The following is a 57,671-nucleotide window of genomic DNA, read 5'->3' as shown; positions in this document are numbered from 1 at the left end:
AATCGCAGAGTAGAAGTTATTTTAATTAAATAATCTAATTTTATCTGAAAAAGATTAAAAAAAAAGCTATTTCACAATTTGTGAAATAGCTTTTTTAATTGGCATTATTCTGAAAAGTTAAAAAATAATAAGGTCGTAAATCCCCATTATTTTTTAATTACACAGTTTATATTATAGTGCCGATATTACAAAAAAAGCTTCTTCTTTAAAGGAAAAGAAGAAGCTTTTTTTAATGTAACAGAAAACAATTATTATTCTTTAGCTTCTGCGTTTTCATCAGATTTAGCTGTTGCTCTGTTAATGCGATACATGGTAGCAAATTTTATTTTCAAACCTGAAATTTTGATATTGTCTTTAGAAGATAATCCTTCTTTTTCAACAGTATTTTTTCTGGTATCTAAAGCTTCATATAACAGTTTTATTTCATCCCATTCCTCTCTGTTGTAGGTATCTTTGTTTTTATCTACAGTATCAACAAAGTGAGAGTAGACATCAGCAATATTATCTTTATTTACCCATGCAAAACTCATATCCTCACTTATTTTTTCAGTAAATAAAGTACTTCTTAAGTTTTCACGGAACATAGCGTTGCGTTTTTGTACCACTTCAGCTTTATATTCTTCATATTTAGTGGCTATTTTATCCATATCCGCTTCTTTTTCAGCTTTGTTCTCCAAGTTGTTAAGAGCTTCTTCGGCTTCCATTTTAGTTTGCTCGTATTTGGCTTCGATGCTCTCCCAGTTTTCACTGGTTTCTTCAGCAGCTACATTACTTATAGAGTCTACATAAGATTTAAATTGGTCTACTTTCTTATCAGCCATTTCTTTTTTTTCATCTTTACATGAACTCATGAAAACAGCTATTGCAGCGAGAACTAGAAATTTATTTAGATTTTTCATTTTTTATAAATTTAATTAATTTGAATTATGTTATTTTTTAATGTTATGTTTTTAAAGTCTAAAACCGTAGGCTAGACGTAAAGCAATTTGACTCAATCCACTATCTGCATTATTATTTCTCAAAGCAGGAAAATCAGGTAGATATTCGTAACGAACGCTTATGTCAATATATTTGGTAGCGTATCCAATACTTGGACTTAATAACAGAGATTTGTCATTGTAATTATTTGTTACTGCAAAAGCAGCACCTACCTCTCCCATTAAATAAAATTGATCTTCTAAAACAAAAGCTTTAAAACCCAGTTTAGCCGGAATATATCCTAAATCATTTTCATCACCGCTTATAAACAGATTATTAAATCCTGTGGTAGCTGTAAGGGAGTATTTTTTTGATAAATCATATTGCAATCGAACGTCTCCTCCCACATTAAGGTCGTAAGGATCTTCGAATGGATAACCTACAGTGGCACCAATTCCTAATTTAAATTTTTGTTCATAGTTGTCATTAGGAAAGTCCTGAGCCGTAGCTTTAGTTGTACCTGCGACTAGTAAAGCCACTATTGCTAAATTTTTGATTGCATTTTTCATAATTACAATATTATTTGTTGAACATGTTAAACGAAATATTACGTTCGGAAAAACAGATTAAACTTTATCGGCAATTTCGTTTGCCACTTTTGATTTTTCCTCCTGAATTACTTCTTTTGCGTTGTGAGCAACAGACTGGTACTTATCTTCAATTTTTTGAATTGCTTTATCCAGATCATTTTTTACATTGTCTTTTAATTCCTTTGTTTTGTCTTTAATTTTTTTTCTGGTGTTTTTTCCGCTTTCTGGAGCAAATAGAACTCCTAATACTGCTCCTGTTAATAATCCACCTACTATTCCTACTATTACTTTATTTGTGTTCATAATTTATATTATTTATTTAAGTTATTAATTTTTTAAAGCCTTCTTCCGCTTATAATTCGCATCAGTACAGCAATAACTGCTATTACTAATAAGATATGAATTAAACTTCCGATGCTGTATACGAAGAATCCTAAAGCCCAGAATATTACCAATAATACTGCGACTAAATACAATAAGTTTCCCATGATTTTTTAGATTAAATTTTTTTTTTATAGTTTGAAACCAACATACACACTTAATGCGCTGTTTTTTGAATCTGGAAAAGTATAAGTTTCTCCGGCAAATGTTCTTTCTTTTCCAATAGTCTGTAATCCATAATTGTAACGAACCCCTATTGAAGCAGATTCAAAATCAAAACCTACACCCGCTGATAAACCATAATCCCATTTGTTTAAATCATCATTATTGATGTTTTCTTCAAAATCGAAAGAACCGCTATCAGTTTCATTAGTTGCTTTTCCATCCAATAAGTACGCAACATACGGACCTAAATGCACATTAAAATTTGGTGTGACATTCAGTTTTAATAAAACTGGTAATTCTAAGTAATTCAATTTTAATTTTGTGGTTCCTGATGCAAATACATTATCATAAACTAATTCAGAACCTTTTCTCGAATAAAGAAGTTCAGGTTGAATAGATACCGATGAAGCAACAGGAAAGTTAGCAAATAAACCGGCATTAAAACTGGTTAATACATTATTGTCATCTACATCTTCAGTATAAAGGTTCGTAAAATTAACTCCTCCTTTAATACCTACTGAAGGTTCCATATCCTGAGCTTTAGTAAAATTTACAAATGATAAGCAAACTGCTGCGGCTAAAAATAAATTTTTCATGATTTATATTTTATGTTATTAATTATTATAAGATGCAGCTCCTAGGCTACATTACAAAGGTGCGATATGTTTAGTTTTCTCCTATTACAGGATATTTTAAGACTTTTATAGAATTACCATTTCGCTCATAAACAAAAAAAACACCTTATATAAGGTGTCTTTTGTTTATATTCTCTGGTAAAATATTTATTGCTTTTCTTGCTCTTGAATTGTCTGGATGTTTTTTGTTAGAATCACAATTGTTTCTTCAGCAAGTATTTCTAATTGTTCATTAGGTGTTGTTTTGCTGATTTTTTTATATTGTTCTAATTCATTTTGAAGAAGAATGTTGGTTTTTTTTAAATAAGAAGTTACGTTAGCTTCGCTAATAAAATCTTTTAAGGTATGAGTATCATATAATGTGTTAGGAATAATGATAAAATTGTCTTTTGCAATTTTTCTAATCCCTTTTTTTAACTCAAGATGCTCCGTTTCTATTTTTTTAAATAAAAGTCTTGTAGGTTTTTCCATTTTATATTCCTGAGCTTTTTGAGTAATGGCAACTACCTTTAAATTGGATTCTGCAATTTCAATTAAAGTCTGGGGTATTATTCTCATTTCAGGAATATCCTTTTCAGGTCTGGACTTTTTCTCACAGGAGCATAACATCATGCAGCAGATGGTAGCCAGAAATAAGTGAAAAACAGTTTTTTTTCTTTTTAAAAACTTCATTCGGAGTATTTTATTTAAAAGTAAAAAATAATTTAGTATACAATTTACATCATTTTTTTATAATATTAAACAATGGTTTCGCTTAAACGGGCAGGTAAATTTCAAATTCAGCGCCTTCATTCAGTTTTCCCTTGGCAAAAATATATCCTTTATGGTTTTCAACTATTTTTTTACAAATAGCAAGTCCTACTCCTGTTCCAGGATAATCTTTTTTACCATGTAGTCTGTTGAATAATAAAAAAATTCTTTCGGCATATTCCTGCTCAAACCCAAGGCCATTATCTTTAATAGTGATTTTTATATATTCTTTTTTTGATTTTTCATTTAACTTTGGAGCTTTGGATGCTTTTATTTTTTTAGATGTTACTGTCACTACAGGCGGAACATCTGTTTTAGAATATTTTAAAGAATTACCTATCAGATTGATGAATAATTGCTCCAGTTGAAAAGGAACACCCTGTAACTTATGTAGTTTTTCGGTATTTATTTGGGCTTTTTTCTCAATAATACTTTCTGAAAGCTCACTGACAGCATTAGAAAGAACATCATTCAGATCTACAGCTTCAAATTTCTTTTCTGATCGGTTCGTTCTTGAATATTGTAGCAAATCATCTATTAAAACCCGCATTCTGTTTGAGGCTTCCTGTATTTTTAAAAAATAATCTTTTGCTGTTTCGGATAAGTTTTCTCGTTCCTTGTCTTCAATTCTGGAAATAAACGTTTGAATTTTTCGTAAAGGTTCCTGTAAATCATGACTGGCTACATGATTGAATTCGGTCAGTTCTTTATTATTTTGTTCTAATTCCTTATTTCTTAATTCAATAAGTTGTGTTTTGTTAAAATCTTCGGTAATATCCTGCGTAGTACCAATCATTTTTTGATTATGCAGTCTGTCGACAAATATTTTACCAGTAGTTCTGAAATAACGAATTTCTAAAGTGTCTTTTTTAATTATTCTGTAATAAGTAAGAGGCAGGAATTTTTTTTCTTTAATTTGCTGAAAAGCATCAATAATGATTTCTTTGTCGTCAGGATGTATATATTCAAATAAGTTTTCAACTGTAGGTTGGAAAGACTGAGGTTCATAACCTAATAAACGAAATTTATTATCCGAATAATCAAAAGTTTTATTTTCAAGGTTTAATAACCAACTTCCGTATTTTCCAAGTATTTCGGCCTGATTGCTGGATTCATCAAATATTTTAAGTCTGATGTTCTGATTTACTAAATCCTTATAATTTTTAATAATTAACAAATATCCTAAGCTTAAAAGCAAAATAGAAATCAGGAAAGTTGAAAATATAATTAAAGGCGTATTGGAGTTATTGTATCTGTAAAGTTTTCCTTTTGAGTTTAACAATTTGTTTTCAGCATTAAGCATGAAATTTACTTCTGTTTTTAAGGAATCCATGATTAATCTCCCGTTTTTAAAATGAGAGTTAAATTCTTTTTTGCTGGTAAAATCATTCTTAAAATATGAAAAACGCTTGTCTACTAAATCATAAATTCTTTTGAGTCTTATTTGTTTTCTGGAGTCATTTTTTATTGTGTTTCTCAATGACTGAAAAGAATTATTAATGTTCTTACGGGCGTCCATAAACGGATTCAGATAGATGGAGTCATTGGTGATGATGTAACCACGGTAGCCCGTTTCGGCATCTTTTAAATAGGAGGTAAGCTGACCTAATTCAATTGAAATTTCATAAGTATTGATAATTGAATCATTAATCTTATCTAATTCTTTTATATGTCTGTAAGTTACAGAGGCTAAAAAAATTAAAATAAAAAAAGCGATTAAAAATACAGCCCTTATGAAGCCTATTGAATCAAATAACTTTGATTTAAACATTTTTTTACATCCTTAATAAAAAATTATCTTTATTTAAACCCGAAGTTATATACTGCCAGTTTAGTGTTACTACTTCGGATAATACTTGTTTTAATTTTCCAAAATTGCTTGGTTTTTTAATATAAATATTAGCTCCCAATACAAAGGTGTTTTCAATATCCTCTTCAGAAGAAGAAGTGGAATAAATAGCAATTACAATGTCTTTAAATTTAGGTTCAGCTTTAATTTCTTTTAAACATTCTATTCCTGATTTTAAAGGCATATTTAAATCCAGAAAAATAATATTAGGTAAAATGCTTTCAGGATCGTAAAGAAAATTCATTAAAGCAACACCATCATTTACTGTATTAACTACAGTATTAATTTTTAATTCATCAAAAGCATCTGTGAAAAACATTCTGTCGTCTTCGTCGTCATCTGCCAGGGTAATTAAGATGAAATCTTTTTGCATATAGGTATTTGGGGTTTAATTGATATTATGACTGCTAAATTCGTTACGTTTTTTCAATATTCGCTGAAATGCCGAAGGTGTAATTCCGGTAGTGTTTTTAAACTGTGAACTTAAATGTGCTACACTGGAATAATTAAGTTTAAAAGCAATTTCTGTCAATGTCAGATTATGATGTGTAATTAGCTTTTTTACATACTCAATTTTTTGAATAATGATAAAATTTTCAATCGATGTATAGGTAACTTCTGAAAATAAATTAGAGAGGTAACCATAGCTGTGATTGAGTTTTTCGGCTAAATATACCGAACTTTTAACTGTTGGAGCATCTTCGTTAAAGATCATCTCTATAATTGTTTCTTTTATTTTCTGAACAATAATGTTTTTCTGGTTTTCAATTATTTCAAAACCATACTCGTTTAATAATGAGCTTATTTTTTCATATGTAACAGTATCAATTTCTTCTAAAAATAAGATTTCATTAGTGTTAATTATGTTGTATTTGACATTGAAAGTGTCTAATTTCTCTTCTAATATTTTTTTTATTAATAGAGACGTATCTGTTTTTAAAAATAATTTCAAGGTGATTATTTTAAGTTATTTTAGTAAAAGTAATAAATAGGTTTATTATTTCACAGTTTTTGGATATTTGTTTGTTCAAATATAAAGTGTATTGTAGAAATTTTATCGAAATTTCCGCATTTTTTATATAAATTTAGGATTGGCTTTGTAACTTTGCGTTTTGTAAAATAAAATTAATGACTACACAACAGCTTATTGAGCAAATAAAGATAAAAAAATCATTTCTATGCGTAGGTTTAGATGTTGATTTAAATAAAATTCCACAAAGTTTTTTAGCATTAGAAGATCCAATTTTTGAATTTAATAAAGCCATTATTGATGCTACTCATGATTTAGCAGTAGCTTATAAACCAAATACTGCTTTTTTTGAAGCTTATGGTATTAAGGGCTGGATGTCTTTGCAAAAAACAATTAACTATATTGACGACAACTATCCAGAAATATTTACCATTGCCGATGCTAAACGTGGCGATATTGGGAATACTTCTTCTATGTATGCCAAAGCATTTTTTGAAGATTTAAACTTTGATAGTATAACTGTTGCTCCTTATATGGGAAAAGATTCAGTAGAACCTTTTTTAGCATTTGAAGACAAACATACTATAATGTTAGCGCTAACTTCTAATGAAGGTGCTTTTGATTTTCAAACGCTTGATGTGGACGGAAAAGAATTGTATAAACGTGTTTTAGAAACTTCTAAAACATGGAAAAACAGTGAAAATCTGATGTATGTGGTGGGGGCGACTAAAGCAGAATACTTCACGGAAATCAGAAAGATTGTTCCGGATAGTTTTTTATTAGTACCGGGTGTTGGAGCTCAGGGCGGAAGTTTGTCAGAAGTTTGTAAATACGGCATGAACGCCAGTGTAGGTTTGCTGATTAATTCTTCAAGAGGAATTATCTATGCATCAAAAGATGCTGATTTCGCTCAGAAGGCAAGGCAGGAAGCTTTAAAAATACAACAGGAAATGGCTGTAATTATGCAGGCGGAATAATAAAACAAAGCATTTGTAAAGTTAAAACCATTAATTTTTTAATGGTTTTTTTATTTTAAATATAATCAGAATGAAATCTTATTCTTTAATCGATGCAGTCGGTATTGTACATACTTTTGATAAAGTACCGCAACGGATAGTTTCTTTAGTGCCTTCGCAAACGGAGTTATTGGTCGATTTAGGTTTAGAATCAAAAATAGTAGGGATTACTAAATTTTGTATCCATCCAAAACATTTAAAAAATACAAAATGCATTGTGGGTGGGACAAAAAAAGTCAATTATGATAAAATCAAAGCTTTAAAATCGGATGTTATTATTTGTAATAAGGAAGAAAACACCTTAGAAATTGTTGAAAATCTTCGTGCTGTATGTGCGGTGTGGGTAACCGATATCGTTACAATTGAAGATAATTTTAAAATGATAGAGGATTTTGGAAAGCTTTTAGATTGTAATATTGAAGCTAAGCTTTTGATCTCCGGATTGTCTTTTGCCCTGAGTGATTTCAAGCAATTTATAGAAAGAAAACCCATTCGGAAAGTAGTTTATTTTATCTGGAAGAATCCTTATATGGTTGCAGGTTCGGATAATTTTATAAATGAATTATTAAAATTAAACCGTTTTGAAAATATTTTTGAAAACCAACCCAGATATCCTGAAATGCAGCTTCAGCAAATAAATGAAGCAGCTGATTTGAATTTTATGTTTCTTTCTTCAGAACCTTATCCATTTAAGCAAAAAGATATTTTGGAAATGAAGGCGTTAGTAAACCAGCCTGGAATTATTTTAGTTGATGGTGAAATGTTTTCGTGGTACGGAAGCCATTTATTAAAGGCGTTTGCTTATTTTAAAGAACTGCATTTAAAATTATAATTCGCAGGATTCAGGAATTAATTTGTCTTGTTTTTTCTTAGTTGCAGGAGTTTCTTTTTGCTTTACTTTAATTAGTGCTTTAAATTCTTCCTGTAGCTTTTTTATCTCGCTTGTCTCTTTCAGTAATCCCTTCATAACAGTAAGTTTTTTGCAAATTTACAGTTTCATAACATTAAAAACCTAGTTTTTTATGTTAAGTTTAGCTTTTTAACGCTGTTTTGGAGTGAAAATTAAGAATTATATTAATTTTTTAACGCGGGGAAATTGCAATTGTACTGCTGGAAAAAAGGTGGAAAAAACAGTATATTAAGTGATTTGGTTTAAACCAAATGGTCTTAAAATAAAGAAGTGCCGGTATTAAATAATACCAGCACTTGTTTAACTAACCAAAACCAAATATAATAAATAACCAGTTCATTACATTGCAAAGATGCTACTAAATAGGCTTAAACGCTGTTAAGGTTTTGTTATTACTTTGTTGGTTATAAGTTAAGTTTTAAACATGTGTTTAAGAATGTAAAAAACGATTAAGAAAAAATTACGGTTTTGTTATTGTATACCATTGTTTTACGTTCAGCATGTAGTTTTATTGCTCTTGCTAACACACTTCTTTCTAAATCCCTTCCTTTAACAATGAAATCTTCTATAGAATGACTATGCGAGACTCTGGTAATATCCTGTTCAATTATCGGACCTTCATCTAGTTCCTCTGTTACATAATGGCTCGTTGCTCCAATAATTTTAACACCGCGGGCAAATGCCGAATGGTAAGGTTTTGCTCCCGGAAACGCAGGTAAAAAAGAGTGGTGAATGTTGATTATCTTGTTTTTGTACAATTCAATCAGTTGGGGAGTGATGATTTGCATGTATCTGGCCAAAACGATAAAATTGATGTTGTATTCTTTCAATAAAGCAATTTGTTGTTTTTCTCCTTCCTCTTTAATGTTTTTATGAAAAGGTACATGATGAAAAGGAATTCCAAAACGTTCGGCTACTCCTTTTAAGTCTTCGTGATTGCTTATAATCAGTGGAATTTCCAGAGGTAATTCACCTGCGCTGTAACGTCCTAAAATATCATATAAACAATGGTCGTATTTAGAAATAAAAAGTGCCATTCTGGGTTTGTATTCCTGAGTATAAATTTCCCAAGACATATTGAATTTATCAGCGAGGTTGTTTTGGAAATCTTTTTTAATTAATTCCAGATCCCAGTTTTGAGTACTGAATTCGCATTCTAAACGCATGAAAAAAACATTTTCATTAGCATCAACATGCTGATCCAGATAGATGATGTTTCCTTCTATTGCTGCAATATAGTTAGTTACTGATGAGATAATTGCTTTTTGATCCTCGCAGTGGATCAGGATGGTTATTTTTTGCATTTTTTAATTATTACTTTCTTTCTGTAAATTTTTTAATTTATTTGTTGTCCTGCATCGCAAATACTCTTTGTAGTAAAGGAGTTGTTCTGGCGCTGATGTTATTTCGGATGTTTTTTTCTTCAACGGCAACCATTTTAAAGACACCGTTCATGGCCTGATTTGTAACGTAATCTGTTAAATCCGGATTTACTTTAGTAACCAGTGGAATGCTGTTGTATTTTGTAATGATGTTTGCCCAGACTTTATCAGCACCTACTTTTGAAAATGAATTTTTGATTACAGGGTTGAATTTACTGTATAAAGATGTAGAAGTGCTGTTTTGTAAATAGGTCGTTGTTGAAGTGTCATTGCCCAGTAAAATTCCTTTAGCGTCAGTAAATGACATGTTTTTAACTGCTGATACAAATATGGGTGTGGCTTCTTTTACGGCATCTTCTGCAGCACGGTTGAGTACTTTTAGTCCTTCATCAGCTAATGAGCTTAATCCTATTCGCCTTAATCCGGTATCTACTTTTCTCAGTTCTTCAGGAAGCAGAATTTTTACGGCTTCGTTTTTATAAAAACCATCTGTAGCTGTGAGTTTACTCACTTGTTTTGTGATACCATTATTTAATGCTTCTTTTAATCCGTTGGCAATATCAATTGTTCCGGTAGTTCCGGTTTGAGGCATTTGACTAAGGACTTGTTGCATCTCTGCACAACTAAAAAAACTAAACACTAGCAGGAAAGGAAATATTTTTTTCATTTTAAAGAATGTCTTTATTTGTTTTTATATTATTGTTGTCAAAAATACTATTTATTATAATAAGTACTCACTTAGATTATTTATTGCTTAAAAAAATAAATAGAGATATATTTTAAGGGGCTTTTGTTAAATTTACAGAAAAATCAACCCAGAAAGCAAATGGCCTTTTTAAATAAAATTAATCTGAAAGCAGTATTAGACAGAAATACAGGATTTGGTACCAATGCAAATAGTTACGGTGGTCGTTTTGTAAATAAAGACGGAACTGCTAATGTTCAGAAACAGGGAATGCATTTTTTGCATCGTATCAGTTGGTATCATACGATGATTGATATGCCGATTTGGAAGTTTATGTCGGTTATATTTATTTTTTATTTACTCATAAATTTATTTTTTGCATCAGTCTATTTTGCTATAGGAATTGAACACCTCAATGGTATCCCGGGAACAGATAGCAATTGGGTTAAATTTGGTCAGGCTTATTTTTTCAGTGCGCAAACATTTACCACTGTTGGTTATGGTCATATAAGTCCGGTTGGTTTTTTTACCAGTTTACTTGCGGCTGCGGAAGCCTTGGTGGGTTTACTCAGTTTTGCTATTGCTACAGGTTTGTTTTTTGGAAGATTTAGTAAGCCTACGGCTTTTTTAAAATTTTCACACAATGCACTTATTGCACCCTATGGTGGTATTTCGGGATTGATGATCCGCATGACACCTTTTAAAAACACTAATTTTACTGATGCCGAAGCAAAAATGACCTTAGGGATGAGTGTTGAGGAGAACGGCATAAAAGTCAATAGATTTTATTCCTTAAACCTGGAGCTGGAAAAAATTAATTCATTGACTTTGAGTTGGACTTTAGTGCATCCTATAACCCAGGAAAGTCCTTTGTATCAGTTCAACAAAGAAGATTTTGAAAATATTACAGGGGAGATTTTTGTTTATATTAAAACTTTTGATGATATGTTTTCAAACACAGTTGCTACCAGAACATCGTATACTTTTGACGAAATTATTTATGGAGCTAAGTTTGTGAACATGTATTACAGAAGTGATGATAATTCTAAAACTATTCTGGATTTAGATAAGTTAAATGAATATGAAGAAGTGGTCTTTAATTAGTTCGTGACAAATAAACTTTGTAAAAATAAAAACATATATTTGTTTAATCTTATTTTGAAATAGATGAACAATATAAAAAATGTTTTTAGTATCAAAGATCTTGAAAATCTATCAGGAATAAAGGCGCATACAATACGGATATGGGAAAAAAGATATCAGATTCTGGAACCCATGAGAACAGATACGAATATACGGTTGTATGACCTGGTGAGTTTGCAAAAACTACTGAATATTACTTTTCTACATGAATATGGTTATAAGATTTCTAAAATAGCCACGTATAAAGAAGCTGAAATTCCTCAGCTAGTCAATCAGATTGTCTCAGCTAAAAATTCTAAAAATCATGCTTTGAGTGCTTTCAAAATGGCAATGATGAACTTTGATCAGCAATTATTTTTTAATACTTATGATTGGTTAGCAGCCGAAAAATCTTTTCAGGAAATTTTTTTAGATGTTTTTATTCCGCTTTTAGAGGAGATAGGGGTTTTGTGGCAAACAGATACTATAACGCCTGCTCATGAACATTTTATTAGTTATTTAGTACGTCAGAAAATAGTTTTAAATTCAGAAAAACTTCAGATTTTAAATCCTGTTCGTCAGGATAAAGTTTTTGTATTATCACTTCCGTTAAATGAAATTCACGAACTGGGTTTAATGTATCTGCATTATGAAATTCTTTCAAAAGGATATAAAAGTATCTATTTAGGAGAAAGTATGCCAATACAAAATTTAAAAGATCTTAAAAAACATTTTGATAACATTGTGTACGTTTCTTATTTGACCATTAAACCGGACAGAGATCAGATTAATAATTATATTGAAGAAATGGTGAAGGAGTTGCATGGTGATGAAACTGAGTTGTGGTTTACAGGAAGATTAGTTTCGTTAATTAATTCAGAAAAAGTAAAAGATAAAATTACTGTTATTGATTCCATTTCGGATTTTAATTCTAAGTTGTAATTTTGTTTAATATTTTTGTATATTTGTTAAACAAATGAAAAAGAAAATTACAATAATAGGATCTGGTTTTTCAGCATTATCTGCTGCTTGTTATCTGGCAAAAAGCGGTCATGAAGTATTGGTCTTTGAAAAGAACGGGACAATAGGGGGAAGGGCAAGACAGCTAAAAAAAGACGGCTTTACTTTTGATATGGGACCAAGCTGGTATTGGATGCCGGATGTTTTTGAGCGTTTCTTTGCTGATTTTGGAAAGACAACAACTGATTATTATGAGCTTATAAAGCTGTCTCCGGCCTATCGGGTCTATTTTGGAATCAATGAATTCATAACCATAGCAGATAATCTGGATGAAATAGCGGCGACTTTTGAAAATACAGAAGAAGGGAGCGGAAAACAGCTTAGGGCTTTTATTGCAGGGGCTAAAAGTAATTATGATATTGCCATTAAAGATTTGGTGTATCGGCCGGGAGTTTCTCCCTCAGAATTAATCACCGTAGAAACGACGAAGAAAATCGGACAGTTTTTTAGCAACATCAGTCGGGATGTTCGCAAAAAATTCAAGAATGAAAAACTCATTCAGATTTTAGAATTTCCTGTTTTATTTCTTGGAGCCAAACCTTCTGATACACCTTCTTTTTACAGCTTTATGAATTACGCCGATTTTGGTCTGGGGACCTGGCATCCTAAAACAGGAATGTTTGATGTAGTTCGGGCAATGGAAAGTTTAGCAACAGAATTAGGGGTACAGTTTTTTGTCAATTCGAATATTGAAAAAATAGTTGTCGAAAATAAAACAGCCACGGCTATTATTGTAAATGGTAAAAAAATAGCGTCTGATTTGGTCTTAAGTGGCGCCGATTACCATCATACAGAAACTTTACTAGATACAGAGCACAGAATGTATTCAGAACAGTACTGGGAAAGTCGTGTTTTTGCACCCTCATCTTTATTGTTTTATGTAGGTTTTAATAAAAAATTAAAAAACATTTCACATCATGCGTTATTTTTTGATACTGATTTCAATCAGCATGCAAAAGATATTTATGATCAACCTAAATGGCCGGACGAGCCTTTGTTTTATGCAAACTTTCCTTCGTTGACTGATGAAACAGCTGCACCCGAAGGAATGGAATCAGGTTTTTTCTTAGTACCGCTTGCACCGGGTATTAATGATTCCGAAGCATTAAGAGAACAGTATTTTGATAAAATAATCGAACGTTTTGAGATTATTACGCAGCAAAATATTAAAGATAATATTATATTTAAGCAATCCTTTTGCAAAAATGATTTTGTAGAACAATACAATTCGTATAAAGGAAATGCATACGGAATGGCAAATACTTTATTACAAACTGCTTTTTTAAGGCCAAAACTGAAAAGTAAAAAAGTTCGTAATTTATATTTCACAGGACAATTAACAGTTCCGGGACCAGGTGTTCCTCCGGCATTAATATCCGGAAAATTAGTATCTGATTTGATAGATAAACAATTTCTAAAAGTATAGTTATGAAGCAGTTATTTGATGATGTTTCCTTTAAATGCAGTAAATTAGTAACAAAGAATTACAGTACTTCTTTTTCTTTGGCAGTTTATATGCTTTCACCAAGTATCAGAGATGCTATTTACAGTATTTATGGTTTTGTACGTTTTGCTGACGAAATTGTAGATTCTTTCCACGGTTTTGAAAAAGAAACGCTGATTAATGATTTCGAAAAAGAATATTACAAAGCGTATCATTCCGGGATTAGTCTGAATCCGATTTTAAATTCTTTTCAGCATACCGTCAAACAATATAATATTGATGACAATTTAATTCAGGCTTTTTTAAAAAGTATGAAAATGGACCTCGTTAAATTAGATTATGAGTCAAAAGCTGAATACGAAGAATACATTTATGGTTCAGCTGATGTAGTGGGACTGATGTGTTTAAAAGTATTTGTTGACGGAAAAGAATATAAATACGAAGCTTTAAAAGCCGAAGCCATGCGATTGGGATCTGCTTTTCAAAAAGTAAATTTCCTGCGTGATTTAAGAGATGATAATCTTATTTTAAACCGCAATTATTTTCCCGGAGTAGATTTAAAATCATTTGATGAAAATGCTAAAAAAGCAATTATCAATGAAATAAAAGAAGATTTTAGAATTGCTTATCAGGGAATTGTGAAATTACCCATAGAAGCAAAATTTGGCGTCTACACTGCATATGTATACTATAAAAAATTGCTTAAAAAACTGGAAAGTACACCCTGTCACGATATAGGAAATGCCAGAATCAGAGTTTCTAATTATACTAAAGCAACACTCTTAGCCCAATCGTTTGTTACTTATAAATTGCGACTGATTGAATAAATAACCGATTTTAAAAACTAAAAAATGATTTATTTTTTAATTACAATAGCTATTTTTTTATTGATGGAATGTGTCACCTGGCTCACGCATAAGTATATCATGCACGGACTTATGTGGTATTTTCATGAAGACCATCATCAGCCTAAATACGAACATGTGTTTGAACGCAACGACATTTTTTTTGTAATTTTTGCCATTCCCAGCATCGTACTTTTTTATTACGGAGTAGAGGGTGGCATAAATTACCTTTTTTTCATTGGTCTCGGCATTACCCTTTACGGAATTTGTTACTTTCTGATTCACGATGTTCTCATTCACCAGCGATTCAAGTGGTTCAGGAATACAAAAAACAAATATTTAATAGGTTTAAGAAAAGCGCATAAAGTACACCACAAGCATTTAGGAAAGGAAGACGGCGAATGTTTCGGGATGCTTTTTGTTCCTTTCAAGTACTACAAAATGTAGCATAATTTGGGCGTGTCCTTTTTTGAAAAAAACAAGAAAAATGTTTTTTCAAAAAAAGGTCGGGCTATTCGTTACAATCTTTATGTTTTTAAAGAAAAAACATAAAGGATTTTCACTACTATCCCTCACGCAACTCACTTTGTCTGATAAAACAAACTCATGAAAGTATATTCAAAACAAACAATCCAATATGTCAATGCTACCCTTGAAGAATGTTGGGCATTTTTTTCCAGTCCGGCTAATTTGCAAAAAATAACACCGCAATCCATGGGGTTTCAAATCACTGATTTTGATGGTAAAAATATGTATGCAGGTCAAATTATTCAATACAAAGTATCACCACTTTTAGGAATTAAATTACCCTGGGTTACCGAAATCACTTTTGTAAAGGAAAATAATTACTTTATAGACGAACAACGTTTTGGGCCTTATACTTTATGGCATCACAAACACTTTTTTGAGCCCGCAGAAAAAGGAGTAAAAATGACTGATTTAGTGCATTATGCTTAGCCATTGGGTTTCATTGGGCGTATCATGAATACGCTGGTGGTTAAAAATAAACTCAAAGAAATTTTTGAATACCGCGAACAAAAAATTAACGAAATTTTTAATAATAAGTGATGAGTAAAGCAACTGTTTCTTTTTTCTGGTTTCGACGGGATTTACGGTTAGAAGACAATATTGGATTGTTTCACGCTTTAAAATCTGATTTTCAGGTAATTCCCTTATTTATTTTTGATGAAGCTATTTTAGACAGTTTACCTAAGGATGATGCCAGAGTAGGGTTTATTTATGAAACACTTTCTAAAATAAATTCAGAATTGAACCAAACAGAGAGTTCATTATTAATAAAAAAAGGAAAACCCCGTCAAGTCTGGCAAGGGCTCCTTGAAGAATTTGATATAAAAGAAGTTTTTTTTAATAAAGATTATGAGCCTTATGCAATAGAGCGGGATGAAAGTATTTGCCAGTTATTAGAAGCGCATCAATGCATCACTTTTTCTTTTAAAGACCAGGTAATTTTTGAAGAAAAAGAAATCACAAAAGCTGACGGTTTGCCTTATACGGTTTACACACCTTATAAAAATAAATGGCTGGAAAAATACGATCAGGAAAACCCCATCCGGGAATATGATACTTCTCAACTCTTTTCTAATTTTTATAAAAGCAATTTCGATTTTCCTTCTTTGGGACAAATTGGGTTCGTAGAAAGTTCTATAAAAGTACAAGCCTATGAACTTGATAATATAGATAATTATCAGGAAACACGTGATTTTCCGGCTGTTGATTCCACTTCGTATTTGTCGCCACATTTGCGTTTTGGAACGGTAAGTATCCGAAAAATGGTCAATTTTGCTGCAAAAACCAATGCTGTTTTTTTAAGCGAATTAATCTGGAGAGAGTTTTTTATGCAAATTCTCTATCATTTTCCTAAGGTAGTGACGCAGAATTTCAAATCAGCTTATGATGGAATTCAATGGCGTAATAACGAAGAAGATTTTAAACGCTGGTGTACCGGAAATACCGGTTATCCCATGGTGGATGCAGGAATGCGACAGCTGAATGAAACTGGGTATATGCACAATCGGGTCCGTATGGTTGTAGCGAGTTTTCTTTGCAAGCATTTGATGATTCAATGGCAATGGGGTGAAGCTTATTTTGCCGAAAAATTATTGGATTATGATTTATCGGCGAATGTTGGTAACTGGCAATGGGCAGCGGGAACGGGTTGTGATGCTGCACCTTATTTCAGGGTTTTTAACCCAGAGATTCAATTAAAAAAATTTGATGAAAAAGGAATTTACGTCCGCAAATGGATTTCGGAATTCGATTTGGGATACGGCGAACCTATGGTTGATCATGCCTTTGCAAGAGACAGAGCGATTGCAACTTACAAAGCTGGAATCTTGAAATGATTTTGTTTCTTTTTAATCAAGCAAAAAAGAAAATTAGTAAACCATAATTTTACTTATAAAACGGTATTAGTTACAAAAAAAGAATCTTCTCTATTTTAGTTTTCTGATCAGATTCCTCCTTCGTCGCAAGGACAACAATGGTGACTATTTTATCAATCTCTTCAACATTCCCTCAAAAATAAACCCATGGAATGGTAAAACGGAATACCAGTACAGTTTTCCTAAAATTCCCCGAGGCCTGAAAGTAGCCGACTGATACAGTGTGTTTCCAATAATTTTGAATTCGAGCCAGGCTTCTCCCGGAAGTTTCATTTCGGCAAATAAAATTAATTTTCCTTCCTCTTTGTTAGCATATAAAATCCGCCAAAAATCCAATACATCACCCGAATGAAGGTTACGTTTGTTAGTTCGTCCGCGTCGTAGTCCTACACCTCCAAATATTTTGTCCATAAATCCTCTGATATTCCATAGCCAACTACCATAATACCATCCTGTTTCTCCGCCAATAGACCAAATGCGATTTATAGTAAATTCACGGTTTATGATTTCTTTTTTGCGTCTGTCAATAAAACAATCTTTTTTAGGCACTTTTAGGTATTCACTAAGATTGTTTTTAAAGCGTCCGCTAATTAAGGAATCTTTCCAGCTTGATGCTACCTGATCTTCTTTTATTTTCATCAAAGCTTTGGATAATGCTTTGTCATAGGACATAGGTTTTACTTTCAATAATTCATTGATTTTAGTATCCTTGCATATCACTTCCACTTTCATGCTGCTTACTAATGCGGTAGCTAATTTATAAGAGGTTGAAGTTACAAAATACAACCAGTACGATGACAGTTTTGGTGTCATTACGGGCACCGTAAATATCCATCGGCGTAGATTTTTTGCTTTGGCGAATGCCAGAAGCATTTCTTTATATGTGAGAATATCAGGACCTCCAATATCAAAATTCTGATTGTACGTGAGTGGATTCAACAATGATTTGGTCAGGAATTCTAACACATCATTGATGGCAATTGGCTGACATTTGGTATTGAGCCATTTGGGCGTAATCATCACGGGAAGTTTGTTAACCAAATCCCGGATAATTTCAAATGATGCGCTTCCGGAACCGACTATAATTCCTGCTCTTAAGGTAGTCATGGCAAAAGTTCCCGAATTGAGAATCTCTTCTACTTGTTTTCGTGATGATAAATGTTTGGATAATGATTTGTCATTAACAATTCCGCTCAGATAAATCACTTGTCCGGCTTGAGTCTGATTGATTCTTTCTGTAAAGTTTTCAGCCGAAATTCTTTCCAGTTCATCATAATTATCCGAAGATCCGGACATGGAATGAATCAGGTAATAAGCTGCATCAATGGATTCAGGAATATTTAATAAGCTTTCTTTTTTTAGAAAATCAACTTCAATAACTTGTATGTTTTCTTTAAATTCAACAGGGATATAAAATCTGTTTTTATCTCTTACACAGCATACCACATTATGACCTTTTGACACAAGAAGAGGCAAAAGTCGTTTCCCAATGTAGCCCGTGGCACCTGTTAAAAGGATTTTCATGATGTTATATCTTAAATGTTACGATGCCGTAGTCCATTTCAAAAATTTGTCCTGAAATTGATTTTGCCTTTTCGGAAATTAAAAAATCAGCCATTTGAGCTACTTCATTAGGTTGCAGATAGTCTTTCATGGGATGACGCTGAATCATATTTTCTTTCATCCGTTCATTTCTCAGGATATTCAAAGAAAGCGAAGTTTCAGTTATCGTGGGAGCAATGGCATTGATTCTTACTGTCGAAGCTAATTCGGCTCCCAGTGATTTTACCAACCCTTCAACTCCTGCTTTTGCGGAAGCAATGCTGCTATGAAAAGGCATTCCTAGTTTTACCGCAACTGTGCTAAAGAGTAAGATTGATGGATTGTTTCCTTTTTTTAAAGCAGCTAAGTATTTCTGAATGGTTTTTACTGCTCCAATTACATTGATTTCAAAATCATTCCTGAAATCATCTATGCTTAAATTTCCGAAGGGTTTGAGATTAATAGAACCCGGACAATAAATAAGAGTGTCAACAGTTTCAATTTCCGGAAGCTCATCCTTTAAAACATCAACCGTAAAATGCTTGAGGTTTGGATGAATATTCTCAGGTGCAGATCTGCTGAGGTTGTAAACAAAATTATTTTCTAATTGTTGCAACAATACAGCATTTCCAATCCCTTTACTTCCACCAATGATTACAATGTTTTTCATTTTAAATTTCTGTTGTTGTATTATCTTTTTGAAATTTTATTGTTATTAATCTGTCTCTGTCTGCTGCATTTAAAACGCCCTTCTGTAAAATTTCTTAACTTCTCATGTTTAGTTTTACGAGTTTGAACTCTTTTCCGCCACATTTTAAAACTTGATGACTTCATTTCACGACGCATCAAATTAATAACCTGTTCTTCTTTTAAACCAAATTGCAACTCTATAGCCTCGAAAGTGGTACGGTCTTCCCAGGCTATTTCAATGATGCGGTCTTTATCTAAATCAGAAAATTCAATTTTCATTTTGATATTTTAAATAATTATTAACCACAATTTTAGCCTTCAGGTCGAACATCAGATTGTATAAACCAAAGAAAGTTCTGTTCATATAAATAAAATGTTTGGAGCCGCGGTTTCCATTCATTTTTTTAAGATTGGTATCTTTGGAAAAACGTTCTCCTAATTGAGCTATGTTAGCAAAGAATATTTCATCTGAAAAATCAAAAGTTTCCGTTTGGAAGGGTTTGGTAAAAAGAGATAGTAAATCATAGAACATTTGGGTGAAATAAGTAATTTCTTCCGGAGTGTCATCTGTTCTCAGGATTTCTAGTTCGAATAATTTTTTTCGAAAAAGTTCAGTATCATCAATAACATCTTTATTGATAAGTTCGAAATAAGGAATGTAAAAGTCATTCGGAATTTGTTTCATGCATCCAAAATCAAGAGCTACCAATTCCTTTTTATCATTAATCAGGAAATTTCCCGGATGGGGATCAGCATGAACTTTTTTCAGAATATGAATTTGGTACATGTAAAAATCCCAAAGTGCCTGACCTGTTTTATTAGCAATTTCCGGATTTGAATTTTTAAATTCTGATAAATGTACTCCTGTCATCCAGTCCATTGTAATAATTTTCTCTGAAGAAAACTCAGGATAATATTCCGGAAAAACCAGATTCTTTATTTTTTTACAAGCCTCTGCTACTTCCTTACTCTGTTTAAGTTCCAGTAAATAGTTGGTCTCTTCAATTAGTTTGTCTTCTACTTCTTTAAAATATTTATCGGAATCTTTTCCCTGCAGATTAAACATTCGGATAGCTATTGGTTTAACCAGAGCCAAATCAGAAGAAATGCTGTTAGCCACACCAGGATATTGGATTTTTACTGCTAGTTTTTTGTTGTCTTTTACCGCCAGATGCACCTGACCAATACTCGCAGCATTGACTGATTCAGCATTAAATTCATCAAAAATTTCATAAGGCGTTTTACCAAAATTAGATTTGAAGGTTTTTAAAACTAATGGTGCCGAAAGCGGTGGGACAGAAAACTGCGACAATGAAAATTTTTCTACGTAAGCCTGAGGCAGGAAATTTTTGTCCATGCTCAGCATTTGTGCCACTTTAAGCGCACTTCCTTTCAGACTCTTTAATCCGTCATAAATATCTTCGGCATTATTCTCGTTTAATTTATCACGGCTTAAGTCAGAATTGACTATTTTTTCACCATAATATTTTAAATAATTAACACCTATTTTAGCTCCGGTTTGTACCAGTTTGGTTGCGCGCTCAATTTTTGAAGTGGGGATATAATCGATTGTTTTCATGAGTTATGTTGCATTTTTTCTTTAAAAATAAATTTTCCAAAATCGATTAAGCTATTGAGAGGTGCTACATTTATTAATTCAAAACTTAATTTCACGGATTTTTCAATATAAACATCAGTTTTTTCAAAATTAGGAGAACCGTCTTCAAGCCAGAATTTTAATGTGAATAGAAATTGAATCCATGCACTTTCCTGAATTGCTTTTTCCTGAAATTCCTGTATTTTTTCTTGTTGAATTCTTACTTCATCTGAAGTGATTCCGGCAATGAAATTTTTAAAATGAATTCTTAAGTCTGAAAGCTGCTTCAGGTTTTTTAACTGATTCTTGTTTTCGTTCAGACTCATTGTTACATAACTTCTGTTAGCAGCCAGTAGTTCGAAAAATGTAAAGTAAAAACTTAATAGTTTACTTTTCATATCATACGATTCGTAGTTTGGATCTTTAGAAAGCAATTCAACCGTTTTTTCTAAAAACAAAGTATAGATTTCTTTTTCGATACTTTCTAAATTCCCAAAGAATGCATAAAATTCTACTTCTGTAAATCCATTTATTTTAGAAAAAAGATATACTGATTTTGGTTTTTCATTGTGTTCTAATGTGTAATCCATATACATGGATACAACTGCGTCTTTAGTGAGTTTTATTTTTTTAGTTGCCATTTTTTATATGTTTTATTTAGAACATAAAGATAATGAATTGTTTAACCATAATGTGTTAATGTTAAACAAAATAAGTTTGTATCTTTGAAATAAACTGCAAAAAGTGATTTTATGAAAAAAAACATACTGATAAGCGGGGGAACCGGATTTGTTGGAAGGCATCTAACGAAATTGTTAGTTGCCAATGGCTTTTCGGTTTCTATCTTGAGCAGGACAAAAAAAGAAAATACCGAAACTATTTTTTACTATACATGGGATGTTGAAAAACAAACGATGGAAGAAGAGGCAGTTCAAAAAGCAGATTATATTATTCATTTAGCAGGTGCTAATATTGCTGGAAAACCCTGGACTAGTAAGCGTAAAAAAGAAATTGTAGCGAGCAGAGAACAAGCTGCAAAATTGCTGTATGTCACATTGGTAAAAATGAATAAACAAATAGAAGCTTTTGTTACCGCATCAGCAGTAGGAATTTATGGTGCTATGAACGGTCGGGCTATTTGCCATGAAGAAATGCAGCCTGCAAATGATTTCTTAGGATTGACATGCCAGAAATGGGAAGCAGCGGCTGATACTTTTGAGAAAGTAGGAATTAGAACTGTAAAAATCAGAACTGGTTTAGTAATGGGAGAAAATGATGGTTTTCTAAAAAAATTAGCTCCTGTTTTTAAATTTAAACTGGGAGCTGTTTTAGGTTCCGGAAAACAATACATGCCCTGGATTCATATTGATGATTTGTGCAGGATATATATAGAAGCCATACAAAATCCGGAAATGCGAGGAGCTTATAATGCGGCTGTTTCTGATGATACTACTAATGAGTCATTTTCAAGGGTTCTAGCAAAAGTGTATGGATATAAATTATGGTTGCCTAATGTCCCTTCCTTTTTGATCCGATTAGTTTTGGGCGAAATGTCTAAATTGCTTTTAACAGGGAGAAGAGTTTCCAATGCAAAAATCAGGACACTCGGTTTTGAATTCAGACATACCAATTTAGAAGCTACACTGAAAGATTGTTTGGCCGTATGATTATTGAAGTTCAGCATTGACTGATACATTTACATTTTTAGATATTTTGCTGCGTACTATAAAAGGAATGTCAATCTTAAAATCATCAGTGTTTAATGTAAAATCAGATTGAATGGCAATTTTATCTTTGTTTGTTTTATAAAGTGTTGCAGGCACTCTGATGTTCTTAGTTACACCATGAATGTTGATTTTTCCTTTAATGTAATATTCATTTGGAATGTCATTGATTTTTTGAAAAGAAAGTTTTTCAATTTGACCTTTAAAAATGGCTTTTGGATATTTTTTGCTTTCCATATAATTAGCGTTAAAATGATCCTGCATCAGACTTCTTTCAAATTGAAAATCCTGAATTAGCGTCACAAAAGTAATATTCCCGTTTTTAGTATTGAAAAACACATGAAGTTTATTGTTTTCTGCCGCTACTGCTTCATAAAAAGGAACTGAAGCCTCAAAAGTAATCCTGCCATTAGTTGTCATTTTCTTGTCCTGAGCAACTATTGGAAAACTTAAAAAAAATAAAAATAAGAGTACTATTTTTTTCATGGCAACTTCAATTTTTCTACTTAAAGTTAGAAAAAAAATGCCAAAAATCCTAATAAAAAGAAATGGAATATGCCTGAAATCAGTTCTTTTATTTCTCCTGAAAAAAGTAAAAAAACTTTTTCGCTTTAAGGCTGTAGCGGTTTAATCAATCAATTTATTGTCATCTTTTTGTGCCCGGGCCAGGATACTTTCCGGGAGTGCTTTTTTAGCTTTGGCTCCCATCTTTTTTAATTTTTCTACCCGTACGATCAGGTTTCCGCTGCCGTCCACCAGTTTGTTCATAGCTCCGCTATATTCGGTTTTTGTTTCGTCAATCTTTTTACCAATTTTAATCAAATCGGCTACAAAACCTTCAAATTTGTCATATAAAGCACCTGCCTGGCGCGCAATTTCAAAAGCATTTTCCTGTTGTTTCTGATTGGTCCACATACTGTCAATAGTACGTAAAGTGGCTAATAGTGTAGCCGGTGTAACAATTACAATGTTTTTTTCGAATGCCTTATTGTACATAGCGCTGTCTTCATTTAAGGCAATGGCAAAGGCGGGTTCGATAGGGATAAAAAGTAATACAAAATCAGGACTTTCTATCTGATATAAATCCTGATAACTTTTATTTCCTAATTGTTCTACATGTCGTTTGATGGAATTGACATGCTCTTTTAGATAAATAATTTTTAAAGCATCGTCTTCTTCATTGATGTATTTTTCATAAGCTGTCAGAGAAACTTTTGAATCCACAATCATCTTTTTTCCGTCAGGTAAATTAATCACCACATCAGGAAAAACACGATTTCCATCCTGAGAAGTAAAACTTTGTTGTACTTCGTATTCGCGTCCTTTTTCCAGTCCTGATTTCTCCAGCACACGTTCTAAAACGAGTTCGCCCCAGTTTCCCTGCATTTTACTGTCACCTTTTAAAGCTTTGGTCAAATTCAGGGTTTCTTTACTCATCTGAAGATTCATTTCCCGTAATCCCAGAATTTGTTGGCGTAAAGCCGCATGGTAATCGATACTTTCTTTATGGGTATCTTCGACTTTCTTTTCGAATAACTGAATTTTATCCTGTAATGGAGACAAGATGTTTTTCATGTTTTCTTTATTCTGCTCTGTAAACTTATTCGATTTTTCGTCTAAAATTTTATTAGCCAGATTTTCAAATTCTTTGGTGAATTTCTCCTGTAATTTTTCTACTTCGTCTTTTTGTTCTTTGTTTCTTTCCCAGAGATTATCAAAATCTACTTCTTTTTTTGAAAGCTGGATGGCCAGACTGTCTTTTTCGTTTCGAATAGTTTCTTTTTCCTGATTGCTGATTGCTAATTGTTTTTCAAACTGGATTTTCTCATTTGAAAGTTGTTCTCTCAATTGATTGATTTGTGAATTAAACGAAATTAATTTTTCTTCCAGACTTGTTTTTTCGGACAGAAAGCGAGCAGAAAACAGCAGTTTTCCAATAAAAATACCAATAGCAAGTGCAATAATAAATGACAATAAAAAGGGAAAAAGATCTGACATATAATAGTTTTACAGGTAAAGTAAGCAAAAATAAAGATTAATGATGATTCTGCCTCTTTTTTTATTCAAATCAGTATTACTTTTTTAAACTGTTTTAACGCAACCATTTATATACTTATCAATCTATTTATAACTAAACCGAATTCGTGTTATGAGAAAGCTAAGCATTTTGTTTTTGTCTGTTTTTATACTTTTTTTTGTCGTTTCAGGATGTAAAAATGAAGAAAACGAAACTCAAAATGTAACAGCTATTTACGGAACCTGGTATTGGAAACAATCCAGAGGAGGAATAAACGGAAAAGAGATAATAACTCCGCAGGGAACAGGAGTTGATAAGAAATTAGTTTTTAATACCAATAAAAAATTGACTGTTTTTACTAATGAGGTAGAAACAGGAAATTATACTTATACAATCACAAAGGGAAACAGTATCTTTGATGATAAAAAACATTATTTATTGACTTTTAATGATATGGCTTATGTAATTCAGTCACTTGATAATACGAATCTGAGTATTCAGGATAATTTTGCAGACGGGTATGTTTTGACATATACTAAGTGAATGTTTAATTTTGTTTCCGTTAAACTGTTTTAAGAGTTAATTTTTTGAAAGAACCATTAGACCATTATATCCGAAAATGTATCGAAAATGATAGAGGAGGACAACAGAAGATTTATCAGTTGTTTGCTCCTGTATTGTATGGTCTGTGTCTTAAATATATGAAGAATGAAGAGGATGCCAAAGATGTTTTTCAGGAAGCATTTGTGATTGCGTTTCAAAAAATGAGTCAATATAGGTTTGAAGGCAGTTTTGAAGGCTGGCTCAAACGGATTTTTATTAACAAGCTAATAGAAACTTTAAATAAGAGGAAAAGGGATGTTCTTTTTGTAGATGAAATGTATCAGGAAGATCTGGTCGATGATGAAGAGGATATAGTTTCTTTTTCACTTCCTCAGGAAAAATTATTAGAAATTATTCAGCAATTACCGGATCAGTACCGCTTAGTATTTAATCTGTATTTTTTTGAAAAAATGAAACATAAAGAAATTGCTGTTTTACTGAATATTTCAGAAGGAACTTCTAAATCTAATCTGAACAGGGCAAAAAGTAATTTACAAAAAAAAATAACAGCATTAATGGCTTCGAAAAATAGTTAAAAAAGAAGGCAACAAAAGATATTATGAAAAAAGATAACATAGAGAAACTATTTTCTTCACTGGAAGATTTTTCTAAAAATCCTCCGGATGATTTATGGATGGGGATTGAGGAAAAATTAGACCATCCTGATAAGAAAACAGCATTGCCTTATTGGTGGTTCGTTGCTGCAAGTTTAGTGATAGGTTTAGGACTTTTTATCACTTTTAATTCCGGCTCTAAAGACAATTTAATGACTAATCCTGTTAAGAACGGAGTCGTTAATCAGTTAAAATCCAGTGACAGCGAGGAAAAAGACAAGGTAAGTAATAAAGTGATTCCCAATAAAGGAAAACAAGAGAACATTATTAACAGTAAAATTTCAAATTCATTAGTTGAAAATGAAAATTCGGAAAAATCTTCGTCAGCAAATGAACCAACTGTTATAGTTAGAGAAAAAAATCAGCCATCTCATAACGACAAAACTGTTGTGATAACATCAAACAAAGATAATGTATCGTTTAAAGGTTCAGAAGAAAATAAAAATCAAATAAAAGACAACGGAATCGCTGAAAAAGGAAATCAAATTGCGGAATCAAATACAGCCAGTACAGAAAAAAAAGATGTTAAGATAAAAGATAATTTAGCTTCAACAAATTTGGAAGAAAATGCTCTGGCTGCTATTGCAAAAGGACAGGAAAATCAACAGAAAAAAGCAGTAATTGAAGATAGATGGTCGTTGCAGGTGTTTGCGGGAGTAAATAGTTCTCAGAATTTAAAAAACCAAAAAACATTAGGAAATACGATTGAATCCCAAAAAGGGCATAGTTACGGTGTAAAAACAAATTACAAACTCAATAGCCGGTGGGCGGTAAGTACGGGTTTGAAAATAAGTGAATTAGGGCAGCAGGTGGCCAATGTTTCCTATGTGAATCAGTCTGAAAATCTCCTTAATATATCTAAGGCACCTTTTGCTTCACCGCAGGAAAAAGGAGCAATTTCTACTAATTCTAATTATTTATTTATACCTAACAACAATGCTGAAAAAAATACAGCTTTAGCCAGTACTACTTTTTATCAAAAAGGAGATTTATCTCAAAAAGTACAGTATATAGAAATGCCAATGGAGATTTCGTATGCTCTTTTAAATAAAGGAAAAGCAAGAATCAACATGAATACCGGAGGGTTTATAGGTAAAATGATTTCCAATAAAGTATTGCTGGATAATAATCTGATTGGTGAAAATCAAGAAGTAAATGATGTGGTTTTTGGAACCGTTTTAAGCAGTACTTTACAGTATGAATTATTTAAAAAGACAAAAGTTTTTGTAGAACCGGGTATGAATTATTATACACAGCCAGTACAGAATCAGAATTTCAATCAGTTTCAGCTGATTTTAAATTTTGGATTGAATGTCTCTTTTTAAATCACTTCAAAAAGGAGTAAGACTGGGCTGATTTGTTTATTTTTGCGCTAAATTTTATTTAGCTCATGCCACATCAGCATTTTATTTTACATAAACCTTATGGCTATCTGAGTCAATTTATATATGAATTGAAACGGAAAAAGAAATTGTTGGGGGAATTACATGATTTTCCTGAGGGAACAATGGCTATTGGTCGTTTAGACGAAGATTCAGAAGGTTTATTATTACTCACAACTGATGGGAAAGTAAGTGAACAAATTCGTTCTAAGAAAGTCGATAAAGAATATTATGTTCAGGTAGACGGAATAATAACTCAGGAAGCTATTGAAGCACTTAAAAAAGGAGTTGAAATAGGTTTTAACGGGACTAAGTATATTACCAAACCCTGCGAAGCGCAATTCATAAAGGAAATTCCTAATTTTGGGGCCAGAGGAAAAAAAATCCGTGACGAGCGTCATGGACCCACTTCCTGGGCTTCGATAACGGTCAATGAAGGAAAGTTTCGTCAGGTGCGTAAAATGACTGCTGCTGTTGGATTTCCAACCTTACGTTTGGTTCGGGTTCGAATAGGAAATATTCATTTGAATGATTTACAATCAGGTGAAGTGATTGAAGTGGAGAATTTAAATAGCAATTTCAATGACATATAATGTCCAAGGACAATAAACAAATAACCGAATAAACAAATCATAATGCTCAACATTGTTTTAGTAGAACCTGAAATACCTAATAATACCGGAAATATTGGTCGTTTGTGTGTAGGAACCGAAAGTCGTTTGCATCTGATACATCCGTTTGGATTTGTTATTAATGATAAAAATTTAAAACGCTCGGGTTTGGATTATTGGGTACATCTTGACGTGACTGAATATCAGAATGTAAGTGAATGGCTGGAACAGATTCCTGATAAATCACGGGTTTTTCTTATGAGTTCTCATGCGGAGCAATCGTATTTAGAAACCGAATTTCAGGATGGTGACTGGTTGGTTTTTGGGAAAGAAAGTGTTGGTTTGAGTACGGAATTTTTAGCTTTGTTTGATAAAAAAAATCAATTAAAAATTCCCATGTCTCCTTTAATCAGGAGTTTTAATATTGCTAATTCGGTGGCTTTTGTAGTTGGAGAAGCTAAAAGGCAGATTGCAGGAAGAAGAATTTAGAATTTAGAAAATAGATTTTCTTAGTGAACTTAGTGAAAAACTTTGTGCTCTTTGCGGTTAAGAAATTACAAACTTTCCTTTCGTAGCATCAAAAACAATATGTTCATCTTTGAACAATGTATTAAAACTTCCTTTTGCAATAAAATTGCAAGGTTCATCCTGCATCACAGTTTCAGGAGTCATGATAATCATTTCGTCGCTTAATTGAATCGCCATATCAATATCATGAGTAGAAAATAAAATACATTTTTGAGTCTCCTGAGTGAGTTTTTTCAGAAGTTTAAATAATGCAACTTTATGTAATAAATCCAAATGTGTGGTAGGCTCATCTAAAATAATCAAAGGTGTGTCCTGTGCAAGAGCTCTTGCTACCAGAACTTTTTGTAATTGTCCGTCGCTGATTTCATAATGTTTTTTGGAAGCCAGATGTTCAATTTGGGTAAGTGCTAATGCCTGATTCACTTTTTCAGTATCTTCAGCTGTTAAGGTACCTATCCAGTTAGTGTACGGCTGCCTGCCCAGTGCGACCAATTCAAAAACCGTGAGATTACTAGGGGGTAATTTCTCAGTCAGAACAAGACTTAAGTTTTTGGCTAAAGCCAAAGCATTCATTTGGTGCACGTTTTTTTCGTTTAAAAAAACTGTTCCGGAAATTGTTTTTTGAATTCCGGTAATGGTGCGTAATAAAGTTGATTTTCCTACACCATTAGCACCAATAAGAGCAATGAGTTTCCCTTTTTCTAAGGTCAGGTCGATATCAGAAGCTATTATGGTTTGTTCTTTTTTATCCGAATAACCAATGCTTAAATTGCTTGCTTGTAATATGGTTTGAGATGGAATCATATTTATTGAGCCAGTGAAAACTGAGAATCATAAAGGTTTTTATAATAGCCCGATTCCTTGTTAATCAATTCCTGATGTGTGCCTTCTTCAACGATTAATCCTTTGTCCATAACGACAATTTTATCGGCATTAACAATGGTCGCTAATCGATGTGCAATCACAATCGAAGTTCTTCCCTTAGTAATTGTTTCGGTAGCACGCTGAATTAATTCTTCGGAATAAGTATCGATTGATGAGGTGGCTTCGTCTAAAATCAAAATGCTTGGATTGCTCACATAAGCTCTTAAAAAAGCAATCAGTTGGCGCTGTCCGGAAGAAAGCATTACCCCGCGTTCTTTTACGTCAAAATCATAATTATCGGGTAAACTCATGATAAAATTATGAACCCCAATTTCTTTTGCGGCAGCATAAACATCTTCACGGCTAATTTCAGGATTATTTAGCGTGATATTGTTGTAAATGGTATCCGCAAAAAGGAAAACGTCTTGCAATACAATCGCAATTTGTTTTCTTAGTGAACTCAAAGTATAGTTTTCTATATTATTATTATCAATACAAATCGTTCCGCTTTTTATTTCGTAGAAACGGTTTAATAAATTGATAATAGTAGATTTTCCGGCTCCGGTAGAACCTACAATAGCAATGGTTTCACCTGAATTTACCTTTAAATCAATACCTTTAATTACTTCTTCATCCTCAATATAACTGAAGTGAACATCTTTAAAAGTAATATTTCCATCAAAAACAGGTGCTTCAATTTTTCCGGTATCCTGGATTTGATCTTGGGTATCAATAATTTCAAAAACACGATTAGCAGCAATCATTCCCAGTTGCATCTCGTTGAATTTATCAGCAATCTGGCGTAAAGGGTTGAACAGCATTCCGATAAACATTGTATAGGAAAACAAATCTCCAAAAGTAGTGAAATTATCGCCATTCAGAATTTTAATTCCTCCGTAAAGCACAATAAATCCAAGTGTTAACGACGAAATTATATCGGCAATAGGGAAGAAGATGGAGTTATAAAGTATGGTTTTTATCCAGGCATTCTGATGTTTTTCGTTAATACCTTTGAATTTTTCCGATTCGATTTCTTCCCGGTTGAACAGTTGTACAATTTTCATTCCGGTAACACGTTCCTGCACAAAAGTATTCATGTTAGCAATTTGGGTACGTACTTCTTCAAAAGCAACCTGCATTTTGCGTTGGAAAATTCGGGTAATAAAAACTAAAATAGGCATAGCCACAATTACAATCCAGGTCAGTTTCCAGTTCATGTAAAACATAAAAATAAGTACAACAACCATTTTCATCAGGTCACTTATAATCATAAAAAGCCCCTGACTAAAAATTCGTGCAATGGATTCAATGTCAGAAACGGATCGGGTTACAAGTTGGCCAACAGGAACCAAATCAAAATATTTCATTCGGAAACTCAAAATGTGTCTGAACAGTTTAATCCGGATATCTTTTACAATATCCTGCCCCAGCCAGTTTGCCCAATACACAAAATAAAATTGGGAAAAAACCTCCAGTAAAAGTACAATTCCCATTAAACTGATGTATAGTAAAAGTCCGTTAGCGTCTTCGGTCTGGATGTAGCCATCTACTGTTTGTTTCAGTAAATACGGGCGTAAAGCCGCAAAAAGAGATAACGAAATGGCAAAAATAACGACGCCATTAAAACGCCATTGATACGGCTTTGTATATTGTAATATTCTTTTGAATAACCGGGTGTCGAATGCTTTTGCTTTCATTTTTTTTAAGCTGAATTAATATCAGTTTTCTTTAGGAGCTATTTCCTGCTGTTCATTACAATCTTGTTCGCCGAAACCCGGCTTCACAAGGATTTCCATTGCCATCAGGGCTAAGGAAATGGTATATTTTCAAAATTAGTCTTTAGTTCTTAGATTTTACTACTAAGGACTAGTAACTAATTACTAATCATCTATATATGGATATTCAATTTTAGTTAAATACAATCCGTGTGCCGGAACCGAAAATCCGGCTTTTTCTCTACTTTTACTTTCGATGATAGTGTTGAAATCGGCTAATGTTATTTTGTGTAAACCAATATTTACCAGAGTTCCCACTATAGAACGTACCATATTTCTCAAAAACCGATTGGCTGAAATGGTAAAAATCAATTTATTTCCTTCCTTTTTCCAATACGCTTCAAAAATAGTACAATCAAATGTATTTACATCTGTATTTACCTTTGAAAAACTTTGAAAATCAGTATGGTTGAGTAATAATTTGGCAGCTTTATTCATCAAATCAATATCTAACTCTTGGTGAAAGTACCAACTTTGCTCTTGTGAAAAAACATCTTTGTAACTATTGATATGGTATTCGTAAGTTCTTTTAGTTGCATCAAAACGTGCGTGCGCTTCACTGTCAACAGGGAAAATACTATAAATAACAATGTCTTTAGGAAGATAGGAATTGAGCTTGTGAATTAATTTTGGAATATCAAAATCAGCTTTAAAATCAAAATGAGCATACATTTCGCTGGCATGTACTCCTGTATCAGTACGTCCGGCTCCCATTAAACTGATATCCGAATGTAATAAAACGGAAAAAGCTTTGTTCAGCGTTTCCTGTACCGAAGCAGCATTAGGCTGAATTTGCCAACCATGATAAGCGGTTCCGTTGTAGGCTAATTTTATAAAATATCTCAAGTTTGTAATCTCAAAGTTTCAGAGTTTCAAAGGTACAAAAAAGTAGTTAAGGTAGCGAGTTGCCCGGCTGCTAAGTTTTTGTTAATGCCTGATGACACATTTGAACAGGGTGTTTGGATTTAAAAAGTTTTCGCCACAAATTATACAAGCCCAGCTTTTTTTAAAACGAACATTCTGGAGTTGAAATGGCAAGCAGTTTTGGTGCTTTAGAAAACTTAGTATCTTAGCGCACTAAAATATCAGATATAAAAATAAATGAAAAAAATCCTTTTACTTTCTGACACGCACAGTTATATGGACGATGCTATTTTGAAATATGTGCACCAAGCTGATGAGGTATGGCATGCCGGAGATATTGGTGATTTGAAAGTAACTGATACTTTAAAAAAAATAAAACCCTTGCGTGCTGTTTACGGAAATATCGATGATGCTCAGGCACGTTTGGAATTTCCGTTGCACAACCGGTTTATGTGTGAAGAAGTTTCAGTATGGATTACCCATATTGGCGGATATCCGGGGAAATACAATCCGAATATAAAAGCTGAAATGGCAGCTAATCCTCCTCAATTATTCATTTGCGGACATTCGCATATTTTAAAAGTGATGTTCGATAAAAAACATAATCTCTTACATATGAATCCCGGCGCTTGCGGGAAAAATGGATTTCATCAGGTTCGTACGATGCTGCGGTTTGTTATTGAAGGAGATAAAATTAAGGATTTGGAAATTATTGAACTGGGAAAAAGAGTCTGATTAAACAGCGTATTCGATGGGAACTATAATCTCAATTCGGGTTCCTTCTTTAGGTTTTGAAATGATTTTAAATTTTCCATTCATTGTGTTTATTCTGGCCTTAATCTGGTTTAGTCCAAAACCTTCAATAGTTTGAAATTGATTGATTTCAAAACCTTTACCATTATCGCTTACTACAATGCGCAATTGTGAATTTACTTCTTTTAAACTAAGCTTGGCTTTATTTGCTTCACTGTGTTTTATAATGTTGTTTAATAATTCACTGATTATGAAATACATTCTCATTTCGTAATCCTCATTGTAGCGTGTTTCATTAGACACACTACTGGAATATTCAAAATGAATAGTAGAATTGGAATTCATTTCACATAAATCATTCAGAGCAAAAAATAATCCAAAACGCGCTAACAACGAGGGTAAAAGTTGGTGTGATAAGTCACGTATTTTATAATGTGCCTGAATCAGAATGGCTTTAGTTTTTGTTATTTCTTCAGAGTTGTTTTTATTTTTTGTTGAAAAAACACTAAGATGTAAAGCTGCGGATGAAAGTAAAGCGCTGATGTTATCATGTAAGAAGGCAGCAATTTTTTTCCGTTCTATTTCTTGTCCATTTATAGAAGCAGTAATTATATTTTCCTGGATTTTACTTTCAATATTTTTGAGTTTATTTTTTTGTTTTAATTTATTGTTTTGGAAATATAAATAAAAGAAAACTATAATTAAAAGCAGTATTGATATAATCGTTATACTGTACAACTTATTTTTGGATTGTTTTTCCAGCAAAATTTGGTGTTGTGTTTTGTACTCGGTTTTGATATTGTCAATTTCTCGTTTGTATTCATCGATTTCGAGATTGATACCGGCAACATTTAGTTTTTTTAATTTATCTTCATTGTTAATTTTTGCGGTCAGTTCATTGTAAGCCTTAAGGTATTCATATGCTTCTTTAAAATGATTTGTTTTGAATAAAAATTTTGAATATTCCTGATAAGCAAATGATAAATCTGATTTTTCATTTCCTTCTTCTCCCAGTTTAATAGCGTGTTCAAAATAAAAGGTAGCTTTCTCTGTCTTATTTAAATGGGAATAATACATGCCGTTTAGCATTTTTAATGCTACGATTGTGGTTTCATCACTATGTTTTTTATGATATTTATTGATATAGTTAAGATAAGGAAGTCCTAAACTAAACTTATTAATATCAAAATAGGCCCAGGTAATATTCAGTTTTGTTAAAAAAATTTCTGAAGAGTCGGCAGATTTTATGCTGTATTCCAGTGATTCTTTGTAATGATAAATTCCTTTTGAATATTCTTTTTTGTCAAAACAATAAATATTCCCTAAGTTGTTGTGTATCCAGTTTTTCAGGTGGTTATTGTTAGTCTTATTGGCATAAACAAGTCCTTTTTTATAATAGAACAGTGCTTTTTCATATTCTGCCAACTGATCAAAATTAGCAGCGATGGTATTATAAGAAAGTGCAATTAAGTTATTGTCCTTTAGTGAAATCGCTTTGCTTAAAGCATGACGCGAAAGAATTAATGATTTTTCATAATTCTCAGCTCTCATTAATCGGGTCGCTTCCTGAGTGAGTGCAGTAGTTTTAGTATGTAACGAATTTTCAGTTTGGGCATATACCAGATTCGTAACACTAATAAATAGTGCCAACAATAAATAGTAGATGCGTTGATAGTACATGCCGATATAAATTGAAATCTAAGATTTTATTAAATTATTTTTTAAAGCAAATTTGACTAAGCTAATAGTGTTTTTAGCCTGTAATTTTTTCATAATATTTTTGCGGTGCGTTTCTACAGTATTGGCACTAATGAATAACTGATCTGAAATTTCTTTTCCACTGAATTCTAACGCAATTAATGTAATAATTTCAATTTCTCTTGAGGTTAACTGATAATCAGGATTGAGATTACTTTTATTTAGTTTTGAGTTGTTTTTGGTAGCCGAAGAAAAAATTATTTCACGTACTCTGCTGCAAAAATATTCCTCATTATTACTTACAACTTCAATAGCTTCAACAATGTTTTCACCTGCACATTGTTTAGTCAGGTAGCCGCTGGCACCTAATTTCATGACTTCCTGAATTATTTTAATATCATCATAGGTTGACAGTACAATTACTTTGCAGGGAAATCCTTTTTTTGAAAATTCTTTTAATACTTCTATGCCGTCTTTTTCAGGCATGCTGATATCTAAAATTAATATATCGGTAGCGTTGTTGCTCACTTCTTCATAAAGGGTTGTTCCTTTTAAAGAATACCCTATGACCTGAAAGTTTGGGATAGCATTCAACAGCGTGCGCATGCCCACAATTAGTACCTGATGGTCGTCGGCGATATGAATTCGTATAGGGGTTTCCATAAAATGATTTCTAGTATCTTCAAATGTATAAAAAAAAGATCACAAAAAAACCCGAATTTTACATTCGGGTTTCCTTCGCACTAATAAATTAAAATTTATAGGTTTACCTCAATCGATCCACAGATTTTACAAGATCTTCATCCTTTTTGATTGCCTTGTTTGCTAAAACTAAAGCTACAATGGCTAAAATAGGTAGAAACATCCCAATACCTTTCTCAGAAACTTCAGGAGTTTCTCCAGATAAATTTAGTGAATGATATAAAAACAATCCTAATAAAATCAAATTTAATATGATATTCAATCTGCCCAGAACAAATTGATTTTGTCTTTTTTTATAGGATAAAATACTTAATAAAGATAGTGTAGTGCTTAATCCAAATAAAATTACATATAATTGATTTTGCATAAACAGAAATGATTTACCATCATTAAGTGTCCATAATGGAAAAATAAAAGGCAAAATACCCGTAACTACAAAAGCTATAAGTAAATATATGGTTTGAATTCGTTGTATCATTATCTCAATATTGTAGTACAAAAATATATTTTCTTTTCATAAAATACTATTGTATGATAAAATTTTATTCGTATTATTGCAATATAATACCGTAAGCACTTCATACTGCGGTGAATTCATAATAAAAAAAACACACCCAATCTTTTTTCAAGATTCCCCATTTTAATTAAATTCATAGAACATTCATGTTTGATATTTCGGCATTAAAGGAAATGAAGCTTTCTGAGCTTCAACAAATAGCTAAAGCTGCTAAAACAATAAAGTACAATGGTGTAAAAAAGGATGCCTTAATTACCAGTATTTTGGATTTTCAAAATTCTTTAGCAACAACTGCAACAGAAGAAACTGCTACTACTGTTACAGATGATAAGCCTAAAAGGCAACGGATTGCCCCCGCAAAGAAACCGGCAATTATAAAAAACAAAGCTAATGCAGCTGTGAAGAATGGAGTAGAAAATGAGGAAGGGGAATCAGCTCAGCCTGATGCGCCGGTTGCAGTGGAAGAAGCAGAAGTTGTAAATGAGCAAAAAGAAGGAACAGTACAAGAAACTGTTGCCGGAAGAGCTAAAGCCGGAAAGTTCAATAAAGCAACTTATGAAAAGAAAATAGCTTTAAAAAAGGACAAGGAAAATCAGGATACAGTAAAACAAACCGAGGCGGAGAATGAAACAAGGTCTGAAGAAGTTTCAAATGATGCTACAGTTCAAACCCCTCAAAAGAAAATAAATCCACACGAGCGTAAACGAACTGACGAGGTAAATCAAAATAAATCAAATCAAAATCCAAACCAAAACCAGAATCAAAATCCTAATTTTAAAAATAAGAAGAATAATTTCAGAGATTCTGATTTTGAATTTGATGGTATTATTGAAAGTGAAGGCGTTCTGGAAATGATGCCTGATGGTTACGGATTTTTACGTTCATCCGATTATAATTATTTAGCTTCTCCGGATGATATTTATTTATCAACTTCACAAATTCGATTGTTTGGTCTAAAAACAGGAGATACTGTAAAAGGAGTGGTTAGACCTCCAAAAGAAGGAGAGAAATTTTTCCCTTTAGTTCGTGTACTGAAAATTAATGGACATGACCCGCAGGTTGTCAGAGACCGAATTTCATTTGAACATTTAACGCCTGTATTTCCATCAGAAAAATTCAAATTAGCCGAAAGAGACAGTTCTATTTCAACACGTATTATCGATTTGTTTTCACCAATAGGAAAAGGACAACGTGGTATGATTGTAGCCCAGCCTAAAACAGGTAAAACCATGTTGCTGAAAGAAATAGCGAATGCTATTGCCGCGAATCATCCTGAAGTATATCTTATTGTTTTACTGATTGACGAACGTCCGGAAGAGGTAACTGATATGCAGCGTTCTGTACGTGGTGAAGTTATTGCTTCTACTTTTGACAGAGAACCACAAGAGCATGTTAAGATTGCCAATATCGTTCTTGAAAAATCAAAACGTTTAGTAGAATGTGGACATGATGTAGTGATTCTTTTAGACTCCATTACGCGTTTAGCCAGAGCTTACAATACAGTTCAGCCAGCTTCAGGTAAAGTATTAAGTGGTGGTGTGGATGCTAATGCGTTGCAAAAGCCAAAACGATTCTTTGGAGCTGCCCGAAATGTTGAAAAAGGTGGTTCTTTAAGTATTATTGCAACTGCTTTAACAGAAACAGGTTCTAAAATGGATGAGGTTATTTTCGAAGAATTTAAAGGTACGGGTAATATGGAATTACAATTGGACAGAAAAATTGCCAATAAACGTATCTTCCCTGCAATTGATTTGACTTCTTCGAGTACACGTCGTGATGATTTATTATTGGACAAAGATACTTTGCAAAGAATGTGGATTATGAGAAAATATCTTTCAGATATGAATCCTGTGGAGGCAATGGAATTTATCAATGACCGTTTTAGAAAAACCAGAAATAACGAAGAGTTTTTGATTTCTATGAATGACTAATTCAGAGAAAAGAAAACAGAATAAAGAAGCTAGAAAACAGATAAAAAAATCCTCGTGTATGCGAGGATTTTTTTTTGAATTATGAAGAATCTAAGATTTAAACCCAAAATCTACATTCTTTATTCTGTTTTCTTTTCTCTGGCTTCTTTATTCTCTTTTACTGGATTTTCTTTACGTTCCATCAAAGCCATATAAAATCCGTCAAAACCGGATTCTGAAGCTAAGATTTTATGGTCTTTTATAAAGGTGAATTGTTTTCCAATTTCGGTAGTTAAAAAACGTTCAACTTGCTTTTGATTTTCTGAAGGTAAAATAGAACAAGTTGCATAAACCAATTTTCCACCTGGTTTTACAATTTTAGAGTAGCTTTCTAAAACTTCTGATTGTACTTTTCTAATGTTATCAATAAACTCAGGTTTGAGTTTCCATTTCGCATCAGGGTTTCTTTTTAAAACACCTAAACCGCTACAAGGAGCATCAATCAATACGCGATCTGCTTTTTCATGTAGTTTTTTGATCACTTTTGTAGTGTCTATAATGCGGTATTCGATGTTGAAGGCACCGTCACGTTTGGCTCTTAATTTTAATTGCTTTAATTTACTTTCATATAAATCCATTGCAATTAATTGGCCTTTATTTTCCATTAAGGCTGCCATGTGTAATGTTTTTCCACCAGCCCCGGCACAAGTGTCTACCACCCGCATTCCGGGCTTTACATCAAGAAAAGCAGCGACTAACTGGGAATTGGCGTCCTGAACTTCAAATAAACCCTGTTTAAAAGCATCAGTCATAAAAACATTTGCACGTTCTTTTAAAACCAAAGCATCTGGTTGGTCTTTTAAATATTCGGTTTCGATATCTAAATCCATCAAAGTAGCTCTAAGACTTTCTTTGTTGGTTTTTAGGGTGTTGGTTCGCAGGATAACTTTGGCAGGTTGGTTTTGCGCTGCGATTTCTTTAGCCCAAACTTTTTCGCCTAATTCTTTAACCCCTAATTCATCCATCCAGTCCGGAATCGATTCTTTAAGCGATCTTATTTTTGAAAGTTCGTCAAAACGGCCTTTAATTTTTCTCTCCGGAGTGCCTTCTAATTGGCGCCAGTCAGGTATTGGATAACCTCTTAAAACCGCCCAAACAGCAAACATTCTCCAAAGATTATCTCTGTCAAAAGGTTCTTTTACTTCGGCAATTTCAGCGTATAATCTTTTCCAGCGAACAATTTCGTAAATGGTTTCAGCAACAAATTTCCTGTCGGAGCTTCCCCAACGCTTGTCTTTTTTTAATGCTCTTGCTACTACTTTATCCGCATATTCTCCTTCGTTAAATATTGCATTTAGAGAATCGATAGTAGTATATACTAAGTTTCTGTGTAATCTCATTGTATTTATTTGAGCTGCAAAGGTACTATTAAATGATTTGAAATTAAATTAATACCATTTATTATTTCAAATTAGTAGATTAATTTCGATAGATTGGGAGAATTAAAAAATTACCGCAAATTCGCAAATTATTTAAGAATAACTATTCTATAAAATTTGCGAATTTGCGGTAAAAAGCAGGTGTATTTTATTTTAAATTTTCTTTAAAAAAATCAATGGTTCGTGCCCATGCTAATGTTGCTGCTTTTTCATCATATCTCGGTGTAGTGTTATTGTGAAATCCATGATTAACATTCGGGTAAATATGTGCGGTGTTTTCGACTTTATTCTGATTCAGTATGGTTTCGAAAGCTGGCCAGCCTGCATTGACTCTGGTGTCTAAACCTGCATATTGTAATAATAAAGGTGTTTTAATCTGTTCGGCTTCTTCGGCTGTAGGTTGTCCCCCGTAAAAAGGAACTGCCGCTTTTAAGCTTGGTATTCTAACAGCCATTAAATTTGCAATCCAGCCACCGAAACAAAAGCCCACGACGCCAATATTTCCATCGCAATCCTGATGATTTTTTAAATAATAATAAGCAGCAATAAAATCTTCGAGCATTTCATAACGGTCTCTTTTTTTCTGCATTTCCCTTCCTTCATCATCATTGCCGGGATAGCCACCTAACGGAGTCAGGGCATCCGGTGCCAAACTGATAAAACCATCCACAGCAGTGCGACGTCCTACATCTTCTATGTAGGGATTTAAACCCCGGTTTTCGTGAACCACGATTACTCCGGGTAATTTTTTATTTATTTTAGCCGGTTTAGAAAGTAAACCTTTGATTTTTCCTCCGCCTTTTGGTGATTCGTAAGTAATGTAATCCGAATCGATTCTGGGATCATCAGGCTGAATTGTGATTGAATTCACATAATCGGGTGTTATAAAACTCAATAATGACGGAAGTGTAATTGTACCAACAGCAAATACAGATAGTTTTTCTATAAACTGTCTTCTTTCGATTTTGTTATGAGCATAATCATCGTATAAGTCAAATATTTCCTGACTGATGTCTTCTTTGGTTATTTTCTTCATTTCTGTTGTGGTTGATTTAGAATAGTTTAAATATAAGTAATATTTTAATTACTCTTAAAACAAAAAAAGCTCCTGGATTAAGGGAAGCTTTTAGAAAAATAACCGTAAAGGCTTATAATTTGTATTTTAAACTAGCCATTATTTGACGAGGAGCGATTGGATTTACACTGTAATTTTCGTGTACGGTATAGTTCAATTCGTTAGTAATATTTGATAATTTGCATAAAATAGATATTTTTTTCCATTCATAACCTACAGAAGCATCTACAGTAGCATAACCTTTTAACGGAATGTCTCTGTCTTCGATAGTTACTGTATATGTTTTCGGAGTGGTTGCGGGTTTATTTTCTGTCCAGACATAACGGTCATTCCATCCTCCGGTTCTGTCTCCGATATAATTTGCGATAGCTCCAAAACTTAATCCTTTTAACATACCCCCAGGGAGTTTGTAGAAAAAGCTTAAATTAGCAGTGTGTTTTGGTGTTCGGGCTAAAATATCACCTACTACAAGACTCCCGTTGGTTCCTGACGATTTAGAAATTTTTGTTTCATTAAAACTATAGCCTGCCAGAATGTTTAACCCTTCAACAGGTTTAGCAGTAACATCAATCTCGAAACCTTTTCCTTTTGTAGCTCCTACTAATTCTTTTAAGTTGTTGTTTACGTTCAGTGTCACTCCGTCGGCCTGAAATTGAGCTGTCTGAGCTAAATTATTGTTGGTTATTTGGTATAAAGTAACATTTGTACTTAAAATTCCTTTCCAGAAATCTTTTTTGATTCCCACTTCATATTGATCAATAATTGTAGGTTCTAATGGTTGTAAATCAACTGTTGTCCCTGTATTTGGAGTAAAAGAATTCGAATAACTGGCAAATAAGGATGTTTCTTTATCAGGTTGAATAACCAGTCCTCCTTTTGGAGAATAAGCTCTGTTTAATGTTTTAGCACTAGTTGTTGTAACTCCGGTAGCGTAAACTTCGGTATCAACTTCTGCTTCTTGCCAGGACCAACGAATGCCTCCCAAAACTTTAATATAATCAGTAATTGATATTAAATCCTGTGCATATGCTCCAAAACGCTGTGTATTAGTAGTCGCTAGTTGTGTAGATTGTGAGAAAGGAATGTCGGTACTTTGTGTGCTGTAATCATAATCAAAAAGATTAATTGTACCATAATCTGCTAAAGCAAAAGCAAAGCTATAACTTGGTGCAATCGAATTTTCATAATCAACGCCTGTAAATATTTGGTGTTTGATGCTTCCTGTGTAAAATGTTCCTTGTAAGCTTAATTGATCTCCAAAAATTCTTTCGGCTGCATCGGCTTGAGTTAATCCACGTTTCCAGTCTCCACTAGAAGTGACACCATTCATCTGAGCTGTAGATTTTTGTGTTCTTCTGTACGATTGAAATGAACTGTTGAAACTTAATTTCCAGTTTTTATTAAAATCATGATTGAATAATATAGAAGCACTGGCTGACTTCGTATTTCCGGTTGACCATAATGCTCCAAAGTAAATGTTTCGCGGAAGATCTAAAACAGTTTCTCCAATAATTCCGGTACCAAAATCAGGAGTCCAATCGGCACTTAAATAATCTCCCTGAACAGTAATATGTGTTTTTTCAGAGATGTTAAATAAAAAGGAAGGATTAAAATAGATACGATCGTTTTTCACGTAATCTCTAAAACTTTTTGAGTTTTCATAAGATCCGTTAAAACGATAAGCTATATGTTTATTCAACGGGCCATAAAAATCAATGGAAGGCTTGTAGAAATCATAGCTTCCAATCTGCATGGAAATCTCACCGCCTTTTGTAAATTGAGGGGTTTTAGTAACTAGATTTAAAATCCCTCCAGGGGCAACATTACCATACAATAATGCAGAGCCTCCTTTTAAGAATTCTACTCTTTCTAACGATGAAACCTCCGGAATTGAACCGGCATTATAACGAAATCCATTTTTAAACATATTATTGGCTCCCATATCATAACCTCTTGACCAAAAAGATTCCTGAGCTCCGCCACGTGCAGAACCTACATAGACACCATTGGCATTTTTAATCACCTCACTTAAGCGGATAGCCTGTTGTTGTGTGATGATTTGATTGTCTATGACCTGAACACTTTGTGGTAAGTCCATAGGTTTAATTCCAGATCTTGCTGCTGATACCGGTTTTTGTGGTTTGTTTCCGGTAACGATAATCTCATTTAAGATTTCTCCTTTTTTGTTTTTAATAGTGTCAAAAGGAGTAGAGTTAATTTGTATTGAACTTTGATGTTCCTGTGTAGAAGCTACTTCCTGAGCTTGAGCAGATAGAGAAAATAATAGTGCTATTGAAGGCAGAAAAAATCTTTTCATTATTATTTGGATTTATTTAAAATAACGGTGCAAATGTATGAGCTAAATTTGGTTTTACAATGTGTTATTTGGAATAAATTAAAATAATAATTAACAAAATAGTTAGAAGTTGTTTGGTTTTTTTTAACGGTGTTTTTGGACTTAAAAAAAGACAGAATTTTTTTATCTGTCTCAATTTACTCATTCTGGTTTTTTATCAACCTTGGAGGGTTCAGATAATTTTTAAAGAAACTGTAAAGAGTGTTTAAAGCAAAAGCTGTTTCCGGTACAGCATGTCCTTTTCCGTAATTTACTAATGTAGCAGTGGGAACATTCAGCTTGTCTAATTTATTTTTAAGATGTGCTATCTGATCCTGATAATAAAGGTCGTCATCAGTATTGTAAAAAAACAGCGTAGGAGCAGTGGCAGCTGTTTCAACCAAAGAATAAGATCCCATAGACTCCCATAGTTCACGGTTTTTTTCTAAAGATCCCCAAACCCAGGGACATCTTAATTCCATATTTTTATCCCCGTCATTGGTTTTGTCGTAAATAAGTGTGTAATCAAAAACTCCGGGACCCAGCGCTGCAGCTTGTACAGCATCTGAAACACCAACATTAAATCCGGCATTTTCCAGTGCTGGTACTTCTTTGTCGCCAATAGCCATAGAACCTGCAGTAGAACCTCTTGAAAAACCGAAAACACCTATTTTGTCCGAAAGTCCCATTTTATTAGTAAAAGCACGTAAGGTTCTGACGGCTGATTTAACTTTTTGAGCTGCGTCAGGGTTAGTTTGATATGATTTATAAGTGTCATTAGCCCCATTAATTGGTTTCCCTTTGCCCCACGGACAATATTTAGGATGATCGGCAATAGCCCAGGCCATCCCATGAGCAGGAGTTCCTTCAAGAAAAGAGTCATTAAATCCTCCAAACGTGTAAGCAAGATTTACTCTTTGATCTTTGTACGCATCGGTTAATTTTCCTTTTTCCTGATCGTAATTTGCATAGCTGTTGCTGTAAGAAAAGGATAAAATAGTAGGTACTTTTACCTTTGGATTCGCCGGATAAATAATATCCATATGCAATGAATCTCCAACTGTATATTGTTCCGGTGTATTATAAACAGTTGGATCATCAACAAAATAGCTGACATCTCTGGCTATACGATAACCTTCAAATAAAACATATGATTTGTATTGTGAGCAATTTTTGAAGTTACAAAAACTTCCTGCCGAAATAGAGTCATTTATAGCAATAATGTCTTCGTTTATTTTTAAAGCTTTTGCATTTTTATTTTTTTTATAATCCAGTTCGATTACACGGTATCCCTGAGAGAGTAACCACTGAACATCTTTTTTTATGCTGTTTTGTCCAATTTTTTTAAAAGAAAGATTTTTTAAATACACTACTGTTACATAATTGCCGGCGTAATCTTTTATTGGATTTTTGGATTCGGTTGCTTTGTATGCAATAGTAGTCGCTGTAGCCTTGCTATTCCATTTACCGGTAGCAGCACAGGAACTAAAGCTTATCAGAATGCCAAATAAAATTATAAAAAATAGTGGATAAGGGTATTTCATTATATGCTTGTTTCGATTTTTCTTTTTAATCTCAGAGGATTATCACTTTTATAATTACAAAAATAACTTTTTAAAACATGCTTTGTATAAGCAAGCGTATATTTTGGTTCTGTATTACTGTTGTTTTTTTCTTCATTTAATGGTTTCCATAACTATTTGATAATATTAGCTCTTGGTTTAATTTGTATTTTTGCTTTTATATCTAAATTTTATCATGAAAAGAATATTTTTACTTTTTGCCTCACTGGCAATATTTAATGGCTCTGCGCAGCAAAGACCCAAACTGGTAGTAGGAATTGTGGTGGACCAGATGAAGATGGAATACCTCTATCGTTTCTCGGATGATTTTTCAGCGAATGGTTTTAAGAGATTAATGAATGATGGTTATGTATTTCATAATACGCATTATAATTATATGCCTACTTATACAGGTCCGGGTCATGCATCAATTTATACCGGAACAACTCCGGCAATTCATGGAATTGTAGGGAACACCTGGTTTGATAAATCTATAAGTAAATCAAGATATTGCACAGATGATGCTTCTGTTGCAATTTTGGGAACAGGAGATTCAGATGAAGGTCAGATGTCTCCGCTTAATTTACAAAGCACTACCGTAACGGATGAATTAAGAATGGCAACTAATTTCAAAGGAAAGGTTATCGGTATAAGTGTGAAAGATCGCGGAGCTATACTTCCTGCGGGACATTTTGCTAACTGGGCTTTTTGGATGAGTGATTCAGGAAATTTTATTTCCAGTACTTTCTACGGAAAACAACTACCTGATTGGGTTTCTGAATTCAACGCAAAAAAGACGTATGAAACTTATTTAAGTAATGAATGGACTTTGTTTAAACCGGAATCTGTTTACAGCAAAAGTTTAGCAGATGATAATCCGTATGAAGGTCTTTTATACGGAAGTAAAAAACCGGTTTTTCCTTATAATCTAAAAGCAATGTATGCTGAAAAAGGAGCAAAGGTGATTAAATCTACTCCTTTTGGAAACAATATCGTTGCTGACTTTGCCAAAGAAGCCATCGCAAAAGAGAATTTAGGTCTGGATAACGATACTGATTTTTTAGCTGTTAGCTTTTCTTCAACGGATTATATCGGGCATTTAACCGGACCACGTTCCAGAGAAATTCAGGATACTTATTTGCGTTTGGATGAAACTATTGCCGATTTTCTGGCTTATTTGGATAAAAAAGTGGGTAAAGATAATTACCTGTTGTTTTTGACAGCTGACCATGCGGCTGCAGAAAATGTGAATTTCTTAAAAGACAATAAATATGCAGTTGAAGCTGTAGATTATAAAAAGTTATCCACTCAGTTGCGAGAATTCTCTAAAACTACATTTGGATCCGACTTAATTTTGAATTACTCCAATTATAATTTGTTTTTTGATAAAAATCAAATTACGGAAAAAGGACTTTCATTAGATAAAGTGAAAAGTACTTTTAAGGATTTTATAATGAAAATGCCACAGGTAAAACGGGTGTATGCCGAAGAAGAAATTCTGGCAGGAACAACTGCAGATTATTTTTTAAATTATATTACTAAAGGTTATGATCCTAAACAAAATGGAGATTTGGTTATTTTAGATAAGCCGGGTTATATTGAACATGAAGGAAAAGGAACTTCTCACGGAACTCCTTATAGCTATGATACGCATGTACCTTTGTTATTTTATGGCTGGAATATTAAAAAAGGTGAATCTTTTGATAAAAAAGTAATTACTCAGATAGCACCAACCATTGCTCAGAAAATTAAAATTGATTTTCCTAATGGAACTGAAGCGAATGTGCTGACAGAAGTTTTAGGAAACTAAAAGACATGAAAAAAGGGGATTTTAAAGTCCCCTTTTTTTATGATTTTAATTCTTGTATTTACTGTTTTGTTACAGATTCCGGCAATGGAATTTGATTTTTTAATAAATCTTCAAATGTTTCATGAGCTCTGATTAAATGACCTTCTCCGTTAATCCATAAAACCTCTGCTGGTTTGTATCTGGAATTATAGTTAGAAGACATAGAATAACAGTATGCTCCGGCATTTCTGAAACAAAGAATGTCGCCTTCGGCAATTTCCTGAATTCTGCGGTTGCTTGCAAAAGTATCGGTTTCACAAATGTATCCTACTACAGAGTAAAAACGCTCTTTTCCTTTTGGATTCGAAATGTTTTCGATATGGTGCTGTGAACCGTAAAACATAGGACGAATTAAATGATTGAAACCGGAATCAATTCCTGCAAAAACAGTGGATGTAGTTTGTTTTACTACGTTTACCTTAGCCAGAAAATAACCTGCCTCACTCACTAAAAATTTCCCTGGTTCAAAAATCAACGTTAACTCTTTACCGTATTCATCACAAAAAGCATTGAATCTTTTCGATAATTTTTTTCCTAATTCTTCGATATCGGTCTCAATATCATCTTTTTTGTAAGGAACTTTAAATCCGCTACCAAAATCTAAGAACTCAAGATTTTTGAAATTTCTTGCAGCATCAAATAAAATTTCAGCAGCATACAAAAATACTTCGATATCTAAAATATCAGAACCGGTATGCATGTGGATACCCACGATGTTCATATTGGTGTTTTCAACAATGCGTACTAAGTGTGGCAATTGATGTACTGAAATACCAAATTTACTGTCAATGTGTCCTACTGAAATGTTTTCGTTACCACCCGCCATAACGTGAGGGTTAATTCGGATACACACAGGAACTGTTGGGTGTTTTGTACCAAATTGTTCCAGAATAGATAAATTATCAATATTAATTTGAACTCCTAAAGCGTGTACTTCTTCAATTTCTTCAAGAGAAACACCATTTGGAGTAAAGAATATCTGATCCGGAGAATAACCTGCATGAAGTCCTAATTGTACTTCCTGAATAGAAACAGCATCCAGACATGATCCCAATTCTCTCAACAATTGAAGAATAGAAACGTTAGACAATGCCTTCATAGCATAATTGATACGTAGTTTTTCTACTTTAGAAAAAGCTTTTGTTAATCTATTGTACTGTGATTTTATTTTTTCGGCATCATACACATATAATGGGCTGCCAAATTGTTCTGCTAATTGAAGTAAGTCTTTTGATTGCATTGTTGTTATTTTTACACAAATTTATTATTCTTTATTGATACCACAATAGATAAAAATATTTCTAACAAATTGTAACAAATTGTTTTAAAATAAACATACAACGTTGTAATTATTACTATTTAAACAAAAGGAGAGTTTGAATTATCGCAAAAACAAAAAAGGCTATCTGAAATTGCTTTCGGATAGCCTTTTTTAAAGATTTATAAGTTTTATAATGGAGGTAAATCTCCACCTTCTTTAGTAGGAAGGTTAGTAGTTCCCATTAAATACAAATCAACTTCTCTTGCAGCTTCACGGCCTTCAGAGATTGCCCATACAATTAATGATTGTCCTCTTCTCATATCTCCCGCAGTAAATATGTTAGGAACATTTGTTTGGTAGTTGTTTGCTTTGTAATTGCTTCTGAAATCAGTTTCAAGACCTAATTGTTCTGCTAAGTTTTTCTCTGGTCCTGTAAATCCAAGTGCTAATAAAGCTAAATCACAAGGCCATGTTTTTTCAGAACCTTCAATTTCGATTAATTCAGGACGTTGTCCCGGAACCATTTTCCATTCTACATTAACCGTTTTTAAAGCGATTAATTTACCATTAGCATCCTTAATGAATTCTTTAGTATTGATTAACCAGTTTCTTTCAACACCTTCTTTGTGAGAAGAAGAAGTTTTTAACTGTAACGGCCAGAAAGGCCATGGAGTAGATTCGCTTCTTCCCACTGGTGGTTTAGGCATAATCTCAAAGTTAGTTACTGATTTTGCTCCGTGACGGTTAGATGTACCCACACAGTCAGAACCTGTATCTCCACCACCAATAACGATCACATCTTTACCGGTAGCCATAACTTGGTTTTCAATTTTTTCACCAAAAACTACTTTAGTCTGTTGTGTTAAGAAATCCATCGCCTGAACCACTCCGTCAGCATCTGCTCCAGGAGTAGGTAAGCTTCTTCTTTCAGTAGCTCCACCGCAAAGAACGATAGAATCAAATGCTTTTAAATCTTCTATTGAGTAGTTAACCCCAACATTTGTATTTACTTTAAATGTGATTCCTTCTGCTTCCAGAATGGCAACTCTACGGTCGATAATTTCCTTTTCCATTTTGAAGTTAGGAATTCCGTAACGAAGTAGTCCACCAATTGCATTATCTCTTTCAAAAACAGTAACAGTATGACCTGCTCTGTTTAATTGTTGTGCAGCAGCTAAACCTGCAGGACCTGATCCTACTACAGCAACTGTTTTTCCGGTTCTTACTTTTGGTGGTTGAGGTTTAATCCATCCTTCAGCAAAAGCACGCTCCACAATATTTTTTTCTATATTTTCAATAGAAATCGGATCAGCAATAATTCCTAATACACATGCTTTTTCACATGGTGCCGGACATAAACGTCCTGTGAATTCAGGGAAGTTATTTGTTGAATGTAGTATCCAGGAAGCTTTTTGCCATTCACCCTGGTGTACCATGTGGTTGAAATCAGGAATTAAATTCCCTAATGGACATCCACTGTGGCAAAAAGGAATACCACAATCCATACAACGTGATCCTTGTTCAGTAATTTCAGCTTCACTCAAAGGAACTGTAAATTCTTTATAATGTCCTACACGCTCTTGTACTGCTGTGTATGATTCATCTTTTCTTTCGAATTCTTTAAAACCTGTTACTTTTCCCATTGTATTATGCTGTTAATTCTTCTACCATTTGTACCTCTGTTTCCAAACGCTTTAATGCTTTTTTGTACTCTGTAGGCATTACTTTTACAAAATTTTCTAAGCTTGTATTCCAATCACTTAATAATTCGATACCCTTTGTACTGTTTGTGTACGCCACGTGTCTTTCAATTAAATGTTTTAATTCATCAGCTTCGTTTCCTTCAACTGTTTCAAATTCGATGGTTTCAGTATTACATAAACCATTTTTGAATTTGTGTTCAGGATCATAGATATAAGCGATACCTCCACTCATACCTGCAGCAAAGTTTCTTCCTGTTTTACCCAGAACAACTACTTTTCCACCAGTCATGTATTCACATCCGTGGTCTCCAACTCCCTCAACTACAGCTACTGCTCCTGAGTTACGAACTGCAAAACGCTCTCCGGCAATACCGTTGATGAAAGCTTCTCCTTCAATTGCTCCAAATAGACAAACGTTTCCTACGATGATGTTTTCAGAGGCAACAAATGTTGCTTTTGCAGGTTTTTTGATGATTAATTTAGCTCCGGATAAACCTTTTCCTAAATAATCATTCGTATTTCCTTCAACAGTGAAAGTTAATCCATGAGCACTAAATGCTCCTAAACTTTGTCCTGCAGATCCTGTAAAATGAATATTTAAAGTGTCTTCTGGTAAACCTAAATGACCATATATTTTTGAAATCTCGTTACTAACAATAGCTCCCACTGAACGGTCGGTATTTTTAATAGGATATTCTAAAGACATTTTTTCTTTTCTGTATAAAGCACGGTGAGAATCTTTTAAGATTTGGAAATCCATCACATTGTCTAATCCATGATCTTGTTTCTCAGTGTTACGAACGGTCATTTCTTTGTAAGATGCCGGGCGGTGCAGTATAGATGATAAATCTAGACCTCTTGCTTTATAGTGTGTAATGGCTTTGTTAGAGTTGATTTTGTGAGTCTGGCCAATCATTTCTTCCATAGTTCTGAAACCTAAAGAAGCCATAATTCCTCTTAATTCTTCCGCTACATAGTAGAAGAAGTTAATTACGTGCTCAGGAGTTCCTTTAAAGTTTTTACGCAATTCTTTATCCTGAGTTGCAATACCTACCGGACAAGTGTTCAAGTGGCATTTACGCATCATGATGCATCCGGAAGCTACAAGTGGAGCAGTGGCAAAACCAAATTCTTCAGCACCTAATAAAGCTGCAATAGCAACATCACGACCTGTTTTTAACTGTCCGTCACATTCTACAACAATACGGCTTCTTAAGTTATTTAATACCAAAGTTTGTTGTGCTTCGGCTAATCCAAGTTCCCAAGGAAGACCTGCGTGTTTCAATGAAGTTAATGGAGAAGCTCCTGTACCACCATCATAACCAGCAATTAATACTACGTCAGCTTTTGCTTTAGCAACACCGGCAGCAATTGTTCCAACACCAACTTCAGAAACCAGTTTCACGTTGATACGTGCTTCTCTGTTAGCATTTTTCAAGTCGAAGATTAATTGTGCTAAATCTTCAATTGAGTAGATATCGTGGTGTGGCGGAGGTGAAATTAATCCTACGAAAGGAGTTGAGTTACGAGCCGATGCAATCCAAGGCAATACTTTTTCACCTGGTAATTGTCCACCTTCTCCAGGTTTTGCACCCTGAGCCATTTTAATCTGAATCTCTTTTGCACTGGATAAGTAGTGAGAAGTTACTCCAAAACGTCCCGAAGCTACTTGTTTGATAGCTGAGTTACGGCTGTCTCCGTTTACATCTGGCTGGAAACGGGTTCTGTCTTCTCCCCCTTCACCTGAATTAGATTTACCTCCAATACGGTTCATAGCGATAGCTAAGTTCTCATGTGCTTCTCTGGAAATAGATCCGTAAGACATCGCTCCGGTTTTGAAACGTTTTACGATATCAGTCCATGGTTCTACTTCGTCTAATGGAATTGGATCCAGATTATCGAATTCAAATAGACCACGAATAGTCATTAAACTCTTAGCCTGATCATTTACGCTTTTTGAATAAACATCATAACTGTCCTGATCGCTTAAACGTACTGCCTGTTGCAATTTAGCAATAGTAGTAGGGTTAAACATATGTCTTTCCCCATTACGTCTCCATCTGTATTCTCCTCCAATGTTTAATCCTAAACGGTTGGGAACTAATACATCCGGATAAGCATATTTATATCTTTCGTTTATTTCTTTTTCAATTTCGTACAATCCAATACCTTCAATTCTTGAAGCTGTATAAGGGAAGTATTTTTCAACAAATTTAGAGTTGAAACCAACGATTTCAAAAATTTGAGAACCTCTGTAAGAATGTAACGTAGAGATTCCAATTTTGTTCATGATTTTTAAAATACCTGAACCAATAGCTTTGTTGAAGTTATCAACTGCTTTTTGTTCGCTAATTCCGGTAATAAATCCTTCCTGTACCTGTACGCGAATGATTTCATTAACCATGTAAGGGTTAATCGCACTGGCTCCATATCCAAACAATGTGGCAAAATGATGTGGCTCACGTGGTTCAGCTGATTCGATGATGATATCAAAATAAGAACGTTTGCGTAGACGGTTCATCTGATGATTTACATAAGAACAAGCTAATAATGCAGGGATTGGGGCAAACTCTTTGTTTACACCTCTGTCTGATAAGATTATTAAGTTTGTTCCTCTTTCTACAGCTTTTGTAATCTGGATAATAATATCTTCTAAGGCATTTTCTAAACCATTTAAACCTTTGTCTTTAGCATAAAGGATTTCAATAGTTTCTGCTTTAAAGTGATCGATATCAATATTTCTGATTTTTTCTAAGTCGTCGTTAGAAATAACCGGATTCTGAATTCTTAATTTTCTGCATTGTTTGCTGGAAATATCAAAAATATTTCTGTCTTGACCTAATGCTAAACTAATATCAGTAACAATTTCTTCACGGATACCATCCAAAGGTGGGTTAGTTACCTGCGCAAATAATTGTTTGAAATAGTTAGGGATTAATTGAGGTCTGTCTGATAATACAGCAAGAGGAGTGTCGATACCCATAGAACCCAAAGCTTCTTTTCCAGCTTGAGCCATTGGAGTAATCATATCCTGAATATCCTCTAATGTATAGTTGAATAAACGCTCTCTGGTCTTTAAATCGATAGTTTCAATTGGACAAGCTTTAGTTGTAGTAGGAACGTCTTTTAGGTTCAAACGATATTGTTTCAACCATTCTTGGTAAGGTCTTTCAGAAACAATTTTGCTTTTAATTTCCTCATCATTAATAATACGTCCTTCGTTCATGTCAACCAGGAACATTTTACCAGGTTCTAATCTACCGTGGCTTTCTACATCTTCAGGATCAACTGTTACAACACCAATTTCTGATGCCATAATCAATTTACCACTTTTAGTAACAGTATAACGGGAAGGTCTTAAACCATTACGGTCTAATAAAGCTCCTACGTAATCTCCGTCAGAGAATGGTACAGATGCTGGTCCGTCCCATGGCTCCATGATACAGGCATTGTATTCGTAGAAAGCTTTTCTTTCGTCAGACATGGTTTTATGTTTTTCCCATGCTTCAGGAATCATCATCATCATTACTTCCGGTAATGAACGTCCGGTGTGAGTTAATAACTCCACAACCATATCCATAGAAGCAGAATCTGATTTTCCTGGAAGAATGATTGGGAATAATTTTTCTATTTGTGGACCAAAGACATCACTTTTCATGATTTCTTCACGTACACGCATTCTACTCACGTTACCTCTTAAAGTGTTAATCTCACCATTTTGACACATATATCTAAATGGTTGGGATAACTCCCATGTAGGCATTGTATTCGTAGAGAAACGCTGGTGTACCAATGCAAGACGGGTAACCAAATCCGTTTGTTGTAAGTCAGTATAATATGGACCAATATCCTCAGGCATGATAATACCCTTATATATTAAGGTAGTAGTAGATAAACTTGGAACATAAAAATAAGAACTTTGCGATATTTTTGAATTAGCAATAGTGTGTTCTGTAATTTTACGGGCTGCATATAATTTAGCTTTAAAAGTAGCCTCATCTATAGATTCACTCTGACCAACAAAAATTTGTTCGATAGTAGGTTCAGATGCTAAAGCAATCTCTCCTAACTGAGAAGAATCTACAGGAACTTCTCTCCATCCTAAAATAGTAAGTCCTTGTGCTTTAATTTCTTTTTCAAATATGTCTTTACAAAAAACGTACTGATTCTGGATTTTAGGCAAAAACACCATTCCTACAGCATATTCACGTGGAGCAGGCAATTTGAAATCACAAACTCTGTTGAAATATTCGTGAGGAATGTCAATCAAAAGTCCAGCTCCATCTCCCGTTTTTCCGTCAGCACTTACACCACCACGGTGCTCTAGTTTTACTAGAATTTCTAATGCGTCGTGTATAATTTGATTCGTTTTCTCACCTTTAAGGTTGCAAATAAAACCAGCTCCACAGTTTTCATGCTCGAATTCTGGCAAATAAAGGCCTTGTTCTTTAAGTTTCATGCTTGATAATTTTTTCTACAAAAATAGATATTTCATTAAATATAATCCATCCATTGAGGCTATTATGGGCTACTTTTACAGGAATAATAGAAAAATGTATAATAAATAATAATAATTGCATTATTTACCTCATGTATTAACAAATCGTTAATATAGTCTTGTTTTTTGGGTGATATTTTGACAATTATTTCTGATTTTTTTAAATTGAATATTGTAAAATTCCATGTAAAAACGTCAGTTTGCTTCTTTTTTCGCTACAAAATCTTTTTTTTGCTGAAAAAATGAACGCAAAAGCATTTTTTTTTAACTTTATTTATAAGATATTTTAAATCGCTAAAAAGATTTCAGATTTAAGTTCATTTTTGCTACTTTTGTCGCACTCATATTTTGAAATAACTTCAGAATCCAGACAAATTCTATATTATGAACATACACGAATATCAAGGAAAAGAGATTTTAGCAAGCTACGGAGTTCGCGTTCAACGCGGAATCGTTGCCAATAATGCGGTTGAAGCTGTTGCTGCTGCAAAACAATTAACTACCGAAACAGGAACAAGTTGGTACGTTGTAAAAGCCCAAATTCACGCAGGTGGACGTGGTAAAGGCGGCGGGGTGAAACTTGCTAAAGGAATCGATAAAGTGGAAGGAATTGCTAGCGAAATTATCGGAATGCAATTAATCACTCCTCAAACTTCTGCAGAGGGTAAAAAAGTACATAAAGTTTTAATTGCTGAAGATGTGTACTACCCGGGAGAATCTGAAACTTCTGAGTTTTATGTATCTGTTTTGTTAAACAGAGCTACAGGACGTAACATGATTATGTATTCTACTGAAGGTGGAATGGATATTGAAGAAGTTGCTGAGCATACACCTCATTTAATTTTTACTGAAGAAATTGACCCGACTGTTGGACTACAAGGTTTTCAGGCAAGAAGAGTTGCTTTTAACTTAGGTCTTTCAGGAAACGCATTCAAAGAAATGGTGAAATTCATCGATGCATTATACAAAGCTTATATTGGTTCTGATGCTTCAATGTTTGAAATTAACCCGGTATTAAAAACATCTGATAATAAAATTTTAGCGGTTGATGCTAAAGTAAATATTGATGATAACGCATTATACAGACAAAAAGCTTATGCTGAAATGCGTGATATTCTTGAAGAAAATCCAATTGAAGTAGAAGCTAAAGAAGTAGGATTGAACTATGTAGATCTTGACGGTACTGTAGGTTGTATGGTGAATGGTGCGGGTCTTGCTATGGCAACTATGGATTTAATTAAATATGCAGGTTTTGAACCGGCTAACTTCCTTGACGTAGGAGGAACTGCTGATGCTAAACGTGTGGAAACGGCTTTCCGTATTATTCTTAAAGATCCAAACGTAAAAGCGATTTTAATTAACATCTTTGGAGGAATCGTTCGTTGTGACCGTGTTGCTCAGGGTGTAGTTGATGCTTATAAAAACATGGGTGATGCTATTAAAGTACCAATCATTGTTCGTTTACAAGGTACGAATGCTGAAATTGCAAAAGAATTAATTGACAACTCTGGTATGCCAATTTTATCTGCAGTGCAATTCCAGGAAGCTGCTGATCAGGTACAGGCTGCACTTTCTTAATAAAGAAACTTAGTTATATATTAGAATCCTGTCTCGTTGCAAAACGAGACAGGATTTTTTTTTGTTTAATCATTTATAATTGTGTTAATTTAATATTATCAGGCTAATTAGTATTTTTTATTTACTGTTTTTCCTGTTTTTATGAGATTAATTAAAAATTAGTTCTCCATTTTTATAGAGCTCTTATTTTTTAAGCGGATAGTTTTCATACTTGATAAAAAGTAAAAAATAAAGGTTTTTATGATTGGGTTAAGTAATTGTTTTTGTGGTTTTTATGTTGATAAACAGTAGTAATTTTGAACTGTAATTAAAAACTAAAAATCATGAAAAAATTATTTTTATCTGTTATTGTTGCTTTGTTTATGAGTACAGCATTTGCTGCTAATAAGTCTCCCAATACAGCAAAAAATTTTGATGAGACTTACAGAGAACTAACTAGAATGTTAAATACGTATCCAAACTTTGGAGGATTAGATCAGGATGTTGTTGTAAAAGTAAAAATTGCTATTAATGAGAAACATGAAATTGTAGTGATGAGTACGAATACAACAAATGAAGAGTTAAACTACTACATCAAGAATACTTTAAATTATCAAAAGTTGTTAGCTGATGAATTAGAAGTAGGGAAAGGACTTGTTTTTCTGGTGAAGTTTACCAAGTAAATTTTTAAACTAAAAAAAGCAAAAATCCCGGGTTCATATCCGGGATTTTTTTGTTTTAGACGTTTTTTTAGATAAATTATTCGCAAAGTTTTGTTTGTTTTGGCTGTTTTAACTAATTTTTTTTCGTCTAAAAAGCTTTTTTTATATGAATAATGAAAAATAAGATATTTTTTTTTATCGGACTTCTATTTTTTGTGCTGTAATATTTTGTGTCTCGTAAAACTTACTATATCAGTTAATTAGGTGTTTTTTGTACAACGCTTTTTTCTACTTTTATAATGAAATCTTGAAACAATTTAATTCTAATTAAAAACTAAGAAATCATGAAAAAACTAATTCTATCAGTTGTTGTTACTTTATTTTTAACAACAGCATTTGCAGCAGAAAAATCACCTAATAACTCAACAGCTTCTTTAAGTGAAACTTACAAGGAAATAACTAAGATGCTTAATAGTTATCCAACATTTACAGGGTTGGATCAGGATGTTTTGGTAAAAGTAAGAATTGCAATTAATGAAAATCACGAAATTGTAGTGATGAGTACTAATACCTCTAATGAAAGTTTAAATTATTTTATTAAAAATACATTGAATTATCGAAAATTATCTACAGATGAACTGGAAGTTGGTAAAGGACTTGTTTTTCTGGTTAAATTCACTAAATAAATGAAAATACATAGAAAATAAAATCCCGGATGCTGTCCGGGATTTTTGTTTTAAGTTACTTAATGAATTATAAAAAACTTTATTTAGTTTTTTTATTTTTACCGTTATTGAACTTTACTTTTTCTACAATCTGTACTTTTGGAGTCGCTTTTGAATTGTTGTTCTTAAAAGGTTTTTTAGCTGTCGAAACTGATTTGGCAGGCTTTTGATCTGCTCTTCCTTTTTCGGCATCTTTAGCAGCAGCTTTAAATTCAGTTCGCTCTTTAGTACTTTCTTTTTTAGGAATTTGTGCTTTATGTTTTGCTAAAACATCATTTGGATTTTTAGGATTTTCTTTTGTTCCACGCAAATGAATAACTAGTCCATTTAAGAAATTGCGTAATACCTGATCACCGCATTCCATATAATTGGGGTGTTTTTCATCACGAAAAAAAGCTCCTAATTCTGATTTGGAAATTCTGAAATCAACTAATTCCAGTATTTCTACAATTTGGTCATCACGCAACATTAATGCTACGCGTAATTTTTTAAAGATATCGTTGTTTGTCATTGATGTGTTTTTTACAAAGGTACGTTATTATGACATTAGCTTATCAATTTCGTTTTAGTATTGATTGAGGATTTTTATTATTCGGTCCAAATCCTTCTTTTTATGATTTGCTGTAATTATTATCCGGTTCAAATCTGTATCAGAAGTATATTTGAAATGCGTAATAATAATTTTATTTGAAACTAAAACTGAATTGATATTTTCAATGCGTGGATAAATCACAGGGTAATTTTTATCAAAAAGAATATTAGTATTTGAAATTAATTTTGAATCCAGATAATCCAGGTTTTGTTTTAATTTTTTGTTTTGGGCAAAATAGAGTTTTTTTGCATCAACGATAGTTTTTACAAATGCAGGATTCATTCCGGCACTGGATACAAAAATATCATTTTCTTTCAGTTCCGAAATAAAACTGGAATCAGCAGCAATTACGCCACCGGATAATCCCATGGCTTTTCCCAGCGAAGCAAGCGAAATTTTGCGTTTGATGTTGGGGTGATGTAACATCGAAAAAATTCCGCTGCCATTATTACCTAAGATTCCGAGTGAATGTGACTCATCAATAACAACGGTTATTTCTTTATGCGCCGGAATTTGTTTTAAAACAGAAAAATTTACGGGAGTAACAGCATTAGCATTTACTGCATCTGTAAGAATGGTTATTTTTTCAGGTTTTTCGTCTGATAAACGCGGATTTAATTGGTTGTTTATAAAAAAAGGGAGACTTTTTTTGTGGCTTATTGCGACATGTGTATCAGGAAAATGAAAAAAAACATCCGTTTGAGATTCTAAAGTGTTAAGTACTAATTGTCCGGCAAGCATTCCGGATGAAACTGTAAGAGCTGCTTCGGCCTGAATAAACTGAGCTAAAAAACGTTCTCCTTTCTCATAAGCGGTTAATTGAATATTGGCATTTCGCGAACTTCCGTATGCCGTTCCCCAGCGGGCAATATTTTTAAAAAGTATTTTTTGAAATTTTTTATTTGGCGGTAAACCTAAATAAGCCGTACCGCCAAAAT

55 protein-coding genes and 1 pseudogene (2 of these 56 cut by a window edge) are annotated in these 57,671 nt (G+C 33.2%); 22 read left to right on the top strand and 34 right to left on the bottom strand.

The annotated features are described in order from the left end of the window. Positions 1 to 33 carry the final stretch of a DUF5723 family protein gene (locus tag ABS764_RS15000; RefSeq protein ID WP_408082608.1) on the top strand. The gene continues 2,031 nt to the left of window position 1, outside the view, so only the last 33 of its 2,064 coding nucleotides appear in the window; its start codon lies off the left edge, out of view; it ends in the stop codon at positions 31 to 33. Positions 34 to 251: 218 nt separating this feature from the next. Here the strand turns inward: ABS764_RS15000 and ABS764_RS14995 are convergent, their stop codons facing one another. The 9 genes from ABS764_RS14995 to ABS764_RS14955 form a co-directional block, all read right to left on the bottom strand. Beyond that, positions 252 to 899 carry a DUF6565 domain-containing protein gene (locus tag ABS764_RS14995; RefSeq protein WP_408082607.1) on the bottom strand — a complete coding sequence of 216 codons (648 nt, stop codon included), beginning with the start codon at positions 897 to 899 and terminating at the stop codon, positions 252 to 254. A 51-nt stretch (positions 900 to 950) separates the two neighbouring features. Next, entirely contained in the window at positions 951 to 1,487 is a 537-nt protein-coding gene (locus tag ABS764_RS14990; protein WP_408082606.1) for a hypothetical protein, read from the bottom strand. 57 nt (positions 1,488 to 1,544) lie between these two features. Continuing rightward, positions 1,545 to 1,811, bottom strand: a complete 267-nt coding sequence (locus ABS764_RS14985) for a YtxH domain-containing protein (RefSeq protein ID WP_408082604.1) — start codon at positions 1,809 to 1,811, stop codon at positions 1,545 to 1,547. A gap of 32 nt (positions 1,812 to 1,843) precedes the next feature. Next, a complete protein-coding gene (locus ABS764_RS14980) occupies positions 1,844 to 1,996 on the bottom strand; it encodes a lmo0937 family membrane protein (RefSeq protein ID WP_408082603.1) in 153 nt (50 codons plus the stop codon). A 24-nt stretch (positions 1,997 to 2,020) separates the two neighbouring features. Next, positions 2,021 to 2,650 carry a porin family protein gene (locus tag ABS764_RS14975; protein WP_408082602.1) on the bottom strand — a complete coding sequence of 210 codons (630 nt, stop codon included), beginning with the start codon at positions 2,648 to 2,650 and terminating at the stop codon, positions 2,021 to 2,023. Positions 2,651 to 2,836: 186 nt separating this feature from the next. Next, positions 2,837 to 3,361, bottom strand: coding sequence for a hypothetical protein (locus ABS764_RS14970; protein ID WP_408082601.1), 525 nt, complete (start codon positions 3,359 to 3,361; stop codon positions 2,837 to 2,839). Between the two features lie 82 nt (positions 3,362 to 3,443). Next, positions 3,444 to 5,210 (bottom strand): CHASE3 domain-containing protein, encoded by a 1,767-nt coding sequence (locus tag ABS764_RS14965; RefSeq protein ID WP_408082600.1) that lies wholly within the window; start codon positions 5,208 to 5,210, stop codon positions 3,444 to 3,446. Between the two features lie 4 nt (positions 5,211 to 5,214). After that, positions 5,215 to 5,661 carry a response regulator gene (locus ABS764_RS14960; protein ID WP_408082599.1) on the bottom strand — a complete coding sequence of 149 codons (447 nt, stop codon included), beginning with the start codon at positions 5,659 to 5,661 and terminating at the stop codon, positions 5,215 to 5,217. Positions 5,662 to 5,676: 15 nt separating this feature from the next. Further along, positions 5,677 to 6,240, bottom strand: coding sequence for a helix-turn-helix domain-containing protein (locus ABS764_RS14955; protein WP_408082598.1), 564 nt, complete (start codon positions 6,238 to 6,240; stop codon positions 5,677 to 5,679). A gap of 176 nt (positions 6,241 to 6,416) precedes the next feature. On the opposite strand from ABS764_RS14955, the gene pyrF reads away from it, so the two are divergent. Together pyrF and ABS764_RS14945 are read left to right on the top strand one after the other, a co-directional pair. Further along, positions 6,417 to 7,235 carry an orotidine-5'-phosphate decarboxylase gene (gene pyrF / locus ABS764_RS14950; RefSeq protein ID WP_408082597.1) on the top strand — a complete coding sequence of 273 codons (819 nt, stop codon included), beginning with the start codon at positions 6,417 to 6,419 and terminating at the stop codon, positions 7,233 to 7,235. Between the two features lie 70 nt (positions 7,236 to 7,305). Continuing rightward, positions 7,306 to 8,106, top strand: a complete 801-nt coding sequence (locus tag ABS764_RS14945) for an ABC transporter substrate-binding protein (RefSeq protein WP_408082596.1) — start codon at positions 7,306 to 7,308, stop codon at positions 8,104 to 8,106. On the opposite strand, the gene ABS764_RS14940 is transcribed toward ABS764_RS14945, so the two are convergent. The 3 genes from ABS764_RS14940 to ABS764_RS14930 form a co-directional block, all read right to left on the bottom strand. Continuing rightward, a complete protein-coding gene (locus ABS764_RS14940; protein ID WP_408082595.1) occupies positions 8,101 to 8,241 on the bottom strand; it encodes a hypothetical protein in 141 nt (46 codons plus the stop codon). The genes ABS764_RS14945 and ABS764_RS14940 overlap by 6 nt on opposite strands. 392 nt (positions 8,242 to 8,633) lie before the next feature. Next, complete coding sequence (purU, locus tag ABS764_RS14935) at positions 8,634 to 9,488, bottom strand: formyltetrahydrofolate deformylase (protein ID WP_408082594.1); 855 nt, start codon at positions 9,486 to 9,488, stop codon at positions 8,634 to 8,636. Positions 9,489 to 9,525: 37 nt separating this feature from the next. Next, positions 9,526 to 10,233, bottom strand: a complete 708-nt coding sequence (locus ABS764_RS14930) for a DUF4197 domain-containing protein (protein ID WP_408082593.1) — start codon at positions 10,231 to 10,233, stop codon at positions 9,526 to 9,528. A 159-nt stretch (positions 10,234 to 10,392) separates the two neighbouring features. Between ABS764_RS14930 and ABS764_RS14925 the strand changes: the two genes are divergently transcribed. The 7 genes and pseudogenes from ABS764_RS14925 (at position 10,393) to ABS764_RS14895 (ending at position 17,045) form a co-directional block, all read left to right on the top strand. Further along, the gene (locus tag ABS764_RS14925; RefSeq protein ID WP_408082592.1) at positions 10,393 to 11,355 is read left to right on the top strand and encodes an ion channel; all 963 of its coding nucleotides are present in this window, start codon (positions 10,393 to 10,395) and stop codon (positions 11,353 to 11,355) included. A gap of 63 nt (positions 11,356 to 11,418) precedes the next feature. Further along, complete coding sequence (locus ABS764_RS14920) at positions 11,419 to 12,315, top strand: MerR family transcriptional regulator (protein WP_408082591.1); 897 nt, start codon at positions 11,419 to 11,421, stop codon at positions 12,313 to 12,315. 34 nt (positions 12,316 to 12,349) lie between these two features. Continuing rightward, a complete protein-coding gene (locus ABS764_RS14915; RefSeq protein ID WP_408082590.1) occupies positions 12,350 to 13,819 on the top strand; it encodes a phytoene desaturase family protein in 1,470 nt (489 codons plus the stop codon). A 2-nt stretch (positions 13,820 to 13,821) separates the two neighbouring features. Beyond that, positions 13,822 to 14,664, top strand: coding sequence for a phytoene/squalene synthase family protein (locus ABS764_RS14910; protein ID WP_408082589.1), 843 nt, complete (start codon positions 13,822 to 13,824; stop codon positions 14,662 to 14,664). A 24-nt stretch (positions 14,665 to 14,688) separates the two neighbouring features. After that, positions 14,689 to 15,129 carry a sterol desaturase family protein gene (locus ABS764_RS14905; RefSeq protein WP_408082588.1) on the top strand — a complete coding sequence of 147 codons (441 nt, stop codon included), beginning with the start codon at positions 14,689 to 14,691 and terminating at the stop codon, positions 15,127 to 15,129. A gap of 159 nt (positions 15,130 to 15,288) precedes the next feature. After that, positions 15,289 to 15,750 (top strand): annotated as a pseudogene (locus ABS764_RS14900) (SRPBCC family protein). Continuing rightward, positions 15,750 to 17,045, top strand: a complete 1,296-nt coding sequence (locus ABS764_RS14895) for a cryptochrome/photolyase family protein (RefSeq protein ID WP_408082587.1) — start codon at positions 15,750 to 15,752, stop codon at positions 17,043 to 17,045. The pseudogene ABS764_RS14900 and the gene ABS764_RS14895 overlap by 1 nt, the downstream one beginning before the upstream one ends. A 144-nt stretch (positions 17,046 to 17,189) precedes the next feature. Here ABS764_RS14895 and ABS764_RS14890 read toward each other — a convergent pair whose 3' ends face one another. Genes ABS764_RS14890 through ABS764_RS14870 form a run of 5 tightly spaced genes read right to left on the bottom strand, consistent with a single transcriptional unit; the run spans position 17,190 to position 21,554 of the window. After that, positions 17,190 to 18,608 (bottom strand): SDR family oxidoreductase, encoded by a 1,419-nt coding sequence (locus ABS764_RS14890; protein ID WP_408082586.1) that lies wholly within the window; start codon positions 18,606 to 18,608, stop codon positions 17,190 to 17,192. A gap of 4 nt (positions 18,609 to 18,612) precedes the next feature. Continuing rightward, positions 18,613 to 19,296 (bottom strand): SDR family NAD(P)-dependent oxidoreductase, encoded by a 684-nt coding sequence (locus ABS764_RS14885; RefSeq protein WP_408082585.1) that lies wholly within the window; start codon positions 19,294 to 19,296, stop codon positions 18,613 to 18,615. A 20-nt stretch (positions 19,297 to 19,316) separates the two neighbouring features. Beyond that, complete coding sequence (locus ABS764_RS14880; RefSeq protein WP_408082584.1) at positions 19,317 to 19,595, bottom strand: TIGR03643 family protein; 279 nt, start codon at positions 19,593 to 19,595, stop codon at positions 19,317 to 19,319. Then, positions 19,585 to 20,895 carry an ABC1 kinase family protein gene (locus ABS764_RS14875; RefSeq protein WP_408082583.1) on the bottom strand — a complete coding sequence of 437 codons (1,311 nt, stop codon included), beginning with the start codon at positions 20,893 to 20,895 and terminating at the stop codon, positions 19,585 to 19,587. The genes ABS764_RS14880 and ABS764_RS14875 overlap by 11 nt, the downstream gene beginning before the upstream one ends. Continuing rightward, positions 20,892 to 21,554 (bottom strand): TetR family transcriptional regulator C-terminal domain-containing protein, encoded by a 663-nt coding sequence (locus ABS764_RS14870; protein WP_408082582.1) that lies wholly within the window; start codon positions 21,552 to 21,554, stop codon positions 20,892 to 20,894. The genes ABS764_RS14875 and ABS764_RS14870 overlap by 4 nt, the downstream gene beginning before the upstream one ends. Positions 21,555 to 21,665: 111 nt before the next feature. On the opposite strand from ABS764_RS14870, the gene ABS764_RS14865 reads away from it, so the two are divergent. Next, positions 21,666 to 22,580 (top strand): TIGR01777 family oxidoreductase, encoded by a 915-nt coding sequence (locus ABS764_RS14865; protein ID WP_408082581.1) that lies wholly within the window; start codon positions 21,666 to 21,668, stop codon positions 22,578 to 22,580. Here the strand turns inward: ABS764_RS14865 and ABS764_RS14860 are convergent, their stop codons facing one another. Further along, a complete protein-coding gene (locus ABS764_RS14860; RefSeq protein WP_408082580.1) occupies positions 22,581 to 23,123 on the bottom strand; it encodes a YceI family protein in 543 nt (180 codons plus the stop codon). It lies immediately after the preceding gene. A gap of 141 nt (positions 23,124 to 23,264) precedes the next feature. Beyond that, positions 23,265 to 24,635 carry a DNA recombination protein RmuC gene (gene rmuC / locus ABS764_RS14855; protein ID WP_408082579.1) on the bottom strand — a complete coding sequence of 457 codons (1,371 nt, stop codon included), beginning with the start codon at positions 24,633 to 24,635 and terminating at the stop codon, positions 23,265 to 23,267. A gap of 151 nt (positions 24,636 to 24,786) precedes the next feature. On the opposite strand from rmuC, the gene ABS764_RS14850 reads away from it, so the two are divergent. From ABS764_RS14850 to ABS764_RS14830, 5 genes are all read left to right on the top strand, one after another. Beyond that, on the top strand, positions 24,787 to 25,197 hold the full coding sequence (locus ABS764_RS14850; RefSeq protein ID WP_408082578.1) for a hypothetical protein: 411 nt from the start codon (positions 24,787 to 24,789) through the stop codon (positions 25,195 to 25,197). A 44-nt stretch (positions 25,198 to 25,241) separates the two neighbouring features. Beyond that, entirely contained in the window at positions 25,242 to 25,793 is a 552-nt protein-coding gene (locus ABS764_RS14845) for an RNA polymerase sigma factor (protein WP_408082577.1), read from the top strand. A gap of 23 nt (positions 25,794 to 25,816) precedes the next feature. Next, complete coding sequence (locus ABS764_RS14840; RefSeq protein WP_408082576.1) at positions 25,817 to 27,196, top strand: hypothetical protein; 1,380 nt, start codon at positions 25,817 to 25,819, stop codon at positions 27,194 to 27,196. Between the two features lie 65 nt (positions 27,197 to 27,261). Further along, positions 27,262 to 27,846, top strand: a complete 585-nt coding sequence (locus tag ABS764_RS14835) for a pseudouridine synthase (RefSeq protein ID WP_408082575.1) — start codon at positions 27,262 to 27,264, stop codon at positions 27,844 to 27,846. A gap of 42 nt (positions 27,847 to 27,888) precedes the next feature. Beyond that, on the top strand, positions 27,889 to 28,353 hold the full coding sequence (locus ABS764_RS14830; protein ID WP_408082574.1) for a tRNA (cytidine(34)-2'-O)-methyltransferase: 465 nt from the start codon (positions 27,889 to 27,891) through the stop codon (positions 28,351 to 28,353). Positions 28,354 to 28,410: 57 nt separating this feature from the next. On the opposite strand, the gene ABS764_RS14825 is transcribed toward ABS764_RS14830, so the two are convergent. The 3 genes from ABS764_RS14825 to truA form a co-directional block, all read right to left on the bottom strand. Then, the gene (locus ABS764_RS14825) at positions 28,411 to 29,196 is read right to left on the bottom strand and encodes an ABC transporter ATP-binding protein (RefSeq protein ID WP_408082573.1); all 786 of its coding nucleotides are present in this window, start codon (positions 29,194 to 29,196) and stop codon (positions 28,411 to 28,413) included. 2 nt (positions 29,197 to 29,198) lie between these two features. Next, complete coding sequence (locus ABS764_RS14820; protein WP_408082572.1) at positions 29,199 to 30,953, bottom strand: ABC transporter ATP-binding protein; 1,755 nt, start codon at positions 30,951 to 30,953, stop codon at positions 29,199 to 29,201. 183 nt (positions 30,954 to 31,136) lie between these two features. Continuing rightward, on the bottom strand, positions 31,137 to 31,877 hold the full coding sequence (truA, locus tag ABS764_RS14815) for a tRNA pseudouridine(38-40) synthase TruA (RefSeq protein WP_408082571.1): 741 nt from the start codon (positions 31,875 to 31,877) through the stop codon (positions 31,137 to 31,139). Positions 31,878 to 32,132: 255 nt separating this feature from the next. Here truA and ABS764_RS14810 point away from each other — a divergent pair, with 255 nt between their 5' ends. After that, positions 32,133 to 32,630, top strand: a complete 498-nt coding sequence (locus ABS764_RS14810) for a metallophosphoesterase family protein (RefSeq protein ID WP_408082570.1) — start codon at positions 32,133 to 32,135, stop codon at positions 32,628 to 32,630. On the opposite strand, the gene ABS764_RS14805 is transcribed toward ABS764_RS14810, so the two are convergent. The 3 genes from ABS764_RS14805 to ABS764_RS14795 all read right to left on the bottom strand — a co-directional run bounded on the left by ABS764_RS14805 (position 32,631) and on the right by ABS764_RS14795 (position 35,526). Next, on the bottom strand, positions 32,631 to 34,328 hold the full coding sequence (locus ABS764_RS14805) for a tetratricopeptide repeat-containing sensor histidine kinase (RefSeq protein WP_408082569.1): 1,698 nt from the start codon (positions 34,326 to 34,328) through the stop codon (positions 32,631 to 32,633). Between the two features lie 18 nt (positions 34,329 to 34,346). Beyond that, positions 34,347 to 35,009, bottom strand: coding sequence for a response regulator (locus tag ABS764_RS14800; RefSeq protein ID WP_408082568.1), 663 nt, complete (start codon positions 35,007 to 35,009; stop codon positions 34,347 to 34,349). Between the two features lie 103 nt (positions 35,010 to 35,112). After that, on the bottom strand, positions 35,113 to 35,526 hold the full coding sequence (locus ABS764_RS14795; RefSeq protein ID WP_408082567.1) for a DUF4293 domain-containing protein: 414 nt from the start codon (positions 35,524 to 35,526) through the stop codon (positions 35,113 to 35,115). A 185-nt stretch (positions 35,527 to 35,711) separates the two neighbouring features. Between ABS764_RS14795 and rho the strand changes: the two genes are divergently transcribed. Then, positions 35,712 to 37,496: a transcription termination factor Rho gene (gene rho / locus ABS764_RS14790; RefSeq protein WP_408082566.1), complete on the top strand. Its 1,785-nt coding sequence runs from the start codon at positions 35,712 to 35,714 to the stop codon at positions 37,494 to 37,496. A 119-nt stretch (positions 37,497 to 37,615) separates the two neighbouring features. On the opposite strand, the gene ABS764_RS14785 is transcribed toward rho, so the two are convergent. The 4 genes from ABS764_RS14785 to ABS764_RS14770 all read right to left on the bottom strand — a co-directional run bounded on the left by ABS764_RS14785 (position 37,616) and on the right by ABS764_RS14770 (position 43,868). Then, positions 37,616 to 38,875: an RsmB/NOP family class I SAM-dependent RNA methyltransferase gene (locus ABS764_RS14785; protein WP_408082565.1), complete on the bottom strand. Its 1,260-nt coding sequence runs from the start codon at positions 38,873 to 38,875 to the stop codon at positions 37,616 to 37,618. A gap of 187 nt (positions 38,876 to 39,062) precedes the next feature. Further along, positions 39,063 to 39,950 carry a dienelactone hydrolase family protein gene (locus tag ABS764_RS14780; protein WP_408082564.1) on the bottom strand — a complete coding sequence of 296 codons (888 nt, stop codon included), beginning with the start codon at positions 39,948 to 39,950 and terminating at the stop codon, positions 39,063 to 39,065. A 112-nt stretch (positions 39,951 to 40,062) separates the two neighbouring features. After that, on the bottom strand, positions 40,063 to 42,306 hold the full coding sequence (locus tag ABS764_RS14775; RefSeq protein WP_408082563.1) for a TonB-dependent siderophore receptor: 2,244 nt from the start codon (positions 42,304 to 42,306) through the stop codon (positions 40,063 to 40,065). A gap of 176 nt (positions 42,307 to 42,482) precedes the next feature. After that, entirely contained in the window at positions 42,483 to 43,868 is a 1,386-nt protein-coding gene (locus ABS764_RS14770) for an alpha/beta hydrolase family protein (RefSeq protein WP_408082562.1), read from the bottom strand. 214 nt (positions 43,869 to 44,082) lie between these two features. On the opposite strand from ABS764_RS14770, the gene pafA reads away from it, so the two are divergent. Then, the gene (gene pafA / locus ABS764_RS14765; protein ID WP_408082561.1) at positions 44,083 to 45,696 is read left to right on the top strand and encodes an alkaline phosphatase PafA; all 1,614 of its coding nucleotides are present in this window, start codon (positions 44,083 to 44,085) and stop codon (positions 45,694 to 45,696) included. A 58-nt stretch (positions 45,697 to 45,754) separates the two neighbouring features. Here pafA and lysA read toward each other — a convergent pair whose 3' ends face one another. The 3 genes from lysA to gltB form a co-directional block, all read right to left on the bottom strand. Next, positions 45,755 to 46,975 (bottom strand): diaminopimelate decarboxylase, encoded by a 1,221-nt coding sequence (gene lysA / locus ABS764_RS14760; RefSeq protein WP_408082560.1) that lies wholly within the window; start codon positions 46,973 to 46,975, stop codon positions 45,755 to 45,757. Positions 46,976 to 47,184: 209 nt separating this feature from the next. After that, entirely contained in the window at positions 47,185 to 48,639 is a 1,455-nt protein-coding gene (locus ABS764_RS14755; RefSeq protein WP_408082559.1) for a glutamate synthase subunit beta, read from the bottom strand. Positions 48,640 to 48,643: 4 nt separating this feature from the next. After that, positions 48,644 to 53,158, bottom strand: coding sequence for a glutamate synthase large subunit (gene gltB, locus ABS764_RS14750; protein WP_408082558.1), 4,515 nt, complete (start codon positions 53,156 to 53,158; stop codon positions 48,644 to 48,646). Positions 53,159 to 53,581: 423 nt separating this feature from the next. On the opposite strand from gltB, the gene sucC reads away from it, so the two are divergent. From sucC to ABS764_RS14735, 3 genes are all read left to right on the top strand, one after another. Next, on the top strand, positions 53,582 to 54,775 hold the full coding sequence (gene sucC, locus ABS764_RS14745) for an ADP-forming succinate--CoA ligase subunit beta (protein WP_408082557.1): 1,194 nt from the start codon (positions 53,582 to 53,584) through the stop codon (positions 54,773 to 54,775). Positions 54,776 to 55,098: 323 nt separating this feature from the next. After that, complete coding sequence (locus ABS764_RS14740) at positions 55,099 to 55,437, top strand: hypothetical protein (RefSeq protein WP_408082556.1); 339 nt, start codon at positions 55,099 to 55,101, stop codon at positions 55,435 to 55,437. A 323-nt stretch (positions 55,438 to 55,760) separates the two neighbouring features. Then, positions 55,761 to 56,102, top strand: a complete 342-nt coding sequence (locus tag ABS764_RS14735; RefSeq protein WP_408082555.1) for a hypothetical protein — start codon at positions 55,761 to 55,763, stop codon at positions 56,100 to 56,102. A 79-nt stretch (positions 56,103 to 56,181) separates the two neighbouring features. Here ABS764_RS14735 and ABS764_RS14730 read toward each other — a convergent pair whose 3' ends face one another. Both ABS764_RS14730 and ABS764_RS14725 read right to left on the bottom strand, forming a co-directional pair. After that, the gene (locus ABS764_RS14730) at positions 56,182 to 56,652 is read right to left on the bottom strand and encodes a DUF1456 family protein (RefSeq protein ID WP_408082554.1); all 471 of its coding nucleotides are present in this window, start codon (positions 56,650 to 56,652) and stop codon (positions 56,182 to 56,184) included. Between the two features lie 54 nt (positions 56,653 to 56,706). Further along, positions 56,707 to 57,671, bottom strand: the 3' portion of a protein-coding gene (locus tag ABS764_RS14725) for an aminotransferase class I/II-fold pyridoxal phosphate-dependent enzyme (RefSeq protein ID WP_408082553.1). The gene runs 58 nt beyond the window's last position; the window shows 965 of its 1,023 coding nt (coding positions 59–1,023); its start codon lies beyond the right edge, outside the window; its stop codon occupies positions 56,707 to 56,709.

Source organism: Flavobacterium plantiphilum, from assembly GCF_046000495.1.
GTDB classification, from domain to species: domain Bacteria; phylum Bacteroidota; class Bacteroidia; order Flavobacteriales; family Flavobacteriaceae; genus Flavobacterium; species Flavobacterium plantiphilum.
This window is presented reverse-complemented; position numbering and strand designations above follow the sequence as displayed.

Excerpts from the sequence above, each read along its gene's own strand:
- ABS764_RS14995 (WP_408082607.1), bottom strand. The coding sequence starts at position 899 with ATGAAAAATCTAAATAAATTTCTAGTTCTCGCTGCAATAGCTGTTTTC.
- ABS764_RS14990 (WP_408082606.1), bottom strand. The coding sequence starts at position 1,487 with ATGAAAAATGCAATCAAAAATTTAGCAATAGTGGCTTTACTAGTCGCA.
- ABS764_RS14985 (WP_408082604.1), bottom strand. The coding sequence starts at position 1,811 with ATGAACACAAATAAAGTAATAGTAGGAATAGTAGGTGGATTATTAACA.
- ABS764_RS14980 (WP_408082603.1), bottom strand. The coding sequence starts at position 1,996 with ATGGGAAACTTATTGTATTTAGTCGCAGTATTATTGGTAATATTCTGG.
- ABS764_RS14975 (WP_408082602.1), bottom strand. The coding sequence starts at position 2,650 with ATGAAAAATTTATTTTTAGCCGCAGCAGTTTGCTTATCATTTGTAAAT.
- ABS764_RS14970 (WP_408082601.1), bottom strand. The coding sequence starts at position 3,361 with ATGAAGTTTTTAAAAAGAAAAAAAACTGTTTTTCACTTATTTCTGGCT.
- ABS764_RS14965 (WP_408082600.1), bottom strand. The coding sequence starts at position 5,210 with ATGTTTAAATCAAAGTTATTTGATTCAATAGGCTTCATAAGGGCTGTA.
- ABS764_RS14960 (WP_408082599.1), bottom strand. The coding sequence starts at position 5,661 with ATGCAAAAAGATTTCATCTTAATTACCCTGGCAGATGACGACGAAGAC.
- pyrF (WP_408082597.1), top strand. The coding sequence starts at position 6,417 with ATGACTACACAACAGCTTATTGAGCAAATAAAGATAAAAAAATCATTT.
- ABS764_RS14945 (WP_408082596.1), top strand. The coding sequence starts at position 7,306 with ATGAAATCTTATTCTTTAATCGATGCAGTCGGTATTGTACATACTTTT.
- ABS764_RS14940 (WP_408082595.1), bottom strand. The coding sequence starts at position 8,241 with ATGAAGGGATTACTGAAAGAGACAAGCGAGATAAAAAAGCTACAGGAA.
- purU (WP_408082594.1), bottom strand. The coding sequence starts at position 9,488 with ATGCAAAAAATAACCATCCTGATCCACTGCGAGGATCAAAAAGCAATT.
- ABS764_RS14930 (WP_408082593.1), bottom strand. The coding sequence starts at position 10,233 with ATGAAAAAAATATTTCCTTTCCTGCTAGTGTTTAGTTTTTTTAGTTGT.
- ABS764_RS14925 (WP_408082592.1), top strand. The coding sequence starts at position 10,393 with ATGGCCTTTTTAAATAAAATTAATCTGAAAGCAGTATTAGACAGAAAT.
- ABS764_RS14920 (WP_408082591.1), top strand. The coding sequence starts at position 11,419 with ATGAACAATATAAAAAATGTTTTTAGTATCAAAGATCTTGAAAATCTA.
- ABS764_RS14915 (WP_408082590.1), top strand. The coding sequence starts at position 12,350 with ATGAAAAAGAAAATTACAATAATAGGATCTGGTTTTTCAGCATTATCT.
- ABS764_RS14910 (WP_408082589.1), top strand. The coding sequence starts at position 13,822 with ATGAAGCAGTTATTTGATGATGTTTCCTTTAAATGCAGTAAATTAGTA.
- ABS764_RS14905 (WP_408082588.1), top strand. The coding sequence starts at position 14,689 with ATGATTTATTTTTTAATTACAATAGCTATTTTTTTATTGATGGAATGT.
- ABS764_RS14895 (WP_408082587.1), top strand. The coding sequence starts at position 15,750 with ATGAGTAAAGCAACTGTTTCTTTTTTCTGGTTTCGACGGGATTTACGG.
- ABS764_RS14890 (WP_408082586.1), bottom strand. The coding sequence starts at position 18,608 with ATGAAAATCCTTTTAACAGGTGCCACGGGCTACATTGGGAAACGACTT.
- ABS764_RS14885 (WP_408082585.1), bottom strand. The coding sequence starts at position 19,296 with ATGAAAAACATTGTAATCATTGGTGGAAGTAAAGGGATTGGAAATGCT.
- ABS764_RS14880 (WP_408082584.1), bottom strand. The coding sequence starts at position 19,595 with ATGAAAATTGAATTTTCTGATTTAGATAAAGACCGCATCATTGAAATA.
- ABS764_RS14875 (WP_408082583.1), bottom strand. The coding sequence starts at position 20,895 with ATGAAAACAATCGATTATATCCCCACTTCAAAAATTGAGCGCGCAACC.
- ABS764_RS14870 (WP_408082582.1), bottom strand. The coding sequence starts at position 21,554 with ATGGCAACTAAAAAAATAAAACTCACTAAAGACGCAGTTGTATCCATG.
- ABS764_RS14865 (WP_408082581.1), top strand. The coding sequence starts at position 21,666 with ATGAAAAAAAACATACTGATAAGCGGGGGAACCGGATTTGTTGGAAGG.
- ABS764_RS14860 (WP_408082580.1), bottom strand. The coding sequence starts at position 23,123 with ATGAAAAAAATAGTACTCTTATTTTTATTTTTTTTAAGTTTTCCAATA.
- rmuC (WP_408082579.1), bottom strand. The coding sequence starts at position 24,635 with ATGTCAGATCTTTTTCCCTTTTTATTGTCATTTATTATTGCACTTGCT.
- ABS764_RS14850 (WP_408082578.1), top strand. The coding sequence starts at position 24,787 with ATGAGAAAGCTAAGCATTTTGTTTTTGTCTGTTTTTATACTTTTTTTT.
- ABS764_RS14840 (WP_408082576.1), top strand. The coding sequence starts at position 25,817 with ATGAAAAAAGATAACATAGAGAAACTATTTTCTTCACTGGAAGATTTT.
- ABS764_RS14835 (WP_408082575.1), top strand. The coding sequence starts at position 27,262 with ATGCCACATCAGCATTTTATTTTACATAAACCTTATGGCTATCTGAGT.
- ABS764_RS14830 (WP_408082574.1), top strand. The coding sequence starts at position 27,889 with ATGCTCAACATTGTTTTAGTAGAACCTGAAATACCTAATAATACCGGA.
- ABS764_RS14825 (WP_408082573.1), bottom strand. The coding sequence starts at position 29,196 with ATGATTCCATCTCAAACCATATTACAAGCAAGCAATTTAAGCATTGGT.
- ABS764_RS14820 (WP_408082572.1), bottom strand. The coding sequence starts at position 30,953 with ATGAAAGCAAAAGCATTCGACACCCGGTTATTCAAAAGAATATTACAA.
- ABS764_RS14810 (WP_408082570.1), top strand. The coding sequence starts at position 32,133 with ATGAAAAAAATCCTTTTACTTTCTGACACGCACAGTTATATGGACGAT.
- ABS764_RS14805 (WP_408082569.1), bottom strand. The coding sequence starts at position 34,328 with ATGTACTATCAACGCATCTACTATTTATTGTTGGCACTATTTATTAGT.
- ABS764_RS14800 (WP_408082568.1), bottom strand. The coding sequence starts at position 35,009 with ATGGAAACCCCTATACGAATTCATATCGCCGACGACCATCAGGTACTA.
- ABS764_RS14795 (WP_408082567.1), bottom strand. The coding sequence starts at position 35,526 with ATGATACAACGAATTCAAACCATATATTTACTTATAGCTTTTGTAGTT.
- rho (WP_408082566.1), top strand. The coding sequence starts at position 35,712 with ATGTTTGATATTTCGGCATTAAAGGAAATGAAGCTTTCTGAGCTTCAA.
- ABS764_RS14785 (WP_408082565.1), bottom strand. The coding sequence starts at position 38,875 with ATGAGATTACACAGAAACTTAGTATATACTACTATCGATTCTCTAAAT.
- ABS764_RS14780 (WP_408082564.1), bottom strand. The coding sequence starts at position 39,950 with ATGAAGAAAATAACCAAAGAAGACATCAGTCAGGAAATATTTGACTTA.
- ABS764_RS14775 (WP_408082563.1), bottom strand. The coding sequence starts at position 42,306 with ATGAAAAGATTTTTTCTGCCTTCAATAGCACTATTATTTTCTCTATCT.
- ABS764_RS14770 (WP_408082562.1), bottom strand. The coding sequence starts at position 43,868 with ATGAAATACCCTTATCCACTATTTTTTATAATTTTATTTGGCATTCTG.
- pafA (WP_408082561.1), top strand. The coding sequence starts at position 44,083 with ATGAAAAGAATATTTTTACTTTTTGCCTCACTGGCAATATTTAATGGC.
- lysA (WP_408082560.1), bottom strand. The coding sequence starts at position 46,975 with ATGCAATCAAAAGACTTACTTCAATTAGCAGAACAATTTGGCAGCCCA.
- ABS764_RS14755 (WP_408082559.1), bottom strand. The coding sequence starts at position 48,639 with ATGGGAAAAGTAACAGGTTTTAAAGAATTCGAAAGAAAAGATGAATCA.
- gltB (WP_408082558.1), bottom strand. The coding sequence starts at position 53,158 with ATGAAACTTAAAGAACAAGGCCTTTATTTGCCAGAATTCGAGCATGAA.
- sucC (WP_408082557.1), top strand. The coding sequence starts at position 53,582 with ATGAACATACACGAATATCAAGGAAAAGAGATTTTAGCAAGCTACGGA.
- ABS764_RS14740 (WP_408082556.1), top strand. The coding sequence starts at position 55,099 with ATGAAAAAATTATTTTTATCTGTTATTGTTGCTTTGTTTATGAGTACA.
- ABS764_RS14735 (WP_408082555.1), top strand. The coding sequence starts at position 55,761 with ATGAAAAAACTAATTCTATCAGTTGTTGTTACTTTATTTTTAACAACA.
- ABS764_RS14730 (WP_408082554.1), bottom strand. The coding sequence starts at position 56,652 with ATGACAAACAACGATATCTTTAAAAAATTACGCGTAGCATTAATGTTG.